Source organism: Aeromonas sp. s5 (assembly GCF_040907865.1).
GTDB classification, from domain to species: Bacteria; Pseudomonadota; Gammaproteobacteria; order Enterobacterales; family Aeromonadaceae; genus Aeromonas; species Aeromonas dhakensis.
This window is the reverse complement of sequence record NZ_JBFOCO010000033.1, coordinates 1-55,172: the sequence shown is the minus strand read 5'-3', so window position 1 is coordinate 55,172 and position 55,172 is coordinate 1. Positions and strand designations below refer to the sequence as shown.

At 59.3% G+C, this 55,172-nt stretch carries 59 protein-coding genes and 1 tRNA gene (1 of these 60 running past the window's edge); 19 read left to right on the top strand and 41 right to left on the bottom strand.

Going from position 1 to position 55,172, the window contains the following annotated elements:
* The 4 genes from AB5Y94_RS19560 to AB5Y94_RS19545 all read right to left on the bottom strand — a co-directional run.
* Positions 1 to 1,347, bottom strand: partial view of a PAS domain-containing methyl-accepting chemotaxis protein gene (locus AB5Y94_RS19560; protein WP_368206358.1) — the 5' portion only. The gene continues 207 nt to the left of window position 1, outside the view; only the first 1,347 of its 1,554 coding nucleotides appear in the window; the start codon lies at positions 1,345 to 1,347; the stop codon falls past the left edge of the window.
* 158 nt (positions 1,348 to 1,505) lie between these two features.
* Positions 1,506 to 2,192 carry an AcvB/VirJ family lysyl-phosphatidylglycerol hydrolase gene (locus AB5Y94_RS19555; protein ID WP_368206357.1) on the bottom strand — a complete coding sequence of 229 codons (687 nt, stop codon included), beginning with the start codon at positions 2,190 to 2,192 and terminating at the stop codon, positions 1,506 to 1,508.
* A gap of 9 nt (positions 2,193 to 2,201) precedes the next feature.
* A complete protein-coding gene (gene mprF, locus AB5Y94_RS19550) occupies positions 2,202 to 4,751 on the bottom strand; it encodes a bifunctional lysylphosphatidylglycerol flippase/synthetase MprF (protein WP_024941090.1) in 2,550 nt (849 codons plus the stop codon).
* A gap of 453 nt (positions 4,752 to 5,204) precedes the next feature.
* Positions 5,205 to 6,830, bottom strand: coding sequence for an MCR-3-related phosphoethanolamine--lipid A transferase (locus AB5Y94_RS19545; protein WP_368206356.1), 1,626 nt, complete (start codon positions 6,828 to 6,830; stop codon positions 5,205 to 5,207).
* A 388-nt stretch (positions 6,831 to 7,218) separates the two neighbouring features.
* Here AB5Y94_RS19545 and AB5Y94_RS19540 point away from each other — a divergent pair, with 388 nt between their 5' ends.
* On the top strand, positions 7,219 to 7,998 hold the full coding sequence (locus AB5Y94_RS19540; RefSeq protein WP_368206355.1) for a hypothetical protein: 780 nt from the start codon (positions 7,219 to 7,221) through the stop codon (positions 7,996 to 7,998).
* 121 nt (positions 7,999 to 8,119) lie between these two features.
* A complete protein-coding gene (locus tag AB5Y94_RS19535) occupies positions 8,120 to 9,334 on the top strand; it encodes an MFS transporter (protein ID WP_368206354.1) in 1,215 nt (404 codons plus the stop codon).
* Between the two features lie 129 nt (positions 9,335 to 9,463).
* Here the strand turns inward: AB5Y94_RS19535 and AB5Y94_RS19530 are convergent, their stop codons facing one another.
* The 28 genes from AB5Y94_RS19530 to sctW all read right to left on the bottom strand — a co-directional run bounded on the left by AB5Y94_RS19530 (position 9,464) and on the right by sctW (position 28,610).
* The gene (locus tag AB5Y94_RS19530) at positions 9,464 to 10,096 is read right to left on the bottom strand and encodes an HrpE/YscL family type III secretion apparatus protein (protein ID WP_017783004.1); all 633 of its coding nucleotides are present in this window, start codon (positions 10,094 to 10,096) and stop codon (positions 9,464 to 9,466) included.
* The gene (locus AB5Y94_RS19525) at positions 10,075 to 10,701 is read right to left on the bottom strand and encodes a Yop proteins translocation protein K (protein ID WP_368206353.1); all 627 of its coding nucleotides are present in this window, start codon (positions 10,699 to 10,701) and stop codon (positions 10,075 to 10,077) included. Before AB5Y94_RS19525 ends, AB5Y94_RS19530 begins: the two co-directional genes overlap by 22 nt.
* Positions 10,701 to 11,438: a type III secretion system inner membrane ring lipoprotein SctJ gene (sctJ, locus tag AB5Y94_RS19520; protein WP_279699691.1), complete on the bottom strand. Its 738-nt coding sequence runs from the start codon at positions 11,436 to 11,438 to the stop codon at positions 10,701 to 10,703. Before sctJ ends, AB5Y94_RS19525 begins: the two co-directional genes overlap by 1 nt.
* Positions 11,439 to 11,444: 6 nt before the next feature.
* Positions 11,445 to 11,783 (bottom strand): type III secretion system inner rod subunit SctI, encoded by a 339-nt coding sequence (gene sctI / locus AB5Y94_RS19515; RefSeq protein WP_005347994.1) that lies wholly within the window; start codon positions 11,781 to 11,783, stop codon positions 11,445 to 11,447.
* Positions 11,783 to 12,337: a YopR family T3SS polymerization control protein gene (locus AB5Y94_RS19510; RefSeq protein ID WP_279699694.1), complete on the bottom strand. Its 555-nt coding sequence runs from the start codon at positions 12,335 to 12,337 to the stop codon at positions 11,783 to 11,785. The genes sctI and AB5Y94_RS19510 overlap by 1 nt, the downstream gene beginning before the upstream one ends.
* Positions 12,334 to 12,687 (bottom strand): YscG family type III secretion system chaperone, encoded by a 354-nt coding sequence (locus tag AB5Y94_RS19505; protein ID WP_341769796.1) that lies wholly within the window; start codon positions 12,685 to 12,687, stop codon positions 12,334 to 12,336. Before AB5Y94_RS19505 ends, AB5Y94_RS19510 begins: the two co-directional genes overlap by 4 nt.
* On the bottom strand, positions 12,687 to 12,944 hold the full coding sequence (gene ascF / locus AB5Y94_RS19500) for a type III secretion system needle filament protein AscF (protein ID WP_005302405.1): 258 nt from the start codon (positions 12,942 to 12,944) through the stop codon (positions 12,687 to 12,689). The genes AB5Y94_RS19505 and ascF overlap by 1 nt, the downstream gene beginning before the upstream one ends.
* Complete coding sequence (locus tag AB5Y94_RS19495) at positions 12,937 to 13,149, bottom strand: EscE/YscE/SsaE family type III secretion system needle protein co-chaperone (protein WP_042049498.1); 213 nt, start codon at positions 13,147 to 13,149, stop codon at positions 12,937 to 12,939. The genes ascF and AB5Y94_RS19495 overlap by 8 nt, the downstream gene beginning before the upstream one ends.
* On the bottom strand, positions 13,112 to 14,413 hold the full coding sequence (gene sctD, locus AB5Y94_RS19490) for a type III secretion system inner membrane ring subunit SctD (protein WP_279699698.1): 1,302 nt from the start codon (positions 14,411 to 14,413) through the stop codon (positions 13,112 to 13,114). The genes AB5Y94_RS19495 and sctD overlap by 38 nt, the downstream gene beginning before the upstream one ends.
* A complete protein-coding gene (sctC, locus tag AB5Y94_RS19485; RefSeq protein ID WP_368206352.1) occupies positions 14,410 to 16,254 on the bottom strand; it encodes a type III secretion system outer membrane ring subunit SctC in 1,845 nt (614 codons plus the stop codon). Before sctC ends, sctD begins: the two co-directional genes overlap by 4 nt.
* Positions 16,227 to 16,652: a YscB family type III secretion system chaperone gene (locus tag AB5Y94_RS19480; RefSeq protein ID WP_080630597.1), complete on the bottom strand. Its 426-nt coding sequence runs from the start codon at positions 16,650 to 16,652 to the stop codon at positions 16,227 to 16,229. The genes sctC and AB5Y94_RS19480 overlap by 28 nt, the downstream gene beginning before the upstream one ends.
* A gap of 15 nt (positions 16,653 to 16,667) precedes the next feature.
* The gene (locus AB5Y94_RS19475; RefSeq protein ID WP_026141629.1) at positions 16,668 to 17,486 is read right to left on the bottom strand and encodes a T3SS regulon anti-activator ExsD domain-containing protein; all 819 of its coding nucleotides are present in this window, start codon (positions 17,484 to 17,486) and stop codon (positions 16,668 to 16,670) included.
* A 119-nt stretch (positions 17,487 to 17,605) separates the two neighbouring features.
* Positions 17,606 to 18,421: an AraC family transcriptional regulator gene (locus AB5Y94_RS19470; RefSeq protein ID WP_005302423.1), complete on the bottom strand. Its 816-nt coding sequence runs from the start codon at positions 18,419 to 18,421 to the stop codon at positions 17,606 to 17,608.
* Positions 18,422 to 18,768: 347 nt separating this feature from the next.
* The gene (locus tag AB5Y94_RS19465; RefSeq protein ID WP_139430480.1) at positions 18,769 to 19,176 is read right to left on the bottom strand and encodes a YscW family type III secretion system pilotin; all 408 of its coding nucleotides are present in this window, start codon (positions 19,174 to 19,176) and stop codon (positions 18,769 to 18,771) included.
* Positions 19,173 to 19,406: a T3SS regulon translocated regulator ExsE family protein gene (locus AB5Y94_RS19460; protein WP_017786723.1), complete on the bottom strand. Its 234-nt coding sequence runs from the start codon at positions 19,404 to 19,406 to the stop codon at positions 19,173 to 19,175. The genes AB5Y94_RS19465 and AB5Y94_RS19460 overlap by 4 nt, the downstream gene beginning before the upstream one ends.
* A 2-nt stretch (positions 19,407 to 19,408) precedes the next feature.
* Entirely contained in the window at positions 19,409 to 19,852 is a 444-nt protein-coding gene (locus AB5Y94_RS19455; protein ID WP_005302426.1) for a type III secretion system chaperone, read from the bottom strand.
* Between the two features lie 134 nt (positions 19,853 to 19,986).
* Positions 19,987 to 20,877, bottom strand: a complete 891-nt coding sequence (gene aopD, locus AB5Y94_RS19450) for a type III secretion system translocon subunit AopD (RefSeq protein WP_017786721.1) — start codon at positions 20,875 to 20,877, stop codon at positions 19,987 to 19,989.
* 12 nt (positions 20,878 to 20,889) lie between these two features.
* Entirely contained in the window at positions 20,890 to 22,077 is a 1,188-nt protein-coding gene (gene aopB / locus AB5Y94_RS19445; protein ID WP_279972508.1) for a type III secretion system translocon subunit AopB, read from the bottom strand.
* Entirely contained in the window at positions 22,058 to 22,561 is a 504-nt protein-coding gene (locus AB5Y94_RS19440; RefSeq protein ID WP_005302434.1) for a SycD/LcrH family type III secretion system chaperone, read from the bottom strand. The genes aopB and AB5Y94_RS19440 overlap by 20 nt, the downstream gene beginning before the upstream one ends.
* A gap of 9 nt (positions 22,562 to 22,570) precedes the next feature.
* Positions 22,571 to 23,509, bottom strand: a complete 939-nt coding sequence (locus tag AB5Y94_RS19435; RefSeq protein WP_054544589.1) for a virulence-associated V antigen — start codon at positions 23,507 to 23,509, stop codon at positions 22,571 to 22,573.
* Positions 23,510 to 23,518: 9 nt separating this feature from the next.
* Positions 23,519 to 23,803: a hypothetical protein gene (locus tag AB5Y94_RS19430; protein WP_005302440.1), complete on the bottom strand. Its 285-nt coding sequence runs from the start codon at positions 23,801 to 23,803 to the stop codon at positions 23,519 to 23,521.
* 39 nt (positions 23,804 to 23,842) lie between these two features.
* Entirely contained in the window at positions 23,843 to 24,298 is a 456-nt protein-coding gene (locus tag AB5Y94_RS19425) for an LcrR family type III secretion system chaperone (protein ID WP_026141087.1), read from the bottom strand.
* Entirely contained in the window at positions 24,295 to 26,460 is a 2,166-nt protein-coding gene (gene ascV / locus AB5Y94_RS19420) for a SctV family type III secretion system export apparatus subunit AscV (RefSeq protein ID WP_275065602.1), read from the bottom strand. Before ascV ends, AB5Y94_RS19425 begins: the two co-directional genes overlap by 4 nt.
* On the bottom strand, positions 26,393 to 26,737 hold the full coding sequence (ascY, locus tag AB5Y94_RS19415; RefSeq protein WP_041203695.1) for a type III secretion system chaperone AscY: 345 nt from the start codon (positions 26,735 to 26,737) through the stop codon (positions 26,393 to 26,395). Before ascY ends, ascV begins: the two co-directional genes overlap by 68 nt.
* 2 nt (positions 26,738 to 26,739) lie before the next feature.
* Positions 26,740 to 27,105 (bottom strand): type III secretion system protein AscX, encoded by a 366-nt coding sequence (gene ascX / locus AB5Y94_RS19410; RefSeq protein ID WP_017784907.1) that lies wholly within the window; start codon positions 27,103 to 27,105, stop codon positions 26,740 to 26,742.
* Positions 27,102 to 27,473 carry a SycN family type III secretion system chaperone Acr2 gene (gene acr2, locus AB5Y94_RS19405; RefSeq protein WP_005302455.1) on the bottom strand — a complete coding sequence of 124 codons (372 nt, stop codon included), beginning with the start codon at positions 27,471 to 27,473 and terminating at the stop codon, positions 27,102 to 27,104. Before acr2 ends, ascX begins: the two co-directional genes overlap by 4 nt.
* Positions 27,470 to 27,751 (bottom strand): TyeA family type III secretion system gatekeeper subunit, encoded by a 282-nt coding sequence (locus AB5Y94_RS19400; RefSeq protein ID WP_017786716.1) that lies wholly within the window; start codon positions 27,749 to 27,751, stop codon positions 27,470 to 27,472. The genes acr2 and AB5Y94_RS19400 overlap by 4 nt, the downstream gene beginning before the upstream one ends.
* Positions 27,732 to 28,610 (bottom strand): type III secretion system gatekeeper subunit SctW, encoded by an 879-nt coding sequence (sctW, locus tag AB5Y94_RS19395; protein WP_368206351.1) that lies wholly within the window; start codon positions 28,608 to 28,610, stop codon positions 27,732 to 27,734. Before sctW ends, AB5Y94_RS19400 begins: the two co-directional genes overlap by 20 nt.
* Positions 28,611 to 28,797: 187 nt before the next feature.
* On the opposite strand from sctW, the gene ascN reads away from it, so the two are divergent.
* The 10 genes from ascN to AB5Y94_RS19345 all read left to right on the top strand — a co-directional run bounded on the left by ascN (position 28,798) and on the right by AB5Y94_RS19345 (position 37,037).
* Positions 28,798 to 30,120 carry a SctN family type III secretion system ATPase AscN gene (gene ascN, locus AB5Y94_RS19390; protein ID WP_368206350.1) on the top strand — a complete coding sequence of 441 codons (1,323 nt, stop codon included), beginning with the start codon at positions 28,798 to 28,800 and terminating at the stop codon, positions 30,118 to 30,120.
* Positions 30,117 to 30,578: a YscO family type III secretion system apparatus protein gene (locus AB5Y94_RS19385; RefSeq protein WP_042049485.1), complete on the top strand. Its 462-nt coding sequence runs from the start codon at positions 30,117 to 30,119 to the stop codon at positions 30,576 to 30,578. The genes ascN and AB5Y94_RS19385 overlap by 4 nt, the downstream gene beginning before the upstream one ends.
* 765 nt (positions 30,579 to 31,343) lie before the next feature.
* On the top strand, positions 31,344 to 31,913 hold the full coding sequence (locus AB5Y94_RS19380) for a type III secretion system needle length determinant (protein WP_368206349.1): 570 nt from the start codon (positions 31,344 to 31,346) through the stop codon (positions 31,911 to 31,913).
* Complete coding sequence (sctQ, locus tag AB5Y94_RS19375) at positions 31,910 to 32,836, top strand: type III secretion system cytoplasmic ring protein SctQ (RefSeq protein WP_368206348.1); 927 nt, start codon at positions 31,910 to 31,912, stop codon at positions 32,834 to 32,836. Before AB5Y94_RS19380 ends, sctQ begins: the two co-directional genes overlap by 4 nt.
* Positions 32,833 to 33,486, top strand: a complete 654-nt coding sequence (ascR, locus tag AB5Y94_RS19370; RefSeq protein WP_368206347.1) for a SctR family type III secretion system export apparatus subunit AscR — start codon at positions 32,833 to 32,835, stop codon at positions 33,484 to 33,486. Before sctQ ends, ascR begins: the two co-directional genes overlap by 4 nt.
* A 2-nt stretch (positions 33,487 to 33,488) precedes the next feature.
* On the top strand, positions 33,489 to 33,755 hold the full coding sequence (ascS, locus tag AB5Y94_RS19365; protein WP_005302482.1) for a SctS family type III secretion system export apparatus subunit AscS: 267 nt from the start codon (positions 33,489 to 33,491) through the stop codon (positions 33,753 to 33,755).
* A complete protein-coding gene (gene sctT / locus AB5Y94_RS19360; protein ID WP_368206346.1) occupies positions 33,752 to 34,540 on the top strand; it encodes a type III secretion system export apparatus subunit SctT in 789 nt (262 codons plus the stop codon). Before ascS ends, sctT begins: the two co-directional genes overlap by 4 nt.
* A complete protein-coding gene (ascU, locus tag AB5Y94_RS19355; RefSeq protein ID WP_368206345.1) occupies positions 34,537 to 35,595 on the top strand; it encodes a SctU family type III secretion system export apparatus subunit AscU in 1,059 nt (352 codons plus the stop codon). Before sctT ends, ascU begins: the two co-directional genes overlap by 4 nt.
* Before the next feature lie 111 nt (positions 35,596 to 35,706).
* Positions 35,707 to 36,654 carry a hypothetical protein gene (locus tag AB5Y94_RS19350; RefSeq protein WP_005302487.1) on the top strand — a complete coding sequence of 316 codons (948 nt, stop codon included), beginning with the start codon at positions 35,707 to 35,709 and terminating at the stop codon, positions 36,652 to 36,654.
* On the top strand, positions 36,651 to 37,037 hold the full coding sequence (locus AB5Y94_RS19345) for a hypothetical protein (protein WP_005302490.1): 387 nt from the start codon (positions 36,651 to 36,653) through the stop codon (positions 37,035 to 37,037). The genes AB5Y94_RS19350 and AB5Y94_RS19345 overlap by 4 nt, the downstream gene beginning before the upstream one ends.
* A 94-nt stretch (positions 37,038 to 37,131) precedes the next feature.
* Here the strand turns inward: AB5Y94_RS19345 and AB5Y94_RS19340 are convergent.
* Positions 37,132 to 37,219 (bottom strand) — tRNA-Ser (locus AB5Y94_RS19340).
* A 184-nt stretch (positions 37,220 to 37,403) separates the two neighbouring features.
* Here AB5Y94_RS19340 and AB5Y94_RS19335 point away from each other — a divergent pair.
* The 3 genes from AB5Y94_RS19335 to AB5Y94_RS19325 all read left to right on the top strand — a co-directional run bounded on the left by AB5Y94_RS19335 (position 37,404) and on the right by AB5Y94_RS19325 (position 40,742).
* Positions 37,404 to 38,060: a Bax inhibitor-1/YccA family protein gene (locus tag AB5Y94_RS19335; RefSeq protein WP_368206344.1), complete on the top strand. Its 657-nt coding sequence runs from the start codon at positions 37,404 to 37,406 to the stop codon at positions 38,058 to 38,060.
* Between the two features lie 163 nt (positions 38,061 to 38,223).
* Complete coding sequence (gene yccS, locus AB5Y94_RS19330; protein WP_201891325.1) at positions 38,224 to 40,377, top strand: YccS family putative transporter; 2,154 nt, start codon at positions 38,224 to 38,226, stop codon at positions 40,375 to 40,377.
* A gap of 20 nt (positions 40,378 to 40,397) precedes the next feature.
* Positions 40,398 to 40,742, top strand: coding sequence for a TusE/DsrC/DsvC family sulfur relay protein (locus AB5Y94_RS19325; RefSeq protein WP_011706490.1), 345 nt, complete (start codon positions 40,398 to 40,400; stop codon positions 40,740 to 40,742).
* A gap of 57 nt (positions 40,743 to 40,799) precedes the next feature.
* On the opposite strand, the gene dedD is transcribed toward AB5Y94_RS19325, so the two are convergent.
* The 7 genes from dedD to AB5Y94_RS19290 form a co-directional block, all read right to left on the bottom strand.
* Positions 40,800 to 41,588 carry a cell division protein DedD gene (dedD, locus tag AB5Y94_RS19320; RefSeq protein ID WP_201891324.1) on the bottom strand — a complete coding sequence of 263 codons (789 nt, stop codon included), beginning with the start codon at positions 41,586 to 41,588 and terminating at the stop codon, positions 40,800 to 40,802.
* Positions 41,589 to 41,662: 74 nt separating this feature from the next.
* Entirely contained in the window at positions 41,663 to 42,922 is a 1,260-nt protein-coding gene (gene folC, locus AB5Y94_RS19315) for a bifunctional tetrahydrofolate synthase/dihydrofolate synthase (RefSeq protein ID WP_368206343.1), read from the bottom strand.
* A gap of 2 nt (positions 42,923 to 42,924) precedes the next feature.
* Positions 42,925 to 43,788: an acetyl-CoA carboxylase, carboxyltransferase subunit beta gene (accD, locus tag AB5Y94_RS19310; RefSeq protein ID WP_005302503.1), complete on the bottom strand. Its 864-nt coding sequence runs from the start codon at positions 43,786 to 43,788 to the stop codon at positions 42,925 to 42,927.
* Between the two features lie 119 nt (positions 43,789 to 43,907).
* Complete coding sequence (gene truA / locus AB5Y94_RS19305) at positions 43,908 to 44,717, bottom strand: tRNA pseudouridine(38-40) synthase TruA (RefSeq protein ID WP_010633596.1); 810 nt, start codon at positions 44,715 to 44,717, stop codon at positions 43,908 to 43,910.
* Positions 44,718 to 44,881: 164 nt separating this feature from the next.
* A complete protein-coding gene (locus AB5Y94_RS19300; RefSeq protein WP_368206341.1) occupies positions 44,882 to 47,077 on the bottom strand; it encodes a FimV/HubP family polar landmark protein in 2,196 nt (731 codons plus the stop codon).
* A gap of 273 nt (positions 47,078 to 47,350) precedes the next feature.
* Positions 47,351 to 48,367 carry an aspartate-semialdehyde dehydrogenase gene (locus AB5Y94_RS19295; protein WP_095592483.1) on the bottom strand — a complete coding sequence of 339 codons (1,017 nt, stop codon included), beginning with the start codon at positions 48,365 to 48,367 and terminating at the stop codon, positions 47,351 to 47,353.
* A gap of 140 nt (positions 48,368 to 48,507) precedes the next feature.
* Positions 48,508 to 49,638 (bottom strand): 4-phosphoerythronate dehydrogenase, encoded by a 1,131-nt coding sequence (locus AB5Y94_RS19290; protein ID WP_095592482.1) that lies wholly within the window; start codon positions 49,636 to 49,638, stop codon positions 48,508 to 48,510.
* Positions 49,639 to 49,977: 339 nt separating this feature from the next.
* Here AB5Y94_RS19290 and AB5Y94_RS19285 point away from each other — a divergent pair, with 339 nt between their 5' ends.
* Positions 49,978 to 50,700, top strand: a complete 723-nt coding sequence (locus AB5Y94_RS19285; RefSeq protein WP_042049471.1) for a phosphatase PAP2 family protein — start codon at positions 49,978 to 49,980, stop codon at positions 50,698 to 50,700.
* Between the two features lie 70 nt (positions 50,701 to 50,770).
* Here AB5Y94_RS19285 and AB5Y94_RS19280 read toward each other — a convergent pair whose 3' ends face one another.
* Complete coding sequence (locus AB5Y94_RS19280) at positions 50,771 to 51,601, bottom strand: MetQ/NlpA family ABC transporter substrate-binding protein (protein WP_017764173.1); 831 nt, start codon at positions 51,599 to 51,601, stop codon at positions 50,771 to 50,773.
* Between the two features lie 500 nt (positions 51,602 to 52,101).
* Between AB5Y94_RS19280 and AB5Y94_RS19275 the strand changes: the two genes are divergently transcribed.
* From AB5Y94_RS19275 to AB5Y94_RS19265, 3 genes are all read left to right on the top strand, one after another.
* Positions 52,102 to 53,712, top strand: a complete 1,611-nt coding sequence (locus AB5Y94_RS19275) for a DUF6119 family protein (protein ID WP_213343611.1) — start codon at positions 52,102 to 52,104, stop codon at positions 53,710 to 53,712.
* 452 nt (positions 53,713 to 54,164) lie between these two features.
* On the top strand, positions 54,165 to 54,539 hold the full coding sequence (locus AB5Y94_RS19270; RefSeq protein WP_054544569.1) for a hypothetical protein: 375 nt from the start codon (positions 54,165 to 54,167) through the stop codon (positions 54,537 to 54,539).
* A gap of 15 nt (positions 54,540 to 54,554) precedes the next feature.
* The gene (locus AB5Y94_RS19265; protein WP_368206340.1) at positions 54,555 to 55,094 is read left to right on the top strand and encodes an isochorismatase family protein; all 540 of its coding nucleotides are present in this window, start codon (positions 54,555 to 54,557) and stop codon (positions 55,092 to 55,094) included.
* The last annotated feature ends 78 nt before the right edge of the window (positions 55,095 to 55,172 follow it).

The following is a 55,172-nucleotide window of genomic DNA, read 5'->3' as shown; positions in this document are numbered from 1 at the left end:
CTCCGCCAGCACCTGATGCAGGCTGTCCGACCCCATCCGGGTCATCTCCACGCAGGCCTGGGTCTGTTGCAGGTTGTTCTGCATCATCCCCTTCCAGCCGTTCAGGGTGCGCTGGATCTGGCCGATGCTGCCCTGGATCTGTTCGGTCGCCTTGTGGGTGCGGGTAGACAAGGTGCGCACCTCGTCCGCCACCACTGCAAAGCCGCGCCCCTGCTCGCCAGCCCGCGCCGCCTCGATGGCGGCATTGAGCGCCAGCAGGTTGGTCTGATCGGCGATGCCCTGGATTTCCCCCATCAGCACCCCGATGCGATCCGACTCGCTGGCCAGCGCCACCGCCGAGGCAAAGGCGTGCTCCGCCTCCTTCGCCAGAGCGGTGATTTTGCGCTCGGTCTCGATCAACTGCTGATCCGTGTGCTGGCAGTGAGCCTTGGCCTCGGCAATCTGGTTGTTGGTATCCTGGATGTTGCGGGCAATCTCCTGCGCCGTGCTCGCCATCTCGGTGATGGCGGTCGCCATCTGCTGGGTCTGGGCATCCTGCTCGGCAATGTCCGAGCTCGCCTCGCTGGAGGCGCTCTTCAGATGCACCGCCAGATCCTGCAGGGCGTGAGTGGCATCATCCACCCGGCCGAGCACGGTGCGAATACGGGCCTGCAGCAGCTTGATGTGAAAGTCGGCGATGGCGCTTGGCTCCTGCCCCGAGTAGATGAGGCGGGTCAGGCTGTCATACTCGCCGGCCAGTTGCTGCAAGTAACGGGGGGTGGTGATGAGCTCGTGGCGATAGAGGATCCCCAGCAAGATCAGCGGCAGCGCCATGTAAAGCGCGGCCCAGCCGCCCAGTTCTACTGTGCCGAGCCAACCCAGTGCCAGCAGCCCGGCCACCGCCACCCCGTGGCGCAGCCGCGCCAGCGAAATTCTGGGCCTGCCGCCCCCCTGCTCCGCCGCCCGCAGCCGCGCATAGGTGCGAGCGGCGATCTGCTTCATCTGCGGATCGGCGCGGCAGCGCACCGACTGGTAGCCGCTGATCTTGCCCTGCTCGAAGATGGGGGTGACATAGGCATCCACCCAGTAGTAGCGACCATCCTGGCAGCGATTCTTCACCATGCCGCGCCATGGCTGGCCCTGCTTGAGCTTGCCCCACAGGTCGGCAAATGCCGCCTTGGGCATGTCGGGATGGCGCACCATGTTGTGGTGCTGCCCCACCAGCTCGGCTCGGCTGTAACCGGCGACCCGGCAGAAGTTGTCATTGGCATAGGTGATCACGCCCCGCAGATCCGTGGTGGACACCAGCTGTTCATCAGCGGCGAAATCCACTTCCTGATCAACTAGATGAGCTCTTTGTTCGCGCATGCAGCCCCCCCTCTACTGTTTTATTGCTCAGTAGAGTGTTGGGAAGCAATCCACGCCTGTAAAGGCGAAATCAAAAAGAAACAGGCCGGCTGCGCACAATCCGGCCTGATAGGGAATGAACTTTGATTTACATCAAGTTTTTCTGCCCGCGTTCACACTTACTGCAGGCTGAGATGGCTGACGATGGCCTGGTACAGCACAGGGTAGTCATCCTCGAAATGGTGGGATCCCGGCAGGGTCACAGTCGTCACGTTGGGCTGCTGCAGGTGGGGGCAGAGCCGCACCGGCGAGTCGTCTGCCGCCCCCTGCAGGCAGAGCATCGGCAGGGTGTGAATGGCGTTGACCTCGGGCTGGGTGGGATAACTGCCCGCCTTGTCGCGGGTCACCATGTCGCTGACGTGGATCTCGAAGTCGGAGGCGGTCGAGGGGGAGAGCATCACGGCTCCGATCAGGCTCTTGCGGTAGGGTTCGGGCAGCCGGTTGATGACGAAGGGCACGATTTCCGCCCCGAAGGAGAAGCCCACCAGCAGCCAGCGCTGGCGCCCCCAGCGGGACTGATAATCGTCCAGGATCCGCACCAGATCGGCGGTGACCTGCTCTGGATCCTTCTTCTTCCAGTAGTAGGTGAGCGAGCTCCAGCCCACCACCGGCATGCCGTGCTGCTGCAACTGGGCGCTGAGCCCCTTGTCCAGCGCGGCCCAGCCGCCATCACCGCTCAGAAACACCACCATGGGGGCACTCGAGGCTTGCGCCACCGGCAGCTCCACCAACCCGAGATCTTCTTTCACCGGCGCGGCCGAGAGCGAGAAGGCGCAGCACGCCAGCAGCAATAACAGGATCCTCATGAACGACTCCTACTTTTTGATGAGCCCGAACGGGCCTCGGCTGATCAGGGAGATCAGGTTGGTCAGCACCCGCGGCAACACCAGCTTGCTGGCGCAGAGCAGGTAGCGCGGCTCCCAGTCCGGCGAGAACTTCTCCTTGTAGCGCCTGAGCCCCTGAAAATTGTAGAAACGGCTGCCCCGGGTGAAGATGGTGTTGCCAAGCTTGGTCCAGTAACCGCTCAGGGGGTGATCGTTGAAGCCGGACATGGGCGCCATGCCGAGGTTGAAGCTGGCGTAGCCCTCGCCCTTGCCCCACAGCAGCAGCTCGACGAACAGGAAATCCATGATGGGGGCCGTGCCCGTGTCCAGGCTGTAGCGCATCAGGTCGATGGAGAGGCTCGCCTTGTTGTCGCTGACCCAGAGGTTGGCAAAGCCGACGATCTGACCCTCGTGCCACACCAGGGCGGCCGGGCTCAGACTGAGATAGGCCGGCTCGAAACTGCCCACCGAGAAGCCCTTCTCCTTGCCCTGCTTGCTCTGCAGCCAGGTGTCCGACACCTCCTTGAGGCGGGGCAGCAGCGCAGGCACGCACTCCGGCGCCACCACCTCGAACGACAACCCCTCCCGCTTGCCCTTGGCATGGCTCTGGCGCAGGTTGCGCAGCCGGCTGCCGGCCAGCTCGAAGGCTGCCAGATCGACGATGGCCTCCTCCCCCAGCTTGAACGGGATCAGTCCCAGCTCCAGATAGAGCGGCAGGTAGCGGGCCGACACCTGGTAGAACACCGGGCTGGCATCGTGCTGGTCGCACAGCTCGCGAAACTGCCAGAGCAGCTCCTCGATAAGCTCAGGCTGACCGATGGGATCTCCCATCACGATCCAGCCATTGCCCTCGACGCCGTACATCAGAAACGCCTCGCCGCCGGGGTGAAACAGCAGCGACTTGTCGCCAAGCTGGGCCAGGTAACCGTGACCGCCCCCCTCGCGCAGCACCAGGGCATGGGCACGGGCCAGCTCGTCCGGCTCCGGCTTGCGCCCGGAGACCCGTAGCGGCGCCAGCAGCTGGGCTACCCCCACCACCGCCAGTACCGCCACCACGCTGCCCATGGCCCGCAGCCCGCGGGAGGCGGCGCCATGGGGCGAGAAGTGGAACCAGAGGGCGTGGTCATACTCCACCTGGCGATAGGAGAAGAGCAGCAGCCAGAGCGCCCCCAGCAGCACGGCCCCCACCGAGATGAGCCAGCCCGGGGTGAACTGGGCGTGCAGCAGGGAGCCCTTGCGATAGAACAGTGAGCGACAGGGGGTGATGATGAGCAGGAACAGCCCGAGCAGCAGGGCCGACTCCCAGTCAAACCCCTTGAGCAGGGAGAAGATCATCCCCAGCCCCAGCAGCAGCTGGGTGATGCGAAACGCCGCATCGTGGCGCCGGTAGAGGCTGCGAGCCAGCAGGATCAGCAGCACGCCGCTGACGCTGCCCAGCACATGGGAGAGCTCCAGCAGGTGCAGCGGCAATACCTGCAGGAACATCTCGATGCGCCCGCGCATGGTAGGGATCATCCCGGAGCAGAGCAGCAAGCTGCCCGCCGCGAACGCCCCCAGGCTGATGAGGGCCGGCAGGAACTCGCGCACCGCGCTCATGATGCCCTGCAGCCGGCTCCAGCGCGCCTTCTGCTGCAACAGCTCCTGGCTGGTGAACAGCAGCAGGGCGCACAAAAAGGGCAACACATAGTAGATGCAGCGATAGAGCAGCAGGGAGGCCAGCAGCTTGTCCACCGGCAGGTACTTGGCCAGCAGCAGGCTCATGCTCGCCTCGAACACCCCGATCCCGCCGGGCACATGGGCCAGCACCCCGAGGAAGCTGGCCAGCACGAAGGCACTGAGCAGCACCGGATAGGAGACGCTGTCTGCCGGCAGCAGCACATAGAGCACGGCGGCGGCGGCCATCCAGTCCAGCAGTGCCACCAGCAGTTGCAGCAACCGGGTTCTGAATACCGGCAGCACCAGCTCGTGGCCGCGCCAGACCAGCACGGGCTTTGGCCAGAACAGGTAACCAAGCACCGCCAAGAGCGCCAGCCCCCCCGCCAGGTTGAGCAGTTGATCGGCCCACAGTGGCCAGTCCGGCAACAGGGTGGTGGCCTGCCCCACCAGCAGGGCGGAGCCCCCCCAGGCCAGCAGGCCGAGAAAGAAGGTCACCGAGCAGAAGAGGATGATCCTGGCCACCTCCCCGGTGTTGAGCCCGAGTGCCGAGTAGATGCGATAGCGCACCGACGAGCCGGTCAGCAGGGCGAAACCCAAGGTATTGGAGAAGGTGTAGGCGATAAACGAGGTGACCCCCACCTGCTGCCAAGGCAGCCGCTTGCCAAGGGCGTGCACCGCCAGCATGTCGTAGCAGCAGAGACAGCCATAGCTGAGCAGGGTCAGCAGCAGGGCACCGCCCAACAGCGGCAGCGGCAAAGACCAGATGGCCAGCCGGATGTCGTGCCAGTGCCAGAGGTGAGTCAAACGATAGAGGACGACCAGCGCCGCCCCCAACAACAACAAGCTACATAACGGGCCTAACCAGATAAACAGATGACGCCGCATTGCCAATCCCTACCGACGCGGCTGATGGCTGCCTGCGTCATGTTGCTGAACATTGCACCGAGGCGAGCAGCGCCCCTGGCACGTACTCGCCCCTTGCTCTTTGATTGCTGTGTGATGCGCCATGACGGACGAGCCCGGAAGGTGAGCGTGACGGCCTGTTCCTCCGGCAAACCAGCGCGCCCCAGCATGGCATCCCACTTTATATCGACTCTTTTGTAAAAGACGAGTCTCGCCGCGAAAATAAATTACTCAGCCTTGGTCGGATTAATTCCCCGGCGACGCAGACCCACATCCCGCCATCGCTCTGAACAATTAATAAGCAGAAATATCATACACCAGATAAAGGGATCCGCCCGCCCCATCTGGTCGGTGCGGCAAGTCGCTCAAAGGATAATCATACTGGCGCACCAAAATAAAAAGGGGAGCCTGGCTCCCCTTTCTCTCGCTATGGCGTTATTGCACGCTGCGACACTGGCTGAAGATATCCAGTGGCTGTTCATACACGGCCGTATTCACATCCCAGATCCCCAGCATGGAGGAGAACAGGTTGTCGTGAGAATAACGGGTATTGGCCGCCTTCTGCTGCAAACAGTCGAGGTTCATCCCCTTCTCTTTGGCAAAACCCGATGACATCCACACCTGCATGGGGACCCGGGTCTGATCATCCGGCGCAAATTTATAAGGGGTGCCATGCAGATAAAGTCCCAATGCCCCCAGTGACTCACCGTGGTCGGAAATATAGATCAGCGCCGTATTGTATTTGTCCTCGTACTTTTTCAAGCGCTCGATCATGCTGGCAATCACATAGTCGGTGTAGCGAATGGTGTTGTCGTAGGTATTCTCCAGCTCCTGATCGGTGCAGTTCTCGATGTCACTGCGCTGGCAATCCGGCAGGAAGTGGCGGTGCGAGCCCGGATAACGCTTGTAATAGGTCGGCCCATGGCTGCCGATGAGGTGGAAGCCCACCAGCTTGTCCCCCTTCATGCCCGCCAGTTCGTCGTCCAGCCCCTCCAGCACCACCTCGTCATAACAGGTGTTCTTGTCGCAGAACTTGGGGTGATCCTTGGGGTTGACCACCATGTTGGGCACCCGATCGCACACCCCCTTGCAGCCGCCGTCGTTCTCCTTCCAGAAGATGGATACGCCGCTCTTTTGCAGCACGTCCAGCAGCCCTTCGCTGTTACGAGCCTGGTTGCCGTCGAACTGGTTGCGCCCCATGTTGGAGAACATGCAGGGCACCGAGACCGCGGTCGCCGTGCCGCAGGAGCGCACGTCGTTGAAGGAGATGATCCCCGCCTGCTTGCTGGTGAAGGGGTTGGTCTCCTTGTGATAGCCGTTCATGGAGAAGTTCTTGCCGCGCGCCGTCTCCCCCACCACCAGGAACATCATGGTCGGCTTGTCCGCACCGGCCACCCGTCTGGCGTCGTCGCCCAGGCGCTGGAACGGCACCGGCTCTGTCAGATAGCGTTTCTGCAGATACCTGGCGGTGCTGTACATGTAGTTGGCCGGCACTATCTCCCTGTTCAGGGTCTGGTTGTTGCGCCCGACCGAGGCGTAGTCCTGGTAGTAGGCCGCGGCGATGAGCCCCAGTACCACGAGGGAGGCAAGCATGGAGAGCCCGCGCTGCAGCAGCCCCTGATACCATCTGGCCGGATACTCTATCTTGACGAAGAACAGCAGCACCGCCGGCAGCACCCCGGCCAGCAATACCCAGATCACGATGGGCACGCTCAGATAGGAGTGCGCCTCGCTCTGGTTGGTCTCAAAGATGTTCTGGATCATGTCGCCATCAAATAACACCTTGTATTTCATCATGGTGTAGCTGGCAATGACACCCGTGATAAACAGAAAGGCAAAGAAAGGCTTGATGAAATAACGTACAGAAAATGGTATGAAGACAAAGTTCAATGCCGCAACCAGCACGATGGGAATAGAGATGGCAAACCCGATTTTAAAATGTTCAAGCTGCGTCAATATTTCATAAAAATGCAGTAATACTGGCCAGTTCAGCAAGAAGGCAAATATGAATGCCAGCAAAAACACAAATGGAACAATTCTTATTCTAAGAAAAGAAGGCATGTATATCTCCCTGTTACACTTCTTTATTACACCTTGAAATACCCGCTCCGGAGTCGACACGCCGATATTTGGCGCCGGATATTAACAGTGTGTTGAAAACGCCAAATGTGATATTTTCAGACATTTTCAATAATATGATAAATATCAACAATCACAGCAAACCGACAGCCTAACCGGCAAAACTTAAGGAAGAATTAAGCAATCTGTGTTATTTGACTGCTCAAAAAACCGGCACACTGTCATATTGAATGACAACGCCCTCCTATCGGCACGTTGTTACCACCATTTTTCAGGTCCCTCTCCCGCTCTTAAGTTTCGCTTAAGACTGCTCGGCGACGCTGTCTCCTGACGAGTCCTCGTCATACGACAGATACGAGAGAGGGTTAACATGCACGACAACAGCAAGGCAGCGATCAGCAAGGTGCCAGAGATCACCCTGGCGTTCTGGGCCATCAAGATCCTGGCGACCACCCTGGGGGAGACAGGGGGGGACGCCGTTTCCATGTCGATGGAGCTCGGTTATCTGGTAAGCACAGGCATCTTTGCCGTGATCTTCTTCGTTTCGGTCAGCGCGCAGATCGCAACGACCTCCTACAACCCCCTCCTTTACTGGACCACCATCATCGCCACCACCACGGTCGGCACCACACTGGCGGATTTTGCCGATCGCTCGCTCGGGCTGGGCTATGCCGGCGGCTCCACCCTGCTGCTGGCCTTGCTGATGGGCTCCTTCCTGCTCTGGTATCGGCTGCAGGGCAGCATCTCCACCGGCAACATCACCACGCCGCGCACCGAGCTGTTCTACTGGGTGACCATCATGTTCTCCCAGACTCTGGGCACCGCATTGGGTGACTGGACCGCAGACGAGGCCGGCTTTGGCTATGCGGGCAGCACCCTGCTGTTTGGCGGCATGCTGGCCGCCATCGTTGCCGCCTACTACCTGACCCGGGTATCGCGCACCCTGCTGTTCTGGGCCGCCTTCATCCTGACCAGACCCCTTGGCGCCGTGGTGGGGGATTTTCTGGACAAGCCACTCAGCAAGGGCGGGCTTGAACTGAGCCGTTACTCCGCCTCTTTTGCCCTGCTGGCCGCCATCGCCACCCTGGTGCTCATCTCGACCCTGCGCAACCGGCAACCGGTTCGGGCCGAACTCGACATCGAGCAATGATGCCGTGACCGCAGGCAACCGTCTGCGCTCACGCTGGCAGACATGATCAGCCAGCCCGGCAGCCTTGTGGCGGCCGGGCTGGCTATGCTCTGGGTGAATCGATGCAAGACAGGAGAACCCCATGACCACGACAAGCCGTCCCCCCGCTCCCCAACCCGCCGGCCGGATCTCGGGTGGCGTCTGGGTGCTGGGGTTTGTCAGCCTGCTGATGGACATCTCTTCTGAAATGATCCACAGCCTGCTGCCTCTCTTCATGGTGACCGTGCTTGGCAGCAGTGCCCTCACCATCGGCCTCATCGAAGGGATGGCAGAGGCGACGGCCCTGATGGTCAAGGTCTTCTCCGGCATCCTGAGCGACTATCTGGGACGCCGCAAGGGGTTGGCCCTGCTGGGCTACGGGCTGGGAGCGCTGACCAAGCCGCTGTTTGCCATCGCTACCGGCAGCGGGCTGATCCTGACCGCCCGCCTGCTGGACAGAGTTGGCAAGGGCATCCGTGGCGCCCCCCGCGATGCACTGGTGGCCGACCTCACTCCGCCGGAGCTGCACGGCGCCGCCTTCGGCCTGCGCCAGTCCCTCGACACGGTCGGCGCCCTGCTGGGGCCGCTGCTGGCGGTGGGGCTGATGCTGCTCTGGCACGATGACTTTCGCGCCATCTTCTGGCTGGCGGTGGTGCCTGGGCTGGCCTCGGTCACCCTGCTCGCCATCGGTCTGCGTGAACCCAAAGCGGCTGGCCACCACGCCCGCAGCAACCCCTTGCGGCGCGACAACCTGCAACGGCTGGGTAAACCCTATCGCTGGGTAGTACTCATCGGCGCCCTGTTTACCCTGGCCCGTTTCAGCGAAGCCTTTCTGGTGCTGCGCGCCCAACAAAGCGGCATGGCGCTCGCCCTGGTACCGCTGGTCATGGTGGCGATGAACCTGGTCTATGCCCTCGGCGCCTATCCGTTCGGACGCCTCTCGGATCAAATGAGTCACCGCACCCTGCTGGTCTGGGGGTTGCTGGTGCTGGTGGCCGCCGATCTGGTGCTGGCGGCCAGCACCCACTGGGGGGCATTGCTGTTGGGGGTGATGTTGTGGGGCATTCATCTGGGGATGACCCAGGGTCTGCTGGCCGCCATGGTGGCCGCCAGCGCCCCCGCGGAACTGCGCGGCAGTGCGTTCGGCTTCTTCAATCTGGTCTGCGGCCTCGCCATGTTGCTGCCCAGCCTGCTGGCCGGGGTGCTGTGGGACACTCTGGGCGCCGCCTGCACCTTCTACGCCGGCGCCGCCTGCTGCCTGCTCACCCTGCTGGTGCTCGGCAGATACCCGCAGCCCCCCCCCGGCAGCCAGCCATGAGCAGCACATCCCGCTTGCTGCAGACAGCAAAAAGCCCCGGCAACAAGTTGCCGGGGCTTTTCTCAATACCCAAGAGCCAGCCATCCACTGACGGGACTGCCTGCGATGTCGTGATGCAATATATGTTTGCTATGGGCGTGCTTCGCCCCGTTCCAGGGTCAGAGAAATGGCCCGAGACAAAGCCTCCAACTGACCATCCAGACTGGCATCGATAATTCCCACTTCGGTTTCCAAAATACAGCCGCCCTGATCCAGACGGGCATCGGCAGAGATCTCCAGATAACCGATTTCGGGGAAATCCTTGTGTACCTTGGCGATCTGCTCACGCACCGCCGCAACCTGTTCAGGGTTTACCCGAACCGTTACCTGTTTCTGGTTGCTCACCAACGAGAGTGCTTCGCGCACTACCTTGAGGGTCAACGCGACTTGGTCATAGTCATGCAGGATCTTGCGCACGGCCTGCAACACGACCTCGCTCATCTGCTGCTCCACAGTGCGATAGTACCCCTGACACTGCAACTGGGTCTGATGGATCAACACGGCTTGCTCACGACGAGCCTGCTCCATGCCGGCTTGCCAGCCAAGTTCGCGCTGCTGCTCATATACGCTGTGCGCCTCCTGCACTATCTCGGCAGCCTGTGCTCTAGCAGCATCAACCAGAGCCTGTGCACTCAAATAGGACTGATAATCCTGACTACGCAAGATACGCTGGCCTGGGGCCAGCTGCAGGTGTTCACTCTTTATTTCAACAAATGGCAGCATTGCGGCGTTACCTGTTTGGCTATTTTGAGACAAAGCGCCCGGGCAAGTGGCACCTGCTCAGTTGCCATATGCCATGTTGGTGCGGGAATCACTGGAGGCAACCGTAACACCAGCCGCTGACACCAGCCGGGCGCCGTGTCTCCCGCTGCCGCCAGCCAGAATTGCAAACCGGTGGCCTCCAGACAGACATCATTCAGCTGTTGTGGCAAGGGTTGCTGCCAACCGGCAGGCCAGGGACCGATCAACAAGTCAAGCTGGGACAACAGGGTTCGGTACCCATCTTCCCCCAACAAATTGATGATATGGCGCAAGGAGGAAGCCAGCAGGCAATGACGAATGGACTCACCGTGCAAGACGGCGCCGAGGTATGTCAGCAGGCGGATGAGTTCACTCCGAGGAAAGAGAGCCAATCCACCCAGAGGGGAAGGCAGCTCATAGACAGTGTCCAATGCCAGTTCATCCAGCAGCGCCTCGTTGACGGCAGGCAGAGTGCGCCACTCCGGCATTGTTTCCTGCACCCAGCGCCACGATTCGGGGAAATACCCCTCATCAAGATAGGCTGCCGGGCAAAATCGCAATTGGTAGGGCGTCAGACCAACCGTCATCAACGACTCCGGCTTCGATGCCACATATATTGGGCCAGGTTGGTGGTCACCACCAGCATCAACAAGAGGGCAATCAACCCCGTCAACCGCCACTTCGATGACTCGCTCACCTCGATGGAGAAAATGCTGGTATTGCGCGATACCAAAGGCACTTGGCGAATATCTGCAGAAGGCACCAGCACAACGCTGATCCTGTCATAAGCCAGCCCTTCGATACTGTTATTGACCAGTTGTTTTATCTGCGGAATATAGGTATCCAGCTGGATGTCGGCTGCATGCTTGATAAAAACGGAAGCCGATGCGGGGGAAGGTTTCTTGCTGATCCCTTCATTCCCCTCGGGCAGAACCACATGCACCCTGGCCACCAGCACGCCGTCGATTTCGGAAAGGGTATGGGAAATCTCCTGGGCCTTTGCGTAGTTCAGGCGTGCCCGCTCTTCGGTCGGGGACGAGATGAGGCCATCTTTGGGAAAGACATCCTGCAGGGTGGAAAAGCTCTCGCGCGGATACCCCTTGCGCTTGAGCGCCTCTATGGCCTGCGCTACATCAGACTCCTCCACCAGCAATTTGACATGGCCATCCTTGTCCGGCTGCTTGTCCGAGGAGATCCCCTCGGTACGCAGCAACGCCAGCATCTCATTGCCTTCCTTCTGACTGACCCCGGTATAGAGTTCCACCTTGCAGCCACCGAGCAGCAGTGAGGTGAACACCACCCCCATCAGCATTGATCTCTTCACACTACCTCACTGGGTCTTTAACAGAGTTTCAACGTTCTGGCTCATCTTGCCGACCGTCTTGGCAATCAGTTCTTCCTGCATGGTGATCCGCATCAATGACCACTGCATCTGCATCAGACTGTTGGGATCATCGCCTGGCGTCGATAGCTCGGCGCGCAAGCTCTCCTTGGCTTCTACAAATTGCTGCCTGATCTCCCCCAACTCCCCAAGCAAAGAACCACCAATCCCCTGGGATGGGGAACTCATCGCCTGTTCAAAACTGGCAACTTGGGAAGAGGTCGCATCCGTCGTCTTCAACTCATCCAGGCTGGTTACGACCGCCTGGGCTGACTGGGAAATTTCCATCATGCCTCCAGATCAAGTTTGTGCGAGTGTCGCATCAGGTTGTTCACCATGCCGTTGAGCGGGATCAGCGTCATCAATTCACGGCGGGCCAATTCATCGAGATATATCAGGTCAGTTTGATCTCCAGTGGCAACTTTCTTGAGGTCTGCCATTACGTTTAGGAGTACCTTCTCCCGTCGCGACGGCAACGGGTCAAACTCGCGCATCAGAGCCCGCAACTCCGGCAGATCAATCGCGGCCACGACAGGCAACTGACGACCTGAAAAATGGGCGATCAGCTTGTCTATCACCGGCTGAAACAGCTGACTGCCAACCAATTTTGCCTGCTCCCCTCCTTGCTGATGAATTTGCCATAGCAGATCCCGCTGAACCGCAGATGACGCCCCCTGCAATAGGGATTCCAATGCAGAGCCCTGTTTCCAGCGTTCAAACAGTGTTGGTTCATCCGTGCGAGCCAGCAGACGTTCAAACCCGTGCTGCACCAGCGGCTTGGAAAACGTCTCGGATTGCCCCTCCCCATATCCGGGGGAATTGACGCCGCCTTCAATCTTCATGATGCCATCTGCTCACGCAAGCCAGCCGCAAACTGCTGCAAAGCGTGTTGCCCGCTCTCTTCCAGCCTTGTCAGGCGCACGGCCAGCTCATCATGCATATCAAGGCGCCATTCACACAGGGCTAACCAGGGCTCAATATCCGGCGAAGAGTGAGTGCGCCCCAGTAACAGAGCCCCCTGATAGTCCCCTTGATTCATCAGGGAGGACAAGCGGATCAAGGTCACGCATTCAGCCATGGATGTTTCATGAGCCAGCCAGCTGGCGATGGAAGCCGCCTCCCGATGGCAATGATGCCCTGTGCCCGCCAGAGCCAGTTCTGCCAGAAGCTTCTTGAGTTCAATATTCATCATCAAATCTTCTGCAAAATGCCCTGCATCAGATCCTTCATGGCCCGAGTCACGGTGGAGTTGATGTTGTAGATAACCGACCATTTGTTGATCTTGTGCTGCAGCTCGGCAAGCAACGCAGGGTTGTCCGGGTTGGTTTTCATCGCCTCAATGGCCTTGTTGACCTCAGTATTGGCCGTATTGGCCTGTCCCGAGAGGTTGGTTGCCACCTGGTCGAGGGTGTTACTGTTCTTGTCTGTATAGGTAAAGTAATCAGCCATGGTTGTACTCCTTTATCTTGCCAATGATCTTGAGCCCCGCCTCAATGGCGTCAGCCTCCTGTTGCCACTCTCGATATTGTTGCGGGGTTCCACCGCGCAGCAGTTGCCGTTTCACAGCCCCCAGTGCCTGCACCAGCTGCTCGTGAAGATCGCGAGCAAAGGTGGGATCAACGCCGGACAGTCGCGCTTCCAAATTGGTCATCATGACGCTCGACTCCTTTTAACTTGACGATATATTGTTGTTTTCCCTTGCTGACCACCACGGCATCCGGACGGATGGCCAGCACGCGAACCCCACCAGCCGTCGCACCACCGACGGGATAGCGCTGGTTATCAGCCAGGATCACGTAAGGAACGCGGCCAAACGAGACACTGCGTACCTCAAATTCCAACTCATCCTGACGTGGCATCCTGGTCTGATTAATCAGCTCCAACACAGGATGAGCACCAAACTCCCGCCGAAATTGCTGTTGTACCAATTGAAACTTGACAAGCTGGGTGCCATCCAACTGCCCGGAAGCTTCAAGCCGCCCTTTCGTTTCACTCACGCGCAGCGCACGGGACAGTCCTTGTTCCTGCAACAATCCATCCAACCGCTCGCGATAAGTACCTGCGATCTGCACCTGATTTTCAATCCCCATCAGCCCGGGGACCTCCTGTCTGAGCAGGGAATCAAGCTTGTTCCAATTTGGATCCTGCGTATCAATCTCGCCGCTCAACCGCAGCCAGCCAGGCTCCTTGCCATTGCGGATCTGCAGCTGCTCATAGCCCAACTTCTGCAAGATGAAGCCGGCACCCTGGCGAAGATCCTCCATGGTGCGAACATCCAGCCGATAATTGAAACCACTGCCGTCCAAATACTGTTGCAGTGCCAGTCGAGTGCTGTTCTCATCCACATAACCGGACAGCAGCCACAACCCCTGGACATCGCTGCTGAGCGTTACCTGCTGATAAGCCGGTGACACAAGAAAACGCTTCAGGGTCTGCTCCTGACGAACAACGTCATTGTCACTGTTTCCCTGCCACCAGCCATGTCCAAGCAGAACCAGCACTGCGATGACCAGCATCAGACACAATCCCCCCATCCAGAGGTCGGCGCGCCGGGCACGCTTTGGTGGGCGAAGAACAGTCTGAGCCACCAATAGCGGTTCCAACTGCTCTGGCAGTGATAGACTGCCATCACAAAAACTCCAGAGCAGCGGGCCGGCTTCAAGCCGGGTAGCCGCCTTGAGCAAGGCTCCTACCTCCAGCACGTCTCCGTCCTGGGTAGGGACAACCCCTTCAGCCCACTCCTGCAAAGTGATCCCTTCCGAGGTCACCATCAAGGTCAGGTGAACGGGAGCCATTCCCTCATCCACCAAAACCAGATCGGCTTGCAGCGGATCTGCACCGATGACCAGACGCCCCTCTGGCAGCGTGACTTCAACCCCCTGATTCAACCCGCGGTATATGCGACATTTCCAGCTCATCGCGCTTCCCCGGCTTGCACACACCACTCCAGAGCCGGTGTGCATTTCTGTTCTTTGCTCATTTCGACCAGGCGCCACCCCTGCTCACGACCCATCTGACAACGAGTCAGAGAAGAGCTCCTGCCCCCCTGGCGCAGCAGTTGCTGTACCTCACGGGCTGCGGCCAAGGGTTGACACTGGGCTCCGCCGAGCACCTTGCCAAGGGAGAGACTCTGATTGGAGATCTCATCGACACCCAGCACCCCGGCGCGCAGATCCTGCCCATGCCCCAACGACAGGTAATGAGCGATGCCATCATCGATCAGCCGGGGCTCGATGATGAATAACCTAACCTGACGGCGTGTCTGGCTCTCCTTGCTGCGAAACAGAGCCCCCAGATAGGGGATATCCCCCAGAAAAGGTACCTTGCTCAGGCTCTCGCTCAATTCGTCACGGTAAATCCCACCGATGAGCAGGCTCTGCCCATGTCCAACCCGAGCAATGGTATCCACAACGGTACGACTGATGGTGGGAATACCATCCAGACCCGAACTGTTGGGTTTCTGACTGCCATCCTCAATGTGCAGGCTCAGGCTCACTTCCGGCCTGTCTCCCAATTGGATCACCCTGGGCGTCATCCTCAACATGGTGCCGTAGGTAATTCCTTTCAGCTCTGCTACCCGTTCTCCGCTGATCTTGACGTAATAAGTTTCACTGTGATCGATCACTGCCTGGGTATTTTCCTGGGTCAGCAAGGTCGGCCGAGACACCACCTGGGCATTTCCTTCATTTTCCAGCAGATTGACCCTGGCCAGCAGATAATCAAGTCCTCTGGAGTCCACCAGACTGCCGAGAGCGGCCCCCCCTTCTATCCCTTTGCGGTCCCCCGTGGTCTTGATAATCACCTGTTGGTTGGAACCGGTACGGATCCCCACTCGCCAATCAACCCCCAGCTGGGAGAGATCCTCGGCGTTGATGTCAATGATGGAGAGCGCAACTTCGATACGAGCGGCAGGTTTGTCCAGAGCCGCAATCAGCTTGCCATACATGGCCATCCGCTCCGGCGCATCACGTACCAGCACGGCATTGAGGGAAGGGTCTGCCTGGACAATGGCCTGGCCCGAATGAGTGCCAACCCCTTTTGCGCCTTCGCCATTGACCATCTGCACACCTGCATCGCTGAGCAACCGGGAAAGAATGGTGGCGACACCGGGGGCATCGACATCTTTGTCACGATATTGAATGGCCCGGTCGGTGGCTGACGCGTACTTGAGCGGAAAAATCTCGATGGCAAGTGGTCCAGTCTTTTCGCTGCGCAGTTGGGACTGCTGCTCCAGCGCCATGGAGGTCTGCTCAATCAGTTCGAGGTAACGCGGAGGACCGGAGACATAAACCAGACGATTATCTGCGTCCGGACGCCAGCCAAAACGAGGCTCCCAGATACCTGCACGCAACAGAGCCTGCTTCAGCTCCGCGGCACCGGTCTGTGCCAACTTGATGAGCCGGGACTGGACTTCACTGTTCTTGAACACATACAACACGTTGCCGTCGTAGTACCAGACCAGGTTGTAGAGGGATGCCAGCTGCTGCAAGAATGCCAAGGGTTCCTCATGTTCAAACTGGCCATTCACTTGATCGTTGATCTTGTCGCTCACCACTACGGAAACCTCGTAGTTAGCACCAAAATTGACCAGTACATCCCGCAGACTTTCCCCTTCAGCTACATAGCTGTAAGGCATGGGAAGCCAATCCAGTTCTTGCGCCAGTGCAGGGCGAGACCATGCCATCGCTCCCATACAGAACAACAACAGAGGACGAAGCAGGCGTTGCACGCTCAGGGATGCCATATCATCTGTCTCCATTGGGGGACCATGGCCGCCTCATTCAGTTGGGGTTCGAGCCTTTCCAGCAACGCGATGTGCTGACTCAGATGCGCCTCCAATTGATGCTCATCAAGCCACTCCAGGGCGAGTCGGGCCTCCAGCTGCAGATTGCCCAATTCGTCCAGTACCAAAGCCTGGGGAGCATGGCGCGCCCAAGCGACGGCTTGTTGCAGAAGGCTCTTCAACAGTGACGGTTCCAGCAATTGGGCTCGCTGCCCAGCGGCACTTGCCAGGGGCGTACTCACCAAGAGTTCATTTGGTCTTGGCAACAGAAAAAGAGGATAACCATCAAGCCGCAGATGGTACTTTCCCTGAACATCGGCAACAAAAGGCCCTTGGCCCAGCTTTTCGGCCAATCGATTGAGTAGAGTTTGCATAGGTCCTCGGGTTATCTAGCGGGCCTGTGGCAGCCAGTAGAAACGATCCTGGGAAAGGGCCAATCCTCTTTCTGCCAGCCACGCATGCAATGACTCGGCAGCTGTGGGCTGAACTGGCAGGGCTTCCAGCAAATGCCAGAATTTTTCCAGCTCCAGCGGAACCGGCATCAATGTCTGTGGCTCGCCCTCTGTTGTGTGCCGTGCATACCACGCAGGCCAAGCCAGATGAAGACGTGTTTCACATTCGGCTTGCAACTGCAGCAGCTCCTGTTCACGCCGAGTCAACTGGGCAAGCTGGGCGTCAATCTTGCTCTCGATACCGGATTGGACATCCACCACCGTCTGCCAGAAAACGGCTTGAGCATTCAATTGACGCCGCATGATCTGCAGTTGCGCCAATTCGGTTGTCCAGCCTGAGTGGAGAGGCTCCTGATGGCAAACCCACCAGCGATGCAGGGGGTAGAGCACCCAGTGCCACAGTAACGGGCGTTCAGCCAGGTTGATAGCATCTCCCAGTTGCTCGACCCAGGAGCCCTCTTCTGCGTTCGCAGCCGAGCGCAGGATCCGTTGCATGTCCTGACGTGACACAGCCATGGCAACCTCCATGCGGCGCTGCAGCCAGACAGATGCAAGCAGACCCTCCAATCGGGTTCTGGGCAACACACGCTGCAGCAGGTTCAGTTGCTGTGCCGTGAGCACACCGGCATCCTGGTAGCAGAGCACGGATTGCTGGCCAACCAGCTGCTCTAGAGAAAGACGCTCTGGCTGGACAACCGTAACCCGACGGCCTGCAAACAAGCCTCGTTTTGGGGAGTGGTGATCTTGCTGACTCATGCTATGCCTTGCTCATCTTGCTGCGGGCAATAATCGAATAGTGTGTTGATATGCGGGCTATTCTATCCATTACTCCCTCTTCCGACTTATAAAAAACGTCAGATTATTTTAGTCCGGCGTTAATCTTTGCCATGTCTGGCGCGGCTTGGCGTACAACCAAACCGGCGCCGATAACTTTGAGTGAAATAGGACTGGCTGGAGAAACCGGCCTCCATCGCAATATCCACTATGCTCATCTCGCTATTGAGCAATAACTGATGAGCATAGAGAATACGGCGCTCGCTGATCCAGGCACGAGGAGAGACACCATAGATAGAGCCGAAAAGCTCCTTGAAGGTGGTCAGTCCCATACCAAACTCTTTGGCAAACTCGCTGAGTTTCCACTCCATCAGGTAGTGCTTTTCCATGAAATGCTGCAAGCGCTCAACCTGTCGATTACTCAGTTGACGCAAGATGGACATCAATTGCGGACCGTGCTCCCCAAATGCCAGCAGAAACAGCAGTTCCTCGGTACGCAATTGGGCAAGGGCTGGTGGATATTCGTGTTCAGTCAGGCCATGCAACCCTTGGATGCATTGAGCCAGCAACGGTGAGGTGCCGAATGGCAATAAACTAGGTGCAATCGTGTCTATTCTGGGCACGTCACTCAACAGTGCACCAAAACGTTGCAAAAAACCTTGCAGAAAAGTATTTGAGAGGGGTAACCAAAGCAGGTGGCAAGGCGCTTCACCGGTACAGACCGCATAATTGCCACGGCGCACGAACATCAACTCGTTAGCGGATAACTCGTAAGTATCGGTGCAGTCCTGCCAGGTCATAGTTCCATCCAAGAGGATATATATTCCCTCCTGCGAATGCTCAATGACACTAAAAGCAGACATGCACCACTGGAGCTGGGCTATATCGCCCTTCTCTGTGGTTGTAATGCCTTTCATATTGTCGTTTTCCTGAATCTGCGCGTGGTGCCTGTGACTCCTCAGCAAAGACAGGATTTCTGCCGGGCGTCTTATTATTGGCGTTTTATTTATTCTGTATTGAATTAACTGATTCCAATATAGGCAATTAATTAATCACCTTTGAAATTAGGGGGAGCATCCTACAACAGCTATGCGCAAGAAAACCAGTCATAAATTAGAGCCAATACACTATTGATGTATCATTTTGATGACTAAACTAAAGCTGTCGTTATATAAGGATGATAGTTTGTTACAAAAATAAACTTTTCCAATAAGACAGATTGTTGATAAACAATTGATTTTAGCGTCGTTTGTTAGTTCAGCATTTATTGACATTGTGGATAACAAGATCTTGGCCGCAATTCGAAATGATATGTATCCGGATTAAATTCCTTAAAAACTTTTTGTTGATACGCTGCTTGCACAACTGAACTGTCAAGGAAACGCAATCTGGCTCGCAGATATATATTGCCTTCTGCCATTTGCAGCGGTGTCAGACGTAGCTCGAATATCAGTGGCAACATGGTTACTTCGTATTCCGTTGCAGCCACCACCAGAGGACGACCGTCGATAACGCTCAGCGCAGTGACCTCCACTCGGGCAGGCCGAGGGAGTGTTCCAGCCAGATGAACCTCTCCCTTCAATTGCCTCAACGCTGGCTTGACCATCGGCGTCGTGACGCAGCCTGTCAGCAAGCCCAACATCATCAACACCAACACCAGCCATTTTTTCATACGACCCTGATCCTCCGCTCCGACAGTGGCAAATGTTCTCCCTGCTGCAAGCGTTGCAACGCTACTTCCTGAGTTTGATCAAGGTGGATGGAAGCACGCAATTGTACCGCCAACGGTTGAGGATCACTGCCAATCGAAACTATATGCATCTCCCGCCCGGCAAAGTTGCCATCTTGAGATCGTGCGGCACCTTGCGACAGGGCCATCACTTGCTGCTCTTGTATCTTCATGGTTACACCCGAACACCCTGCATCTCATCATGATTCGTCTCAACGTGATGTGATGACCTCAGCAGCTCCTGCCAGAACTCGGCATGTTCAAGCATGCTGGCAAGGCTTGTTTCAAGAGAGGCCAACGTCAGCTGGCTGGCTGACATCTGACGATAGAGCTGTACCATCAGCGACGATTCGTCAAAACCGAAGTGCAAATTGAATTGATACCAATGACGGTTGAAACTGGCCAACTGGCGGAATATACCCTCACCAACCTGATGCAGCTCGGCTACGTTGGCCTGCAAGACCAGCTGATCTCGCTCTGAAACCAGGATCAAGGCTAGTTGCAAGTGATCATCAAAACACAATGCCGCAACACCTTCCTGGTTCAAAACCAGAGATGGCAGGCCGTACTTGGTAGCAAACTCAGCAAGCAGCTGATTGATGATGAGGGGTAGATCCATATTGTCCTCCAGCAGAGAGGAGAGGATGGTAGCCTGCCATTCCACCGCAGGCTGTCACTCAAGGGCGGCTCTTTTATGAAAAATGGCCGGAAAACAAAAAGGCGCCCGAATGGGCGCCCTGACGATCATGGTGTTTATGCAACACCAAAGGCCGCTTTCCAGGCCTGGTTCTGGCTCTGAGCATACTGCTGCATCAGTTGCAGCACGTCTTTCATGAAGTTGACATTGAAGGACATGTTGTCCTCAATCTTCTGCTTCTCGGCCTGACTGATGGTCGCTTTGACCTCGTCTTCCTTGGCCTCTGCCTGGCTCGTCCCCTGCGATACCTGCACTGCAGAATTACTCATTTGTCCCACTGACTGGGTCACGGTGCCGGCAAGTTGTTGACGGCTATTGTTGGCATCAAACTTCTTGTTCAACGTCAGCAGGGCTGCCTTGTCGTTCTTGATCCTTGCAGTCAGATCCTGGCCAGCATCCCCCATCTCAAGACCCGCCGTCTTCTTGATATCCCCGATCTGCTTCAGCTCCTGCTGTCGCCCGGCAATATTGGCATTCAGCGCCTTGTCCTGTTTGATCGTCTTGGCCGATTTGGCCATGGAGAAGCCTCCCATGACCGCCGATGCAACAGCCATCACACCGGAGACCACGGCAGTGGCAATCATCAACATGGCGCCATGGCGCATCTCATCGACTTGCGCCTGCTGATGACCGATAACCAGCTTGTTCTCGGTATCCCGCTGTACCAGTCCCATTTCACGGGCCTGACGTGCCAGCTTGAAGAGCAGCGACATCATGTCCATCACGCTTTCCAGCTGTTCCGTCATCTGGGTAACGCCCTTGGTATCAAAGGAGACGGAGGGACGCGGCAGCACTGGCAGGCTCTTGTTCTCTGCCGCTCGCTGACCGCCCGAGCCAGCAGCCTCATGGATCGTTTCCGGGTGACGAACCTGTTGACTCTCGCCGGTGCGCATTTCGGGTAACAGGCTGGTATGGTTTACGCCATTGGCATAATCACTGTTAATCATGAGCAATACTCCTTAGATAGCGGCCGGCCTGCGGGCCAGGTTGTTCATCATGTCACCCTTGGCGTTGAGCATCTGAAAGATCATCTCCATGGTCTGCTGAAACGCCTCGATCATCTGGGCAATCGCCTCTTTGAGTTTGTCGATCACCCCTTGCAGCGCCGTCATCTCTTGGCGGTTCTCCAGTAGATCAGCTTGCTTGAGCAGCAGCTTGGCCTGGTTTGCACTATCAACGGTCTTGGTCACACCATTGCCCACATCAACGATGATATCCGCTGTTTGGGTACCGATCTTGGCCATTTTCGCCGTGGTACTCGCGGCATTCCCTGCTACTTTGGCCGAGATGTCGGCGGCCTTCATATAAACCTTTGCGGAGTTCTGGATAAGCTTGAGGCCCATTTCACTCGCCCCCTTGCCCGCCATCTTGAAGCCCATTTTTACCCCCAGCTTGGCAAGTCCCTTGACCGCTCCCGCGCCAAATGTCACCACCGCCGAGGCAACTGCGAGGATAATTTCCACCGCCATAAGCACAGGCCCCAGCTTCTCCATCACCTCCTTGGAGATAAGACCATCCTCAGCTGCCTGCTGTACCGCCATATTGACGACACCGACCGCACCAGCGGCAATCATCAGTGCACCTGCTGCGGCCCCGACACCGGTCGCCACCATGATGGCCCCGATGATCATGGACGCGATGGCACTGATCCAGCCAAAGATCTTGCTGGCCAGACCCGATTTTTTGGCCTTCTGGGCACTCTCTTCGGCCTCTTTGATCTTCTCCTGGTTCTCGGCGATCTTCTTCTCGTTCTGGGTGCGGGCCCGATCGAGATCGGCGAGTTTGAGCCTGTTCTGGGTCTTCTCCAGATCACTGGTCAACTTGCCCAGCTCAATTTCAAAGGCTTCCGGCGAGGTAAAGGCGGCCGAAACCAATGCGTTGGTGTGCGGCAGGAGCAGGCTGGCATTCTGCTTGACCTGTGTCAGCAATCTGCTGACGTCAGTCAATTGCTGAGACGCGGGTTGACCATTGCTCACTGCCAGGGGGGCGTTCAAAGAAACACCCGGCTTGCGGACCTGCCCACTGGCTGGCGCCGTCGCGGCATCGAGCCGCGTTTCACTGCGAGGCTGAGCAACGGAGGACTGACCCGTCACCTCACCTGTGTTTCCCAGCGAGGAAACGCTTCTTTCATTGCTGATCGGGTTCATCTTGCTGATCCCTTCTGATTGCGATGGCTTCCAACATGACCTTGGCGCTTGCCGCCAGATCGGCCTGCAACGGATCCGCGTCCGCCAGCAGGTGGGCCGAGTAGAAGCCACTCTCGGCCCCGTTCAAATCACCTTGTTGCAGCCGGCACTCGGCGGCATGAAACGGGAAACGGGGATCGTTCAGATCGAGCATGGCGCCAAAGCTGTAGCTCTCGACCGCCGTCTCGAACTCTCCCATCGCCTGCCGGCAAGCACCGAGCCCGAGGAAATAGCGCGGCTCGTAGTGATCCAGCATGCAGAGTGCCTGAAAAATCTTGTGGGCATCCTCCCACTTGCCTGCCTGATACTGACCAAAGGCCAACGCATAAAGCTGCTCCAGGGTGTCGTCGGAAATATCCTGCAGCATGGCCAGGGTGCCACCATCGGCCATAAAGGCTTCCAGCTTTGCTTCATATTCCGGAGTCTGGGTGGTATCGGTCTGCATGTTATCTCCTCAAATGGCGCCAAGAATGTCGCGCATGATGCTGTCGTATTTCTGGATAAAGCGGTTGAGTGCCTCGATGGCGGCGTTGTATCGCGAGCTGACGTCGTTGAGGCGGGTGGTTTTTTCACTGACCTGATCGTTGAGCGGCCGCGAGCGGTCACTCACGCTGGTGGAGAAGTTGCCAAGCTTGTTGTTGTCTTTGTTATAGGCATACTCGGCCTCTATACCACTCATGGCTCCGCTCTGCTTCTTGTCGCTTTCAAGAAATGCCTTCACCGTCACCTTGCCGGCACTATCTTGCATTTGCGCAAGCAACTTGAACTCAGCCCCCAGCTTGAATTGAGCCTCCGAGCCATAGCCATAGAGCTTGTAATCCATCAGGTTGAAGTCGGTCTTGAAGGTCTGGTCAGATTTTGCAGAGAGCGCCTTGTTGATCTCAGACTGGATCACCCCATAAATCTTCAGCTCGGCGGTCATCCCCTTGAGCTCGTCACTGAGCACCTTGCGCTTGTTGTCCTGAAACGCCATCACTCCGGTAAAGGTGGTGATGATGTCGTCATCCAGACGATCCATGGTCAACGCGCTGAGAGATAGCAGCATGAATTCAGATACGCTCCACTGTGTCTTCGGCGGAGTCTGATTCTTCCCCCGTTCGATCATACCTTTGATGGCATCAATTGCCGCCTCTTGGCCTGCCTGGAACTGGCCTGTGGCCCAGCCCCCATGAATGGCGTCAGGGTTGGTCAGATAGGCAGCCAACAACTTCTCAAGCTGTGCCTTGGTCAGCAGTGTCGGTTGGTCGGCGCTGAGGGTGATCTTGCCGTCGAGCAAGGTGAGCAATTCGGCCAGTTTGGGATTTTTATTGCCCGGCAACTGGTCGAGCGATTGCCCGTCGAGCCAGCCGACGAACCCGCCGGGGTTGGTGTTGTAATCAGGGATAGTGCTCATCACGACTCCTTAAATCATCAGTCCGCGCATCATGGTAGGGCGACGGCTCTTGCGGGACTCTCCCGGCTGGGATGGAGATAACGCCTGCCGGCGCTGGATCTCCGCCAGCATCTCTTGTTCGGCCACTGCCACCTGTTCGGTCGGTGCATCGAACAGCAGTTGACAGGTCTGCTCTGACAGATCCAGTCCGGCCAGCATCTCCTGCAACAGGGCATGGCGGTGATCATTGTCTGCAATGGCCTGCTCCGCCTGGGCGACGGTTTCGCTATGGTGGGCATAACGCGGTTGTTTCATCTTGGCTCCTATTCTATGAGGCCCTTTTGGGCATGCCTGTCACGCAAGGCCGCCCTTTTGTCGTTTTCGCATATCTCGCAGTGAACAGACGCGCTCGACCGCCAACATGAACCAGCCCGGCTCGGGTTCGCTGGCGCCGGTCCAGCGCAAGTAGAAGCGGCTGAGTCGTTCGCCGCTCAGGGAGCTGCCGCGAAAGACATCGACGTTGCCATAGAGAAAATGGCCCGGTCCGAGCACTGCCAGAGTGGCTTCAGCCAGCAGATAGAGGGCGGCGAAGGGGTTGGCCAGCCCGGGCCGCTCACCGTGGCGGCGTACCAACAGTATCCACACCCGCCGGGTTGCGGGATCGACCCGCCAGGCGAGATAGATAGTGCGGTACCAAAAACCGTGACCAAGCTGGACTGGGGTATTGCCGAGATAGTAGGGCGCCACCTCTAGTCCCCTGGCCTGCAACCAGGGGATCAGGGACTCGCAGGTCGGCCGCTCGACACTCACAGGCAGACCCTTCCTAGCGGCTGAATATTGATCTGCTGGGTCAACTCCTGATAGGAGAGCACCGGCAGGGCATGGTAATCCCCCTCAATGAGCTTGCGCACATAGCGGCGGATATCCATGGAGACGATGAGCACCGGCTTGTTCTGCATCTGCGTCAAGTCTCCCACCGTATGGCGAACCTGATCGAGAAAGCCTTGAGTAATGGTGGGATCGAGCGCCAAATAACTACCGGCACTGGTCTGGCGAATGCCACCGCGGATCTGCTCTTCCACCTGCTGATCGAGCAGATACGCAGGCAGTATGTTGTTGCCGTTGGCGTACTTGTAGCAGATGTAGCGCTTGAGACTGCTGCGGATGTACTCGGTGAGCTGCACCACATCCTTCTCCTTCTGACCCCACTCCACCATGGCTTCCAGGATGGCTCGCATGTTGCGGATGGAGATGTCCTCCCCCACCAGCCGCTGCAGGATTTCTGTCATGCGCTGCAACGGTATGATCCGCTGAGCCTCCTTCACCAGCTCCCCATAGCTGCCCTCCATCTGCTCCAGCAGATAGCGGGTCTCCTGAATGCCGATGAAGTCCTCGGCATACTCGCGCAATACATGGGAAAGATGCCAGGTCACCACCTGATCGGGGGTCAACGAAGCCAGCCGTGTTTTCTCAAGCCGCGCCTGATGCTCCCTTGCCACCCACAGGGTCGGTTGTCCGGGCAGCAGAGGTGCCCCCTCTTCATAGGGAACCCCCAACAGATCGAGCTGGGAAGCACTCTCCTGCACCAGCAGATGACCCGGTCGCAACAGACCGCGAGCCACCGGGACCTCTTGCAACTGGATCAGGTACTCACCCTGCCCCATGCCTTCATTGAAACGCAGATGAATACCCGGAAAGGGCACCCCGAGGTCGAGATACAGCGCCCGCCGCACCCGTACCAGCTCATCGTTGAGCGCGATGGCTTCCAGCTCGGCCTGCAGGGCGGCATCCACATCGATCAGAAGGGGCACCGTCATGGCGAACTCCTCCTTTTCAGCAAGCTTGCCGCGAGGTTTGCTGCCGGCCTTGGGCTTGCTACGGGCAGCGGGCGCCCCGGCCCCCTGCGCCAACACGGCAGGGAGATCCTGGCTGTTGTTGCTCAGCGCCTTGTGCTGGCGCACACCGATAAAGTAGCCGCCTGCCGTGACCACTGCGGCCAAAGTAAAGAAGGTGATCATGGGGAAACCCGGGATCAACCCGAACAACACCAGCAGTACGCCGCCAATCAGCATAGCCTTGGGTTGGGCCACTACCTGGGCGCCGATATCGGAACCAAGATCGGCGGACTCTTCGGAAGAGACCCTGGTGACGATAATGCCCGCCGTAATGGCGATCAGCAGGGCCGGCACCTGCGACACCATGCCATCCCCCACCGTCAGAATGGAGTAGAGTTGCAGAGCCTCGGCTGCCGCCAGCCCCTTCTGGGTGACCCCTATGGTGACCCCGCCGAGGATGTTGACGAAGATGATGATGAGGCCCGCGATGGCGTCCCCTTTCACGAACTTCATGGCACCATCCATGGAGCCGAACATCTGGCTCTCCTTCTCGATGATGCTGCGCCGCTCCCGTGCTTCATGGACATCGATTACGCCAGCACGCATGTCGCCATCGATACTCATCTGCTTGCCAGGCATGGCATCCAGAGAGAAGCGGGCACTGACTTCCGCCACCCGCTCCGACCCCTTGGTGATCACCAGAAACTGGACGATGGTGATGATGAGGAAGATGACGATCCCCACCACCAGATTGCCCCCCACCACGAAGTTGCCGAAGGTGTAGACGATCTGCCCCGCATCAGCCTGCAGCAGGATCATCCGGGTGGTGCTCACCGACAGGGCAAGCCGGAACAGGGTGGTGATCAGCAGCACCGCGGGAAAGGCGGAAAACTGCAGCGGCGAATTGATATAAACCGCCATCATCAACAGCACCACCGAGATGGTCATGTTGATGGCAATCAGAATATCGAGGGCCACCGGCGGCAGCGGCAAGACCATCATGAAAACGATGGCCAGCAGCAGCACCGCCAGCATGATGTCCTTGCGCTCGCCTATCCGGCGCAGCAGCTCAAGGGAGCGTTGATTCATTCTGCTCTTCCAGTTCGAGATAGTGTTGATAGGCGAAGCGGGCTTCATCCAGTCTTCCTGCCAACTGGCAGGCACGGCTGCGACAGAGCCACAAAGCCCCATCCGCCTCACCTTCAGCCACCAGCTGTTCCACGTGCACCAGCGCCTCCTCGCCACGGCCCAGCTTGAGCAGTGACACCAGCAGCATGCGTCGTCCGGCCTGATGCGTCGGGTAGAGCTGCAACAGGGCGGCCAGCAGCGTGGTCGCACGATCGGCGTGGCCGTACTGCAGATGCAGCCAACCGGTGAGCAGCAACAGATCCTGCTGCTGTGACGAAAGAATCATGGTCATACCTTGTGCAACAGATGGAGGGTCATCTGCATCAATTGTTCATCCTCGTGCATCCGCTCGAGCAGTAATCTGGCCGCCTTTAGCTCGGCCGTCTGCCCCTCCATCAGCACGGCTCGTAGCCCCTGCATCGCCAGGCTGAAATCCCGCGGTCGCCGCAAGTCGTGAAAGCCACGGTCTGGCGCAGCGAAGTCCAGCAGCGCCCGCTCGGCCAGACGCTCGGGATAAAGCCTGGTGATATGGGGTTCGATGGATTGGCCATCCGGCAACAGGGCATAACGCCCCGGCAGGCTCTGATCCTGCTCGTCGAGCCGGATGGCACTCAGTTGCTCGATACCGATATGGGCCGCAGTAATACGACTCATGACACCAGGGCCTCACGCTGCAACTGGGTCAGGGTGCGCAGCGCCTGGTGCAGAAGAGGAAGGGTGACGTTTCGCTCATCCAGTGTGACGAACAGGATCAACTGATCCTCTTCCAGCCAGCCGCAACGTACCGGCAGGGCGGGAGCCTGAGCCGCGGCGGTGAGGCTCATGGCACGGCGGATGGCCTCGCCACTCTGGTGCCATGGCACCCGGCGAGCCAGCCAGAGGGTCAGCTGCCCCTGATGACGTTCCAGTTGCAGGGTGCCGCTCTGCTCCAGTTCAAGCTGGATCAGGGAATGGGGGTTATCCCCGATGGTAATACCCAGATCCTGGCAAAATTGCACCAGCTGGGGTTCAATCCAGTTCATGACGGGTCTCCGGACAGCTCATCCTCTTCGCGCTCGATGGCGTTATCGAGCGCCCCCTGACAACATTGCAGCAGGTTCTGACGCTGCTCTTCCTCACTGAAGAGCTCCACCGGCAGCAACCGGACCAATCGCTTGAGCTCCTGGTAGAGCAACACCTGCGTCTGGACCTCATCCAGTTCAAGCGCCGCCCCGACCTGCTCCACATCACGGACGGTTGCCCAGCGTTTTTCCACCAGTGCAATCAGATCGCCCATCAGATCAGAAGGCCCGTATGCCATGGGCCGTTCCCTCCTTCACTCGTTGCCACAGCTCATCTACCTGGGCCGACAAGGTATTGAGCAGCCGCAGTTTGTGCATGTCGCTCATCACCCGCTCCAGCTTGACCGGATCGAGCCAACGTTGCTGGCTATCCAGATCGGCGCTGAGGGCCTTCATCATGAAGCCGGTTACCTTTTCCAATGCACCGTTGCCAAAGCGGCTGTGAATATCACGCCAGGCCACCGAGAGTGCGCGATAGTCTTGTACCGCATCACGGTAGAGATCACGCAAGTCCTGCTCACTGCCGACTCCTTGTCTGGCTGCATCGGCCGCCGGCCCTGTGATACGGGCACCCAGCACGATAGCGGCACCTTGCTCCTCAGCCAGCTTGGCCAGCGCCTGCTCGATAAGATTGAGGGTTCCCTGCATCTCGGGCCGCCCGGCCAGCGCCTTGCGGGCCTGACAGAGCGCCTCAAACTGTTCACTGACTTCGCCGGAATAGCTTTCCAGATAAGCCAGCAGCTGAGAGAGATTGGCCAGCCTGCCGCTGCCGAGATGGCTGACCATCTCCTTGATCTTCTGCTGGCGCTCGAGCTCGGGCACCTTATCCAGATAGTCGCCCACCAGTGCCTCGATCTCGCTGATACGGGCATGGCTGTCACTCAGCTTGCGCTTGGCGAGCGAGATCTCTGAACGTTCGGAGAAGACAAAGGTGAGCTCTTCCGCGGCATCTGCCAGGGATTGAGACGCAGAAGCCAGCACGACCCGCTCGCCCTGAAACAACCCTCCCGGCAGAGAAAGTTGTTGCCGAGAAGCCTCCTCCCCGCGTCCTTCAGGTTGGGTAGCGGTAACGTAGGGGTTGCTCTGGATAGTGGCCATGGAAACTCCCGTGATGAATGGTTTGATGAGGGTGGCATTATAAAAACCGCCTCATTGCACCTATGCCAAAATCAGCCGTGAATTTTTAGGCCTACCCCAACCGTTTTCTAAAAAGTCCCGACTCGTGCTGAAATCCAGCACGACAGGGTTTCCTTATAGTGGCCACCGTTTCCACTGGTGTAGTTTCATGACCCTTTCCCTCGACCACATCTCCGGCCAATTACGTCATGCCATCGACGAGTGCCGTCTTATCCAGATCCGTGGCCGGGTCACCCAGGTGACCGGCACCCTGCTCAAAGCCGTGGTGCCCGGAGTGCGCATCGGCGAGCTCTGCCATCTGCGAAACCCCGACAACACTCTCTCCCTGCAGGCCGAGGTGATCGGTTTTGCCCAGCATCAGGCGCTGCTCACCCCGCTGGGCGAGATGTTTGGCATCTCTTCCAATACCGAAGTGAGCCCGACCGGTGCCATGCATCAGGTCGGGGTCGGCGAACATCTGCTGGGCCAGGTACTGGATGGCCTTGGCAACCCCTTCTCGGGCGGCCAGCTACCGGAGCCCGCCGCCTGGTATCCGGTCTATCGGGATGCACCGGCCCCCATGAGTCGCAAGCGAATAGAACAACCAATTTCGCTGGGCATTCGCGCCATCGATGGACTGCTTACCTGCGGCGAGGGGCAGCGGATGGGAATCTTCGCCGCCGCTGGTGGTGGCAAAAGTACCCTGCTGGCATCACTTATCCGCAGCGCCGAGGTGGATGTCACCGTGCTGGCGCTGATTGGTGAGCGGGGCCGGGAGGTGCGGGAATTTATCGAGGCGGATCTGGGGGAAGAGGGCCTCAAGAAAGCGGTGCTGGTGGTGGCCACCTCGGATCGCCCCGCCATGGAGCGGGCCAAGGCCGGCTTTGTCGCCACCTCCATCGCCGAGTATTTTCGTGATCAGGGCAAGCGGGTGCTGCTGCTGATGGACTCTGTCACCCGCTTCGCCCGCGCCCAGCGCGAGATTGGTCTGGCCGCCGGCGAGCCGCCGACCCGGCGAGGCTACCCGCCGTCCGTCTTCGCCGCCCTGCCCCGCCTGATGGAGCGGGCCGGTCAGTCGGACAAGGGATCCATCACCGCCCTCTACACCGTGCTGGTGGAGGGGGATGACATGACAGAGCCGGTGGCCGATGAGACCCGCTCCATCCTCGATGGTCACATCATCCTCTCGCGCAAGCTGGCGGCGGCCAACCACTACCCGGCCATCGACGTGCTGCGCTCCGCCAGCCGGGTGATGAACCAGATCATAACGCCAGACCATCAGGCACAGGCCGGTCGCCTACGCAGCTGGCTGGCCAAGTACGAAGAAGTGGAGCTGCTGTTGCAGATCGGCGAATACCAGAAGGGGCAGGACAAGGTGGCCGACGAGGCGATCGCCCGTATCGAGGCGATCCGGCAGTGGTTGAGACAAGGAACCCATGAGCCGAGCGCCCTGCCAGACGCGCTCGCCACCCTGGATGCACTGGCCCAATGATCGGGCGTCTGCAAAAAATCAAGCACTTGCGGCTGGAACGAGCCGAGCAGCAGCTCGCGGCCCAGCAGGCCCGGCTGCAACAGGCCCACGCCCGTCAGCGGGAAGCCGAACAGGAGAGCCAGGACTACCGCCAGTGGCGCCTTGCCGAGGAGGACCGCCTGTTTGCCCTCTGTCAGCAAGAGCAGCTCGATCGCAAGGGGCTCAAGGCGTGGCAACAGAAGGTCGCCCTGCTGCGAGAGAAAGAGGCGCACCTCGAGCAGATGGCGGCCGAGCAAGGCGAACGGGTGGCCGAGGAGCGCACCCGCTTGCAGGCGTGCCAACTGGCGGTGCACCGCGCTCGCCAGCAGCAAGAGAAGTTTGCCGAATTACACCGACAGGAGCAGGCCGCCCGGCAAGCCCTGCGCGACTACAACGAAGAGCAGGAACAGGAAGAGTTCCGCCAGCAGATCAGGATGTGACCAGAGATGAACCGACTCATCACCCCCAGTGCAGACACCATGGCCGCCTCCGAGCCGCTGAGTCTGCGACAGGAGCTAATCAAGGCCGATCAGGCGCAGCAGCAGCGCTTCGAGCAGGCCCTGCGCCTCGTGTCCACACAGCAGAAGGCAAGTGGCCCACAGGAGCGGCTCGGCAAACCGAACGAGAGCCGCAGGTCGACACCGGATGACGACCTTGCCGGCCGCCAGGGCGCCGCCGAAGAGAGAAGACTCGCGCAGAAGCGGCAAGCTCGCCAGGCCCCACGGCCCAAGGAATCCTCCGACCTGCCAGAGGGAAGCGAACCTCAGATGCCTACGGGGGAGAACGAGGCAATGATGAGAGATCGCTTGCAGGTAGCGCCGAGCAAGCCCGTTGTGACCATTCAAGGCACTTCAATATCCAAGGTGCCGAGTAGTGAGACAAGTCTGGCCCCTTGGGTATGGGAGCCCGCCAACCACAAGCAAGAGCATGAGCCAGCCCAGCCAAGGGATGACGAATCCACCATCTCCGACCACCTTCAGCGCGGCATGCAGATCCCGGTGGAGCAAGCAACCATCGCAAGGGAGCGCGAATGGATTCTCCACACAAAAAGCGACGCAGATGCTCTAGGCGGCACGGCGCCACCAGCTTCAAATAGTGATGCAACAGTAGACCATGCTCCGCAACTTACGGTGGCTGACTCTGCCCTGCTACATACGGAGCAACCTGACGATCAACTCGCCGGGTCTCACCAGAAGGTGCTGCCCGTGGAAAGTAGACAGCTTGCGGAAGACCATGTACTCCCGGACCGCGGCGAGTTTGCATCCCTGCGATGCCTTGAGCCGTCACCACCAAAAGAGGAACCGGTCGAGAGTGCGCCCATCAGCGACGAGGAAGTACCGCCTGAGGGGGGGAGCGTTGTCGGCTCGGTCATCCGAGTGCCCCCCCTCACAGTGACGCCGGGGGATCTGCTGCTGGCTCGGGTTGCCCCCAGTTCCGATAACCACGAGCTGGGTCAGCTGCTGAGCCAGCTTGCGGTAGACATTCAGCTGGAAGTGGGTCGCCCGGATCGCCCTCCCCTGCTGCAGCTCACCCTGCCTGCGCTCGGCGATCTCGCCATCCGCATCGAGCACCATCAGGGGGCGCTGCAGGTGGAGATCCTCGCCAGCGAGCAGGGACAGCTGCTGCTCAATCAGGGGCGCAGTGAACTCATCGATCGCCTGCAGCGCCTCTACCCCGGCGAGCGGGTCGCCTTCGATCTCTTCACCCGAGGCGACAGCGAACAGGGATCGCGCCAGAAACGATCCATCTATGACGAGTGGGATGCCGACGCATGACATCGATTGCCTTTACCCTTGCCTCGCAGACTGAGCTGACCCTGCAGAAGCGCCTCAGCCAGTGCCGCCACCACTACAACTGGAGCGGCGGCGAGCTCCGACTCGCCATCGCGCCGCTGCCGGCCAGCCTCGACTGCCGCTTGCAACTGCAGTGGCAGGGGCTCTCTGTGCCACTTCTGTGCCATGGCGCCGAGCTGGCCCGCTGGCTGGCACCGGATCTGCAGCAGGCGGCCCTGCTGAGCCTGCCCGAATCCCTGCAGCTGGCACTGATCGAGCGGCTGGGGCAGCCCCTTGGCGGCCTCACCTGCTCGGCGCTGGCCGCCCATGCTATCGGTGAAGAAACTGCCGAGCCTGCGCTGCAACTCCTGCTCAAGCGCGAGGGGGCGACCCTCGCCCTCTGGCTCGCCGAGCCCGGCCCACTGCTTGGCAAACTGCCTCCCCGGCCTATCCAACAACGGTTGTCGCTGCCGCTCACCCTCTCCTTGCAATGGGGGGCGATGCGCGTCGCCATCACCGATCTCGAGACGCTGGCCTGTGGCGATGTGCTGCTGCCGCCGCCGAGCCCCTTGCTCGGCCAGCAGCTACTGGTCTGCGTCGAGGGACGCCCCTTTGCCTACTGCCAACCCCATCCACAACATCTGGAACTGACTGCCATGCACAACGCCGCCCCCGATGACGCCCTCGACCCCAGCCAGCTGGAGAGCCTGCCTGTTCAGGTCACCTTCGAAGTGGGCCGCCAGACGCTGGATTGGCACACCCTCACCACACTGCAACCGGGCTCACTTATCGATCTCGGCGCCCCCATCGATGGCGAGGTGCGTATCATCAGCAACGGCCATCTGCTCGGCAACGGTCGGCTGGTGGAGATCCAGGGGCGACTCGGGGTGCGGGTCGAGAGCCTCAAGAGCGAGTCGCAATCATGATCCAGTTGCCGGACGAGCTCAATCTCATCGTCGGCTTGGCCCTGCTGGCCCTGCTCCCCTTTATCGCCGTGATGGCCACTTCCTTCGTCAAGCTGGCGGTGATCTTCTCGCTGCTGCGCAACGCCCTCGGGGTGCAGCAGATCCCCCCCAACATGGCGATGTACGGGCTGGCCATCATCCTCAGCATCTATGTGATGGCACCGGTCGGGTTTGCCACCCAGGATTACCTGCGCCAGAACGAGGTATCGCTCACCAAGTCAGAATCGGTGGAGAAGTTTCTCGACGAGGGGATGGCCCCCTACCGCGCTTTTCTGAAAAAGCAGATCAAGCCGCGGGAGCATGCCTTCTTCATCGACAGCACCAAGCAGCTCTGGCCAAGCGAATACGCCGACCGGCTGGAGCCAGACAGCCTGCTGATCCTGCTGCCCGCCTTTACCGTGAGCGAGCTGAGCCGTGCCTTCGAGATTGGGTTTTTGATTTATCTGCCCTTTATCGCCATCGATCTCATCATCTCCAACATTCTGCTGGCGATGGGGATGATGATGGTCTCCCCCATGACCATTTCGCTCCCCTTCAAACTGCTGCTGTTTGTGCTGCTCGATGGCTGGGCCCGTCTCACCCACGGACTGGTTACCAGTTACGGAGGCTAGTCATGAGTCACGCCGATATTCTTCACTTCACCAGCCAGACCCTCTGGCTGGTGCTGATCCTCTCGATGCCCCCCGTGCTGGTGGCCGCACTGGTGGGCACCCTCGTCTCGCTGCTGCAGGCGCTGACCCAGATCCAGGAGCAGACGCTGGGCTTTGTCGCCAAGCTCGTCGCCGTGGTGATCACCCTGTTTGCCACCACAGCCTGGCTTGGCAACGAGCTCTACAGCTTTGCCGACATGGTGCTGCTCAAGGTACCGCAGATCCAATGACCTTCGAGAGTCTGCAGGGCCAGATGCTGGCCTACACCCTGCTGCTGCCACGCTTTATCAGCTGCTTCGTCATGCTGCCTGTGCTCAGCAAGCAGATGCTGGGGGGGGCGATGATCCGCAACGGCGTGGTCTGCTCGCTGGCGCTATTCGCCTATCCCATGGTGGCCGACACCCTGCCCCCCACCATCGATGCCCTCGATCTGGCCCTGTTGGTGGCCAAGGAGGTACTGCTCGGCCTGCTGATCGGTTTTGTCGCCGCCATCCCCTTCTGGGCCGTCGAGGCAAGCGGCTTTCTGGTAGACAACCAGCGCGGTGCGGCCATGGCCTCGCTCTTCAACCCGAGTCTCGCCAGCCAGACCAGCCCCACCGGCCTGCTGCTGACCCAGACCCTGATCACCCTCTTCTTCTCCGGAGGCGCCTTTCTCGCCCTGCTCTCGGCCCTGTTCCAGAGCTATGCCAGCTGGCCGGTCACCCGCTTCTTTCCCGCCATCGGCGATCTCTGGGTGAGCTTCTTCTACAGCCAGTTCAGCCAGATGTTGCTACTCTGTGCCCTGCTGGCGGCGCCGCTCCTGATCGCCATGTTTCTGGCCGAATTCGGGCTGGCTCTCATCAGCCGCTTCGCCCCCTCCCTCAACGTCTTCGTACTGGCGATGCCGATCAAAAGCGCCATCGCCAGCCTGCTGCTGGTCATCTACATCAAGCTGATGATGGATCACGCCTATGGGCAGGTACTGGCGGTGATGGATCCCCTGCGGCTGCTTGCTCCCATACTGGAGCCACGATGAGCGGCGAGAAGACCGAACAGCCCACCGCCAAGAAATTGCGCGATGCCCGCAACAAGGGGCAGGTGGTCAAGAGCAAGGAGGTGGTCTCCACCGCCATCATCCTGAGCCTGGTCGGCATGCTGATGGCGATGTCCGATTACTACCTCGAGCATCTGGGCAAGCTGATGCTGATCCCGGAGTCCCACCTCAATCTCCCCTTCAGTCAGGCCCTCAACCACGTGGTCGAGAATCTGTTGCAGGAGCTCGCCTACCTCTGCATCCCCATTTTGGCGGTTTCGGCGCTGGTGGTGCTCGTCTCTCACATCGCCCAGTACGGCTTTCTGCTGAGCGGCGAATCGATCAAGCCCGATATCAAGAAGATCAATCCGGTAGAGGGGGCCAAGAAGATCTTCTCCATCAAGAGTCTGATGGAATTCGTCAAATCGCTGCTCAAGGTGAGCCTCTTGAGCCTGCTGGTGTGGGTCACCATAGAGGGTAACCTGCAGGCCATGCTGCAACTGCCCGGCTGTGGCATGAGCTGCATCACCCCTGTGCTGGGAGGCATGCTGGGCCAACTTATGGCGGTCTGCGCCATGGGTTTCGTGGTGATCGCCATCGCCGACTATGCCTTCGAGCATCATCAACACATCAAGCAGCTCAAGATGAGCAAGGATGAGGTGAAACGGGAGTACAAGGAGATGGAGGGGAGCCCCGAGATCAAGAGCAAGCGTCGCCAATTCCACCAAGAGCTGCAATCGAGCAACATGCGCGCCGACGTGAAGCGCTCCTCGGTCATCGTGGCCAACCCGACCCATATCGCCATCGGCATTCGCTATGAGCGGGGGGAGACCCCGCTGCCGGTGGTCACCCTCAAGTTCACCGATGCCCAGGCACTGTTGGTGCGCAAGATTGCCGAGGAGGAGGGGATTCCGGTGCTGCAGCGCATTCCGCTGGCCCGTGCCCTCTATCGTGATGCCCTGATCAATAACTACATCCCCGCCGATCAGATAGAGGCGACCGCCGAAGTACTGCGCTGGCTGGAGCAGTGGCGCCAGAGTGAAGGTCCGCAGTGGTAAACGCAGCCCCCCTGACCCGAAAAACTGACAAATCCCCGACCGCGGATTGATATAGCACACCCCCATGACTCGTTATGATTCGTACTCGTCAGCTATTTCAGGAACAACAGCATGGCCTTATCTGCCATCGGGGGACCCGTTCAGCCAGCCCCCGTCTCTTCCCAATCATCCCAGGGCAGTCCTCTGCTGGCTCGGGGGAACACACTGTTTGAGCAATCGGTACAGCGGGGCATCGGCCATTTTCAGAGCGGCGACCTGAAGAGTGTCATTCATGCGCTGCGCCAACTGCAAACCACTCCAGATGCAGGCAGGGCGCAGCGGGTACAAGACGCCATCCAGCACTGGGAGCAGCATCACCCCAAGGAGGTGGCGGCCCGTGGCTCTCGTCTGACCGAGTTGAAACAGGCGCTGGCGGAGCAGGGTGCCATCGCCAGACCCCAGCAACAGACCACTCGCGTGGTCAGCGGCGGAGCACAGACGTTATTGCAACGGAGCATGGCGGGCCTGGAAAAGTTGGGCAGCTACGCTTGCACCGACGCCCAGACCTTCGTGCAGCCGAGCAACCCGTCGTACCAGAAGATCATTGGCAAGCTCAATGCCTTCGGACAGGATCCACAACGTCTGGCCGCCAATCAGCGCGCCAATAACAGCGCCAACATGGCCGCCATTCAGATAACTCGTCACAAGCAGCCCATCTCACTGCGTACCATGGAGAACATCGCCAAGGCGGTGGATGAAGCCAAAGCGGGTTGCTGTTCAACCCTGGCCTACTCGGCCGCGGCCGAGCTGCTGCGCCACAACAGCGATCAGCGGATCGAAGTACTGGCCCATCGTGGCGCTCAGGGGCACTCCCAGACCCACTGCTTCGTGGTGATCGGCCGGGCCGAAGGGAGTGAACTCTCCAAGCCCCAGAGCTGGGGCCCTAATGCCAAGGTTATCGATCCTTGGGCCGCCACCATCGGCGCTCGTCTGGTCGGCACACCGGACAGGCCCCCGATCGCCAATCTCTGGCCGCCCACCGAGTCCGTATTTGATAACACCAGTCAGGAGTCCCGATGATGTTCAATGCCCTGCTATCTGCCCTCTGCCGCCATCTCTCACTGCCACAGGAGTATCTGCATGGGGATGGACTGGACATCCCGGTCGGCGCGTTCAGCCTCCATGTCCGGCAGCGGGATCAGCTGGTTACCCTGTTCATTCCACTGGGGAACGTTCAGGCAACATCGCTGGCCAATATGGCCGATTGGCCGGTGCTGCAGCTTAGCAGCACGGATGAACACACAACCCTGCTCTGGGCTCGTGAGTGGCTGGACAAGCTCGATCTGGAGATCATGGTGGACCTGATAAGCCGCATGCTGCATCAGGCGGAGGCCTTGACTCTGGAGAGCCCCCCGCTCACGGCCTTTGCAAGCTGCCAGCACTCGGCGGCCATCCGCGGTTAAAGGCGCAGGGGGGGAATCACGGTCCCTTCGTTCTATGGTCAAATCCGCATAGCAAAAATCCCCGGCAACCAGGTTGCCGGGGATTTTCTGAAGATGGCGGAGGAGGTGGGATTTGAACCCACGGATGGTCGCCCATCGCCGGTTTTCAAGACCGGTGCATTCAGCCGCTCTGCCACCCCTCCGAACGGCGTGCATACTACGTCAGCCCCTTGTTCATATGCAATACATATTTGATTTGGGATAGTAGGGGGCAACAGGCTGGGGTGGGGCTTGAAATCAGCGCTCGTCATCCCGACATTCAGTGCATACAATGCGTTAACGAGGCGGCGTTGCCGTCTCACCCAGGAAACCAAGAGGACACCCAAGATGGATACCCGTTCTATCTATACCGGCACCCAGAGTGCCGCGCGCGATACCAACAAGGTACTGCGCAACACCTATATGCTGCTCTCCCTCACTCTTGGCTTCTCTGCCGTGGTGGCCGGAGTCGCCACCGTGATGAACATGCCGCCCCTGCACTGGGCCATCTTCCTCATCGGCGTCTACGGTCTGATGTTCCTGACCGAGAAGAATCGTGACAACGGCATGGGGCTGGTGTTCACCTTCGCCCTGACCGGCCTGCTGGGCTATAGCCTGGGCCCCATCATCAACATGTACATGAACAACGGCGGCGGCGAGATCGTGATGACCGCGCTCGGCGGCACCGCGCTCACCTTCTTCGGTCTGTCGGCCTATGCCCTGACCACCAAGCGTGATCTTTCTTTCATCAGCGGCATGCTGTTCGTCGGTTTCTGGGTGCTGCTGGTGGCCATGATAGCCAACATCTTCCTGCAGATGAGCGCCCTGAGCCTGGCCCTCTCCGCCATGTTCATGCTGTTCTCCTCCGGCGCCATCCTGCTGACCACCCAGCAGATCGTGCGCGGCGGCGAGACCAACTACATCTCCGCCACCGTCACCCTGTACGTCTCCATCTACAACATCTTCCTGAGTCTGCTGAGCCTGCTTGGCGGCAACCGCAACTAATCAAACACCCCGCTTCGGCGGGGTTTTTATTGGTGCCTGTTTCTGTCAGGATAAGTTGCAAATCAAGGATATGAAGCGAAGTGGCCCTGATCCAAATCAGGGCCGTTTCGTTGTTGACCGGTTATGCTCTCGCTTTCGTTTCGCTCAAGGGTTGCGCTCTCCCATGCCCACGGATTTCTCTGGCCTGCTGCGCCGGCTGCTGACTGACAGTCATATCTATTTCGCCCTCAAGGTGCTGCTGGCCATCATGGGGCTGCTCGCCTTCACTCTGGCGACCGGCGACATCCAGCTCACCGTGCTGCTCTCCCTCGGGGTGGTGGCCGGCGCCATCGCCGAGACCGACGACAGCCTGTGGGGCCGGGTCAAGAACCTCGCCATGACCCTGCTCTGCTTCCTGTTCGCCTCCCTCTGCGTGCAGTACCTCTTCCCCACCCCCTGGCTGTTTGCCATCGGGCTGGCGAGCTCCACCTTCATCTTCGTGATGGTGGGGGCACTCGGTCAGCGTTACGCCACCATCAGCTTCGGCTCCCTGCTTATCGCCATCTACACCATGCTGGGGGCCGCCAAGGCGCCGGATCTCTTCTATCAGCCGCTGGCCCTCGGCGCCGGAGCGCTCTGGTATGGCCTGGTGTCGCTGGTCTGGCTCTGGCTGCTGCCCTACAAGACCCTGCACGAGCAGCTGGCCCAGAGCTACTTTGCCCTCTCCCGCTATCTGCTGGAAAAATCCCGCTTCTTTCCGGCCGACGAGCACGGCGCCCAAGCCATTCGCCACAACCTGGCCCAGCTCAACATCAATCTGGTCAATGCCCTGACGCTCACCAAGTCGGCCCTCAACGCCCGCCTCAGCACCCGTCACCGGGCCTCCCCCGAGCTGGCCAGCCTGCTGCGCCTCTACCTGCTGGCGCTGGAGATCCACGAGCGGGCCACCTCCAGCCACTACCCCTACAGCAAGCTGGAAGCCGAGCTCAAGCAGGGCATCGTGCTGGATGGCTTCCAGGAGGTGTTCCTGCAGCTTTCCGAGGCGTGCCAGCGGCTCGGCTACGCCATCCTGGTACACAAGCCCTATGCCCACAACAAGCGCATCCACTGGACGCTGGAGGCCCTCGGCGATCAGCTGGAGTTCACTCACCTCAAGCAGCACTACCCGAAAACTCTGCTGACGCCGATGAAGTTTCTGCGCCGCAACCTGGCCAGCATCAACCAGCTGCTGCAAAGCGCCGAGGAGCTGCAAAACCCCGAGCAGGCCCCGCAGAGCCTGCCGCCCCTGGCCAGGCCCGCCCGCCTGCCACTGCTGACCCAGCTCAGACAGCACCTGACCCCCAACTCCATGGTGTTTCGCCATGCCCTGCGGCTGTCGCTCGGGTTGGTGGTGGGCTACGGCATTCTGCAGGCCTTCCAGCTGGACAAGGGTTACTGGATCCTGCTGACCGTATTGTTCGTCTGCCAACCCAGCTACAGCGCCACCCGCCGCCGACTGGTGCAGCGCATGCTCGGCACCTTCGCCGGCCTGCTGGTGGGGATCCCGGTGCTCTGGCTCTTCCCCGAACTGCACGTACAGCTGGTGGTGATGGGGCTGGCCGCCTTCCTCTTCTTCACCCAGGTGCGCAGCAACTACAGCGCCGCGGTCTGCTTCATCACCCTCTACGTGCTGATGGCGTTCAACCTGCTAGACGGCATCGGCTTCGCCATCCTGGGGCCGCGCATGCTCGATACCCTGCTCGGCTGCCTGCTCTCCTACGCCCTGGTGGCCTGGCTCTGGCCGGACTGGCAGTACAAACGGCTGCCGACCCTGATCGCCAATTCGCTCTCCGCCAACGCCCGCTACCTCTCGGCGGTGCTCGCCAGCCTGCAGCAGCAGCGGGATGAGTCACTCGACTACCGGGTGGCGCGCAAGAGCGCCCATCTGGCGGACAGCGAGCTGGCCATGGCCTGGCAGAGCATGCTGGTGGAGCCGCAAAAGCGCCGTCGTTTCCTCGACCTCTGCTTCACCCTCACCTGGCGCAACCATGCCCTGCTCTCCTACATCTCGGCGCTCGGCGCCCATCGCGACAAGCTGGAGGCCATCGGCGAGCTGGACGAGATCAGCCGCCACCTGAGCCACACCCTGGAGCGGGCCGCGGGCCATCTGGCGGGAGAGATGCCGGAGCAGATCGAGGGGCAGTGCCCGGTCATCACCCCGGACAGCAGCGAGGAGCAGCTGATGCTGACCCAGCAGCTCAACCTCATCAGCCAGCTGGCGGACGAATTGCTCGCCCTGGCCAACGAGAGCCGGTTGCTCACCCGGGAACAAGGCGCTACCATGCCCGCCCAATCCTGACAGGCCACAAGGAGCCCACCATGTCCGAGCATCACCAGCTGGAATTCAACGGCCAACTCATCGAGACCGATGCCAAGGGTTATCTGCTCAACAGCAACGACTGGAGCGAGGCGCTGGCACTGGTACTGGCCGAGCAGGAAGGCATAGTGTTGGAGGAGCCGCACTGGGAAGTGGTGCGTTTCGTGCGCGCCTTCTATCTGGAGTTCAACACCTCCCCCGCCATTCGCGCCCTGGTCAAGGCGATGGAGAAGCAATACGGCCCCGAGAAGGGCAACAGCCGCTACCTCTACAAGCTGTTCCCGGAAGGCCCCGCCAAGCAGGCCACCAAGATTGGCGGCCTGCCCAAACCGGTGAAATGCATCTAAAAAAATACCGCGCCCATCCAGAATGAAGCGCGGTATTTTTTTATCTTGTGGTCCCTCTTAGGGGTTGTAAGCCACCACGGAACCACTCAGGCCGGTCATCTGGCCGATGCGGCTCTGCATGCCCTGCAGCTTGGTCTTGGAGACATCCGGTCCGATGAAGACCCGGTTGAGCTGACCCTGCACCGGCGTGCGCGGCGAGGTGTGCGCCGAGTAACCCGCCGCCCGCAGCTTGCCCACCAGCGCGTTGACGCTGTCGACGTTCTTGAAGGCGCCAAGCTGCAGGATCCAGCTGCCCTGGGCCGGGGGCGCCGGGGCTGCGGTCGTGGTCGCTTGCCCCATCTTGCTGGCGATGAGATCGTCCATCGACCTGATCTGGCCCGCCTGCGGCTTGCTCTCCACCGGTTTTTGCACCTCTACCGGCTTGGGCGGCACCACCTTGGGCTTGGGCTGCTCCACCGGCTTCTTGGCGATCACTTCAGGCTTGGGCTGCGGCTTGACTACCGGTGGTGTAACCGGCTGGGTCACCGGCTTGGCGGCCGGCTGCTGCACCTGCGGCTGGCCCTGCTTGGCCCCCAGGGTGACCGGCTCGGGCACCTCTTCCACCTGCCACTGTTCGGCAGCCGACGCCTGCTGCTGGCTGGCCAGATGCTCCGCCGGCAGGGTGCTGGCGGCCGATACCTGCAAGGCGGGCTTGGCGGGTTCCAGCTCGGGGCGCAGCGGGATCTTGGCAAACGCCTCTTCCTTCTGCTCCAGCTTGTGGCCGTCCATCAGATCCGGCAGAAAAATGACTACCAGGGCCACCAGGATGACGGTCCCTACCAGACGGTTTTGAAACTTAGAGGCCAAGTTGAATCCTACCTTTACGTAACTCAATATGCGATCTGGCTCCCCGCCAAAGGGCCGGGGAGCCGGGGTGTGGCCTAGACGGCGCCACCCGCCAGAATGTCGGCGACAGTGTAAAACGAACCAAACACAATGACCATATCATCAGGACTCGATGCGGCCAACGCGGCAGCATAGGCCTGCCCCACGTCGTCAAAGGTGGTCGCCGGCCCCCGCTCGCTGCCAAGGGCCGCCGCCAGCTGGGCCGCGCTCGCCGCTCGCGGGCCGGTCAGGCTGGCCAGATGCCATTCGCCGATAAGGCCATCGAGCTCGGCAAGCGACCCCGCCATGTCCTTGTCCTTGAGCATGCCGACCACGGCGCGGCGCACGCCGGTGCAAGGCAACTTGCGCAGCTGGGCAGCCAGATAGGCCGCCGAATGGGGGTTGTGGGCCACATCGACGATGACCAGCGGCGCGCTTTGCAACTGTTGCATCCGGCCAGCCAGCCGGGCATTGGCCAGCCCTTGCCGAATAGCCTCTTCCGGCAGCGGCAGGCCGAGGGACTCCAGCGCCGCCAGCACGGTGACCGCGTTCATCAGCGGCAGAGCCGGTTTGGGCAGGTCGCGCCACTGATGAAGGCCGTGATAATCCCAGCCGGTTTCGTGCTCATCGCCACGAAAATCGATGCCGACCTGACGCAGGCAGGCACCGAGGCGGGCAGCCTCGCTGGCGATGGTGACGGGCGGGTTGGGCTCACCGCTGATGGCGGGTTTGCCGGCGCGATACACGCCCGCCTTCTCCACCGCCACCGCCTCGCGGGTATCACCCAGCCAGTCGCAGTGATCGAGCGCAATGGAGGTGATCATGGCGACATCGGACTCCACCACATTGGTGGCATCGAGCCGGCCGCCCAACCCCACTTCCAGCAGCAGCACATCCGGCGCAGCGCGGCGGAACAGCCACAAGCCCGCCAGGGTGGCGAACTCGAAGAAGGTAAGGGCTATCTCGCCGCGGGCCGCTTCCACCTCGGCAAAGGCGGTGCAGTGATCGCGGTCGGCCAGCTCGGCCCCGTTGATCCGCACCCGCTCGGTGAAGCGCAGCAGATGGGGGGAGGAGTAGACGCCGACCTTGTAACCGGCTTCCATCAGTATGCTGGCCGCCATGGCGCAGCTGGAGCCCTTGCCGTTGGTGCCCGCCACCGTGATCACCTTGAACGGCAGTTGGGTAAGACCCATGCGGCGGGCGACGGCGCCGACCCGATCCAGCCCCATGTCGATGTTGACCGGGTGGATCTGCTCCAAATAAGAAAGCCAGTCGACCAGCGACCGGCTTTGGGATTGTTGCATGTTGGAACTCATCTTCACTCTTCGATGACGTGAGTATTCAGCATTTTGGCGAGCAGGCTGGCCAGACGGTTGCGCATGTCGCGGCGGTCGATGATGAGATCGATGGCACCCTTCTCCAGCAGGAACTCGGAGCGCTGGAAGCCTTCCGGCAGCTTCTCGCGCACGGTCTGCTCGATGACGCGGGGACCGGCAAAGCCGATCAGCGCCTTGGGCTCGCCCACGTTGATGTCACCCAGCATGGCCAGACTGGCGGAGACGCCACCCATGGTGGGGTCGGTCAGCACGGAGATATAGGGCAGACCGGCCTTGGAGAGGCGGTCCAGCGCCGCACTGGTCTTGGCCATCTGCATCAGGGAGAACAGCGCCTCCTGCATGCGGGCACCACCCGAGGTGGAGAAACAGACCAGACCGCGACCTTCCTTGATGCTCTCCTCGACGGCGCGCACGAAGCGGGCGCCCACCACGGAGGACATGGAGCCACCGATGAAGGAGAACTCGAACGAACAGGCGACGACCGGCACCCCCTTGAGAGTCCCCTTCATCACCACCAGCGCATCTTTCTCGCCCGTATCCTTCTGGGCGGCTGACAAACGATCCTTGTAGCGCTTGGAATCCTTGAATTTCAGTACATCCTGCGGCTCCAGCTCGGCACCGACTTCGGTGCGGCCCTGCTCGTCGAGAAAGCTCTCGAGGCGGGCACGGGCGCTGATGCGCATATGATGATCACACTTGGGGCACACTTCGAGATTGCGCTCCAACTCTGCCCGGTAGAGCACCTGTTCACAAGCACTGCACTTGGTCCACACCCCTTCCGGAATGTTGTGGCGACGCGGGGCAGTGATCTTGCTCTTGGGAAGGATCTTCTCAAGCCAGCTCATGGAATTCCTTAATGCTTTTGTGCCTGACAAAACGCATCGAGCCTAGATTGTTCAATGACTTAATAGCTCGATGGCAATAAATGACGGATCATTAAACCACAAATTTTCGGGCCCAGTTACTAAAAACTGGTCGTACCCGGTGCCGAGTCCGGCAGCCACAACGGGCCGAGCGGCACCCGCGGCAAGCCCAGTTCCAGCGGGTAATCCACGTCCACCAGATAGAGTCCCCCCGCCTTGGCGGTGGGGCCTGCCAGGTTGCGATCCCGGGCCGCCAGCACCTCGGCCACCCACTCCACCGGTTTGAGCCCCTGCCCCACCAGCAGCAGGGAGCCGGTGATGTTGCGCACCATGTGGTGCAGGAAGGCATTGGCCCGGATATCCAGCACGATATAGGGGCCCTGGCGGCTGACGCACAGGTGGGTCACATTGCGCCACGGGGTCTTGGACTGACAGCCGACGGCCCGAAACGAGCTGAAGTCCTGCTCACCCAGGAGGCACTGGCCCGCCTGGTGCATCAGCGTCGCGTCGATCGCTTCGTGGTAGTGGCTGACGCCGCTGCCGAGGATGGCCGGCCGGTAGTTGTGGTTGTAGATGACGTAGCGGTAGCGACGGGCGGTGGCGCTGAAGCGGGCATGGAACCCCTCGTCCACCTGCTTGACCCAGCGCACGGCGATATCCGGCGGCAGGTTGGAGTTGAGCCCCAGGGTCCAGGCCCCTTCGGCACGGTTCGCATCGGTATCGAAGTGGATGACCTGGCCGGTGGCGTGGACGCCGGCATCGGTGCGTCCTGCACACTGGATGGAGACGGGGTGATTGGCGATCCGGCTGAGGGCCTTCTCCAGCTCCTCCTGTACGCTGATCACTTCGCGCTGACGCTGCCAACCGAAATACCGGCTGCCGTCGTATTCAATACCTAGGGCAATTCGCATGGATAAACTTGTCTTCTGATGAAAGGATGCGGTGAAAGAAACGGGGCGGATTATACCCATCTCGCCTCAAAAATCCCAAATCGCAGCGCCCAGGCCAGACCAGGCGCCAAAAAGAAGGGGCAGCCCGTCGGCTGCCCCTGCTGTCATCATGGTGCTGTGGCTACCTAGCCAAGGCGCTTGAGCAGCTTCTCGGCCTCGGCCCGCTGATGCTCGGTGCCCTGCTCCGCCGCCTCCTGCAGCAGCTCGCGGGCGCTGTCCTTGTCGTCGATCTCGAGGTAGGCGCGCGCCAGATCCAGCTTGGCCCCCACTCCGCCATCGTCGGCATCCACGTCAAATCCGGTGGACTCCGGCAGCACCTCGGGGAAGCCATCCAGCCCCACATCCAGCGAGAAGCCCTGATAGGGTTCCTGCTCCGTGGTGGTGGCATCGGCCTCGGCCAGCAGCTTGTCGATCTCGACATAACCGCTCTCCTGGGCCTGCTCGCGCGGCTTGACCTCGCCCTGATGGGGTTCCACTTCGGCGAAGGCATCCTCAAAATCGGAGAGGGCCATCTCGTTGGGATCCCAATCCGGTTCTGCCTCTTTCTTACCTTTGACCGGCTCGGGCTCCAGCCCCAGCTCAGCCAGCATCTCGTCGGCGCCGGCAGCGGCAGCCTGGTCGGCCCCCGGTTCGGCAAAGGCGGTCTCGAAATCGCTCAGATCGAAGGAGGCGAGCTCCTCATCGCTCACCACCGCCTCGGCGTCCGGCTGGCCGTCATCGGCGCCATCCAGCGTCAGGTCGGCCTCCAGATCCGCATCCAGCTCGGCGAACAGGGCAGCCTGCAGCTCCTCTTCGCTCATGACCTCGTTGTCGGCCTTGGGCTTGGGATTGAACTCGCTGGCGAGATCGAGATCCGGCTCGGTGTCGAGGGTGATGGGATCGTCATGGGCCAGATCCAGATCGGGCACCAGATCCGGATCCCGGATGGCGGCCTTGGCGGCCGGTGCCGGCTCGGCATCGAAGCTGGCCAGATCCATCTCGCCATCGTCGCTGAACACCAGATCGGCCGGCGCGGCGGGCTCTTCCACCGCCATGTAGCCATCGGGCGTGTTGAGATCCGGTGTCGGCCGCATCGGTTCGTCATCTGTGATGCCGACCGTCATCAGCTCGTCAAACTCGCTGCTCTCCTGATCCATCACCATGGCGGTGGATTCGGACAGGCTCTTCTCCTGCTCTTCCAGCTCGCGGCGAGCCCGGGCCCGCAGCCACAGGGTCACCAGCGCCAGCACCAGCAGCACAGGCAACAGGATGATCATGGCGAGGTTGAGCGGCGAGGAGAGCAGGTCCATCAGCCAGTTCTGCTTGGGCTCGGGGGCCGGCGCCGCCGGCGGAACCGGCTTGGCCTTGAGCTCGGCAATCTCTTTTTGCAGGGCGGTCTGATCCTGCAGCTGGGCCTTGAGGGTCTCCACCTCTTCGGTCAGCGACTGCAGTCGCAGCTTGAGCCTGTGGTTCATCTCGGTGACCTGACCGAGCTGGGCATTGGCATCTTCCAGCGCCAGCGCCATCTCGGTGGAGGGCTTGCCGACCGGCTTGTCGAGGTCGGCCGGCAGCGGGGCCGGTGCACTGGCGGTGGCGGCACTGGTTGCCGCGGCCTGGCTCGCGACCGGCTCGGGGGCCTTGGCGACCTCCTTGACCTCGGTGGCCGGCTGGGGCGCCTCCACCTTGGGTGCCGGAGCCGGAATGGGCGCCGCCTTGGCGGGCGCTACCTTGGCAACCTCGGGCTTGGTCGGCTCGGCTGCCTTGGTGGGGGTCGCCTTGGGCTGGGCCGGCTTGGTGGCCACCGGTTTGGCAGGTTGAACATGCTTGTTGGCCAGATATTTCGGGCTCAGCCCTTTCCAGCTGGCGTTGTCACTGCGGAATTTGGCGCGGGCCTCGGCATCCGTGATGACGCTGGCCTCGGCGGCGGTGGGCAGCAGGATGCGCGAGCCCACCAGAATGTGGTTGATGTTGCCGTCAGCGAAACTGCGGGGGTTTTTCTCGTAGATCGCCACCATGGTCTGGTAGACGCTGACACTGCTGGAGGGACGGTACTTGCTCGCCAGGCTCCAGAGGGTGTCGGTGGGACGAATGGGACCATAACTGCCGGCATTGCTCGCAACCTGCCGCACGATGGGCTGGGCCGTCGCTCGGCTGGGTTGGGGCGTGGCGCTGGGAGTGGCGACGGGTTGTGCCAGCGGCTGGGAATTGACGGCGGGCGGAGCCGGCTCGTCCGGGCCTTTGAGCTCAACAAAAAAGGGCTCCCGCGTCGAGTCTTCGGCCTGGGCCATGCCCAGCAGACCCAATGCGAGTAGCGTTGCCAATGTTATGCGGGAATGTCCCATATTCGTTCCTTCGTATGACGGCCCTATCACATTGAAAAATCTGGATAGTTACCCCAAAACAGTCGGTTCAATATAAATCAGGCTCAGGTTGCAAGCCAGCAGTCCGACACATTTAGCACCCAACTTGCCCCTGAGTGTAGGAAAAAACTTAATCAGTTGATATCGCGAAACATTCCAGAAGTCGCACTGTGCGCCCCCGGTCACATCTGCCTCGCGCTCGGCAGTGCCATCTCTGGCGGGCATCCCTCCCCGCCAGGCCCATGAGCTCGCCGATCAGAGGTAATCGCGCACCAGCAGTTCGGCAATCTGCACGCTGTTGGTCGCCGCGCCCTTACGAACGTTATCGGCCACGATCCACATATTTATACCGCAGGGGTGAGAAATATCCTGGCGAATCCGGCCCACCTGTACCTCGTCCTTGCCGGTTGCATCGCGCACCGGGGTCGGATAGTCATGCTCGTCGTCAAACAGGGTGACGCCCGGCGCACTGCGCAGCAGCTCTTTTACCTGTTCGGCGTCGAGCGGCTGATGCAGCTCGACGTGGACCGCCTCGGCATGGCCGTAGAAGACCGGCACCCGCACGCAGGTGGGGTTCACGGCGATGCTGGCATCCCCCAGGATCTTCTGGGTCTCCCACACCATCTTCATCTCTTCCCGGGTGTAGCCGTTGTCGGTGAAGCTGTCGATCTGCGGAATGAGGTTGAAGGCGATTTGCTGCGGGTAGAGGCTGGGCTCCACCGGACGACCGTTGAGCAGATGGGCGGTCTGGCCGGCCAGCTCGCTCACCCCCTCCTTGCCGGAGCCGGAGACGGACTGATAGGTCGCCACGTTGATGCGAGCGATACCCACCTCATCGTGCAAAGGCTTCAGTGCCACCAGCATCTGGATGGTGGAGCAGTTGGGGTTGGCGATGATGTTGCGGTTGCGAAAATCGGCCAGGGCGTCCGGGTTCACTTCCGGGATCACCAGCGGGATCTCTTCGTCGTAACGGAAGCAGGAGGTGTTGTCGATGACGATGCAGCCGTGCTCGGCGGCAATCGGCGCCCACTTGGCAGAGACCTCGGCCCCGGCGGAGAAGAGGGCGATCTGCACCTGGCTCCAGTCAAACTCCTCCACGTCCAGGATCTCGACGTTCTTGCCGGCAAAGCGCACCGTGTCGCCGGCGCTGCGGCTGGAGGCCAGCGGATAGAGGGTGGCGACCGGGAAGGCACGCTCTTCCAGGATCTCGATCATCGCCTCGCCCACGGCGCCGCTGGCGCCCAATACCGCTACGTTGAATTGCTGACTCACTGCTGTTCTCTCCTATGATGGTGCCGGTGACGCGCGCTGGCATCACCGCTGGCAGGCGGACCTGCCTGATAGCGGGTCTGGCGTCAGCCAGACCGGGTATGGGCGGGACAAGGCTCCCCCCCTTCAAGTATGTAGAGCGTTCAGCCGGGCTGGCAGACAAACCCGAGCCGGGCCAGGGCATCGCTCGCAAACGGCCCCTTCAGCTGCAGGGCCGAGAGCTCGCGCCGCTCCGGATAATCTTTGCGCTGCTCATCGAAGCTGCCCGCCACACCGAGCCGGTTGCGAAAACGGGCATCATCACGGCGCACGTCATAAACAAGGTGGACCAGTTGCTTGATCAATGCCTGATCCGCCGGCTGGCCCGGCGTCACCTCGCGCACCTCGGGGATGGGCAGCAGACTCTGCAGATCCTGGCGCGGCGTGCGCCCCAGCTGCCGGCAGAGCGCCTCATAGAGCATCCAGGTGCCACGGGCCTTGCCCTCCAGGCTGTAACCCGCGATGTGCGGCGTCGCCAGCTCGGTGTGGGGCACCAGGGCCTGCAGCGGCTCCGGCTCCCCTTCCCACACGTCCATCACCAGCCGCAGCGGCGTCTGGCTCTGCTGGCGCGCCAGCAAGGCCTGGTTGTCCCACACCTCGCCGCGGGAAGCGTTGATGAGGATCTGCCTGGCCGGGCGGGCGGCAATCTGCGCCGCATCCAGCAGATGGAAGGTGGCATCCGGCCCTTGACGGGTAATGGGAACGTGGAAGCTGACGATGTCGGCCTCAAGGGCCTGCTGGTAATCGACAAACTGCGCCGCCTCGTTGGCCTCGGCGGCGCGGGCACGGGGCGGATCGCAGCGCAGCACCCGCATGCCGAGGGCTTCGGCCTTGCCTGCCACGCACTCGCCGGTGTTGCCGGCGCCGATGACCGCGAGGCTCATCTCGTTCAAGTTGAGCTCATGGCGCTCGGCCAGCACCAGCAGGGCGGAGAGCACATAGTCGCCGACCGAATATTTGTTGCAGCCGGGGGCACTGAAGAAGGGAATGCCCCGCTCGGCCAGCAGCGCCTTGTCCACGTGATCGGTGCCTATGGTGGCGGTGCCGACGAAGCTCAGTCGCGGGCAGCTGGCCAAGAGGGCTGCGTCCACCCGGGTGACGGAGCGCACCAGCAGCACGTCGGCCTCTTGCAGATCCGCCGCCTGCATCTGCCTGCCGGGCAGCGGGACGACCTCGCCAAACTCGGCAAACAACTCACGGGCGTGGGGCATATTCTCATCAACAACGATCTTCATCGGGCTCTCTCACTTCGCTAGCGGCCACAAGCGCGCCATTCTAGCCCAAACAGACCGAAGTTTCAGATGCTTATTCACCCATACGCGGCCGTCGCCGCGACTTTCTGCCGGGGTGGGTGCGCTGTTGCCTCATCTGCGCCCGATGAAGCGCCCTGCCCGGGCAATATCTGCTGACCGCCCCCGCCATCAGCGGACCCTGGTCAACAATCAGACCATCATCACACTCATTTGTAACCCCGTGTTACAGGGAGCGGGGCGCGACTTGACCGACCGGGTTGGGCTGGCAGAATGACGCCTCTTTTTTTCTGCCCAGGAATGGGCACCTTGCCGAGCCCCGTTATGCCGACTCACGCCTCTTCCCTGCCGCGCCGCCAGGTGCTTTGTTTCAGTGCCGCCCTGATCCTGCCGCTGCTCCTGCTGGTCTGCCTGCCCTGGCAACCGTTCATGAGCCAGGCCCTGCACTCAAACTGGCTCTGGTGGCCCTACGCCCTTACCCGCATGGTGGATGTGCCCGGCATCGGCGTCAGCATCCTGGCCCTGCTGCTGCTGACCCGACACAAGCTGACGCTGAGCCTGCCGGCACTACTGGCCCTCGGCGCCGCCCTGTTTGCCGTGCTGGCCGGCGACTGGCTCATCAAGAGCCTGATCAAGCACCTGACCGAGGAGCCCCGCCCCTACCTGCTCTGGCTGGAGAGCCAGAACCTGATCCCCGCCATCCAGCAGTTCTACGCCGGCAAGGTGGAGGTGCGCAGCGAACAGGTCCATGCGGCCAGCCAGCTGCTGGCGCTGCCCGAGTGGCTCGCCAACCACTGGCAGGCGGAGGTGAACTACGCCTTCCCCTCCGGCCACAGCATCGCCGCCATGAGCCTGGCCCAGTTCTTCGGCCTGATCTGGCTGGCGCGCGCCCCCGCCGGCGCCTGGTTGCTGCCGCTGTGGGCCATCGGTGTCGGCCTGTCGCGCATGCTGATCGGCATGCACTGGCCGCTGGATGTGCTGGCGAGTGCCCTGCTCGGCAGCCTCACCTCGCTGTTCGCGGTGCGCTGGTGGCTGCGCCGTTACTAACATCCGCACGATACAAAAAACGGGCACCTGCGGGTGCCCGTTGTTGTTCTCTGCTCTCTGCCGTGGTGGCTCAGTTGCTGGCGCTCGCGCCCTGCCACCCCTGCGGGTACTTGTAGCCGACGAAGCGCTTGGCGGCATAGGCCTTGAAGGCGGCCGAGTTGTAGGCCTCTGCCACATCTTTGGCGAAGGGCTTGTCCGCATCGGCACTTTTTACCACCACCCAGTTGATGAAGTCGTAGCTGCGCTCAAGGAACAGGCCTGAGCTGAAGGGAATGCCGCTTGAGGCGGCAAAGTTGCCGTTGATGACTGAGAAGTCCACGTCTTCGCGCGAGCGGGGCAGCTGGGCCGCCTCCAGCAGCACCAGCTTGAGGTTGTGTGGGTTTTTCACCACGTCGAACTCGCTCGCCTTGAGCGGGTTGATCCCCTCCTTGAGGGTCAGCCAGCCCAGATCCTGCAGCATCAGCAGCGCCCGCGCCTGATTGGTGGGGTCGTTCGGTATGGCCACCGTGCTCCCCTCCTGCACCGCCTTCAGATCTCCCAGCTTGCCGGCATAGAGCCCCATGGGGCCGGTCGGTACCTGGGTAATGGGGGCGAGCGACAGCCCCCGATCCTTGGCAAAGCTCTCCAGATAGGGCTTGTGCTGGAAGCAGTTCACATCGAGCGAGCCGTCGGCCAGCGCGATATTGGGGGTCACGTAGTCGGTGAACTCCACCAGTTTGACCTGATAGCCCTTGGCTTCGAGCTGCGGCTTGATGGAGTCGGTCACCATGTCGGCAAAATCCCCCACAGTGGTGCCGATGACTATCTCCTGTTTGGCTGGATCGGCGGCCAGTGCAGCCAATGGCAGGGTTCCGGCCAGCAGGGCCAGGGCGGAAAGGGCAAAGAAGGAACGACGCTGCATAAAAACTCCCTGTAAAGATCTCAACGGCTGGCTCGATGGCAGAGTCGGGCTTGAATCACCACAACCATCTAGCCATCCAAACGGCTAATTAAGCACACCATAACAGAGCCGTTTCTCTTCGCCAAGCAACAAAACCGGGCAAGGTTTGCCGGATGCTTGCTAACCCCGGCTTTCAACCTTGCTGGGTACCCAAACAAGAAATCTTTGATAAACCACACAGTTATTGCTTGACCCCCTCCCCAAGCCGGCCTCAAGTGACTTATTGTGGTCATTCGGTACCATTTTGCGTCAGGGACAGGTGCGCGTAGTCAGGCTCAACACGCAGAATAAGGTACATACTGGAGGCGTCATTCAGGGGCGGTAGCGTATATTTTTTAAACTAAAGTCTAGTTTCTTTTACCCTCTAATATCTAATAGCAACGTCTATGTAATATTACAAAAAAAATAACTACTATATATTACCAATGAACAAGTTTTGATAACCTTCACGGAGTTTGACAATGAGTATCACGTACAACATTTATAGAATTAGTACATCAAATCTATCTAGATTAATTCAGGGTCTCAGTAAAACTGAACTAGTGAAACAAAAAACTAAAATAACAAATAATTTTACATCAACATTCTATTTTTCAGAAAACCCTATAGGACATGATGTATGGTGGGCAGATGCTTATAAAGAATATTTAATTGATAATAGCTCCAAGCCAAGGAATATTTTTTACTATGCTCTTCTAATATCAGAACCAAAGTCACTAAAAGCAAAACATGCTTATTTGGTTAGCTTAGGAAAGTCGCACTTCCATCTTAATAAGTTTATAGATAGAGACTTTGGGATCAATCTTGCGGTGAGAATAGCAGATGAAGAAACCATTTTATTAAAGAAGAGCACTTATTTTTCAAGTGTAAAAACCGGAGAGTTATCTTCTTATATAAGATTCATAAAAAACAATTATGACCCTGGAGAGTCAGTAGACCACCTTAAACTTAAAGCATCCAAAGTTGATATCTGGGGTGATAAGAATATTATATTTTCAGATTCGATTCAAATTAGTTCAGATATCATTCCGACAGATATAGAGGAACTACTAAATAGAATAGAGCAGCATATGTCACACAATGAGGTGATACATCTCCCAAAACTAGAGACTGTACGAGACTCACTTTTCAGAGATGAATTGGATGGCCATTTATTAACCGCAATAAGAAAAGATCAATTTGAATTTTCATTATCAGAATTTGAAGTAACTGGTTGTAATATTCGACTAGAGTCAATTAATTTTGATTATGACATATATATAAAGGATGGAAGAGGACCAGAAAATACCAGAGAAAAATTAGGTGACAGTCTAAATAAAAATGGCGTATCAGAATACATAAAGAAACTCGATGAAAATATTCCTCTATGTGATATAAAAATAAAGTCTACTTGCGACCTAATGGGGCGACGTACTAGAGCGCTAAGAGAAGTCATTGAGTTTTCGTTTCAATTACACGAAAGCCAGTACATATTGAAAAGAGGGATCTGGTATATATTCAATAATACCTTTATGCAACTTCTTAAAAAATCGCTTGAGAATATCTCATATTCATATAGAGATAACCTCTATGAAAGTGAGTATCAAAAATGGAAAAGTGATAAAGAATGTGAAATAAAAAGAAATAATTCAAACACTCTCAATAAAATTCTATATAGAGAGTTTTTCTTTAATGAGAAAATGTGTGAAAAATATAACTATGAACTTCTTGACAGAAAAACAGAAAATGTTGAATCAATGACTGTCACAGCCCGTGACTATAAAGTTGAAATTGCCGACCTATATGACAAAGATAAAAGAGAGGCTATATCAGTCAAAATATCAGATGACTCTAGCTCCCTTATTTACAATATAGTGCAATCATTAACATCTATAGAGCTTCATATAAATAACTCACTATCTAAAGATCGAAAAATAGAGACTGCATCGCTATGGTTTATTTTTACACAAAAAGTAAACAAAATCACGGAGTTCAACTCTATTCAATTTCTACTTTCTTTAGAGTCTTGGAAGAAAAGAATGAATGCGATTGGTGTAAAGCCAAACATTTACATATCACAACATATAAAATAGACTTATTGAATTATGGTTTTGCATTAGCATCTGTATTACTCAATATCGTACTAACGTCAATCAATTGACAAGCCACTCTTAATATAAACAGCAAGAAAGTTAAGAAGCCAGCCTATATTGTTAAATATATAGCCAGATTAAAAACCAATAATCACTCATAAAATAAATATATTTTTCAATATTTTGTCATTCTGATCGGCCAATAGAAAAGCGTTAGTAAGATTGCCTCTTCCTAGCTACTCATTTATTGTCATAGTGACATTTCCATCACTATATTTACAATTTGAATTACTTTATTTTTGACCTGCTCCGGCCCTGCCGGTAGGTTTATGCCTTATCGACACAGTGCCGTGACTCATATTTTATACGTCACCTTGTCAGTCGCGAACGACATGGAGAGTTCGCTAACCCACCAGCAGGGAGCACGACCCCCCCCTATTCAAGGAGTATTCATGACCCCCAAACAACATCTGCTCGCCAAGGCCATCTTTATCCTTGCCACTCTGTTCTCCCTGGCCATGATCGCCTTCGTCGCCTGGGCCGTCGTCACGGTCAGTCCGCTCCACCCGGCTGACATGGCGCCGTCGCAGAGTCTCAGCCTTGGCCTGGCAACCGCCATCGCCCTGTTTGTGCTCGCCTTCAACTATGTGGCCTACCGCGGGCTCACCGAACAGGTGACGGCCTTCAAGGTGGTCTTCTGGTGCTTCGTTGCCCTGCAGTTGTTCGCCTTTCCGATCGGTACCGTCATCGCGCTGACCCTCATCTATCTGTGGAACCAGTCGCGCGCCTCCCTCGCCCGCCCACTCGGTGCCACTGTTTCACTCTGATCCGGGAGAGTATCCATGCTGACCACCACGAACACCGGCCTGCTGGTCGTCGATATTCAAGGCAAACTGGCCCGTCTGGTCGAGGGGAGCGATGCCCTCATCGCCAACACCGCCAGGCTGGTGGCGGGGGCCAGACTGCTGGGCCTGCCGGTTGTCTGGCTGGAGCAGAACCCGGACAAGCTCGGGGCCACCGTGCCCGAGCTGCAGTTGATGCAGGCAGGCGATCTTGTGCTGGCCAAGCACAGCTTCGGTGCCCTGGGGGAACCGGTACTGGCCGACGCCCTCGCCCGCCAGGGCGTCAGCCACTGGCTGGTGTGCGGCATCGAGGCCCATATCTGCGTCTACCAGACGGTGTTGGGATTGCTGGACGCGGGCAGCCAGGTGTCGCTGGTGGTGGATGCGGTGTCGTCGCGCAGCACCGCCAACCGGGAGCTCGCCATCCACAAGCTGGCGGCACACGGGGCCGAACTCACCTCGGTGGAGATGTGCCTCTACGAGCTGCTGGGCGATTGCCGCCATCCGGCATTTCGATCCATTCTGGCGTTAATCAAATAGCCCTCCTGCCAGCCATCCGGCGTTTCGTATCATATTGCTGCCGCTGATCAAATAGCCTCCCCTGCAGGCAAGCCACCC

Coding starts and splice junctions, on each gene's coding strand:
- AB5Y94_RS19555 (WP_368206357.1), bottom strand. CDS start 2,192: ATGAGGATCCTGTTATTGCTGCTGGCGTGCTGCGCCTTCTCGCTCTCG.
- mprF (WP_024941090.1), bottom strand. CDS start 4,751: ATGCGGCGTCATCTGTTTATCTGGTTAGGCCCGTTATGTAGCTTGTTG.
- AB5Y94_RS19545 (WP_368206356.1), bottom strand. CDS start 6,830: ATGCCTTCTTTTCTTAGAATAAGAATTGTTCCATTTGTGTTTTTGCTG.
- AB5Y94_RS19540 (WP_368206355.1), top strand. CDS start 7,219: ATGCACGACAACAGCAAGGCAGCGATCAGCAAGGTGCCAGAGATCACC.
- AB5Y94_RS19535 (WP_368206354.1), top strand. CDS start 8,120: ATGACCACGACAAGCCGTCCCCCCGCTCCCCAACCCGCCGGCCGGATC.
- AB5Y94_RS19530 (WP_017783004.1), bottom strand. CDS start 10,096: ATGCTGCCATTTGTTGAAATAAAGAGTGAACACCTGCAGCTGGCCCCA.
- AB5Y94_RS19525 (WP_368206353.1), bottom strand. CDS start 10,701: ATGACGGTTGGTCTGACGCCCTACCAATTGCGATTTTGCCCGGCAGCC.
- sctI (WP_005347994.1), bottom strand. CDS start 11,783: ATGGAAATTTCCCAGTCAGCCCAGGCGGTCGTAACCAGCCTGGATGAG.
- AB5Y94_RS19510 (WP_279699694.1), bottom strand. CDS start 12,337: ATGAAGATTGAAGGCGGCGTCAATTCCCCCGGATATGGGGAGGGGCAA.
- AB5Y94_RS19505 (WP_341769796.1), bottom strand. CDS start 12,687: ATGATGAATATTGAACTCAAGAAGCTTCTGGCAGAACTGGCTCTGGCG.
- ascF (WP_005302405.1), bottom strand. CDS start 12,944: ATGGCTGATTACTTTACCTATACAGACAAGAACAGTAACACCCTCGAC.
- AB5Y94_RS19495 (WP_042049498.1), bottom strand. CDS start 13,149: ATGATGACCAATTTGGAAGCGCGACTGTCCGGCGTTGATCCCACCTTT.
- sctD (WP_279699698.1), bottom strand. CDS start 14,413: ATGAGCTGGAAATGTCGCATATACCGCGGGTTGAATCAGGGGGTTGAA.
- sctC (WP_368206352.1), bottom strand. CDS start 16,254: ATGGAGACAGATGATATGGCATCCCTGAGCGTGCAACGCCTGCTTCGT.
- AB5Y94_RS19480 (WP_080630597.1), bottom strand. CDS start 16,652: ATGCAAACTCTACTCAATCGATTGGCCGAAAAGCTGGGCCAAGGGCCT.
- AB5Y94_RS19475 (WP_026141629.1), bottom strand. CDS start 17,486: ATGAGTCAGCAAGATCACCACTCCCCAAAACGAGGCTTGTTTGCAGGC.
- AB5Y94_RS19470 (WP_005302423.1), bottom strand. CDS start 18,421: ATGAAAGGCATTACAACCACAGAGAAGGGCGATATAGCCCAGCTCCAG.
- AB5Y94_RS19465 (WP_139430480.1), bottom strand. CDS start 19,176: ATGAAAAAATGGCTGGTGTTGGTGTTGATGATGTTGGGCTTGCTGACA.
- AB5Y94_RS19460 (WP_017786723.1), bottom strand. CDS start 19,406: ATGAAGATACAAGAGCAGCAAGTGATGGCCCTGTCGCAAGGTGCCGCA.
- AB5Y94_RS19455 (WP_005302426.1), bottom strand. CDS start 19,852: ATGGATCTACCCCTCATCATCAATCAGCTGCTTGCTGAGTTTGCTACC.
- aopD (WP_017786721.1), bottom strand. CDS start 20,877: ATGATTAACAGTGATTATGCCAATGGCGTAAACCATACCAGCCTGTTA.
- aopB (WP_279972508.1), bottom strand. CDS start 22,077: ATGAACCCGATCAGCAATGAAAGAAGCGTTTCCTCGCTGGGAAACACA.
- AB5Y94_RS19440 (WP_005302434.1), bottom strand. CDS start 22,561: ATGCAGACCGATACCACCCAGACTCCGGAATATGAAGCAAAGCTGGAA.
- AB5Y94_RS19435 (WP_054544589.1), bottom strand. CDS start 23,509: ATGAGCACTATCCCTGATTACAACACCAACCCCGGCGGGTTCGTCGGC.
- AB5Y94_RS19430 (WP_005302440.1), bottom strand. CDS start 23,803: ATGAAACAACCGCGTTATGCCCACCATAGCGAAACCGTCGCCCAGGCG.
- ascV (WP_275065602.1), bottom strand. CDS start 26,460: ATGAAGCCCGCTTCGCCTATCAACACTATCTCGAACTGGAAGAGCAGA.
- ascY (WP_041203695.1), bottom strand. CDS start 26,737: ATGATTCTTTCGTCACAGCAGCAGGATCTGTTGCTGCTCACCGGTTGG.
- ascX (WP_017784907.1), bottom strand. CDS start 27,105: ATGAGTCGTATTACTGCGGCCCATATCGGTATCGAGCAACTGAGTGCC.
- acr2 (WP_005302455.1), bottom strand. CDS start 27,473: ATGAACTGGATTGAACCCCAGCTGGTGCAATTTTGCCAGGATCTGGGT.
- AB5Y94_RS19400 (WP_017786716.1), bottom strand. CDS start 27,751: ATGGCATACGGGCCTTCTGATCTGATGGGCGATCTGATTGCACTGGTG.
- sctW (WP_368206351.1), bottom strand. CDS start 28,610: ATGGCCACTATCCAGAGCAACCCCTACGTTACCGCTACCCAACCTGAA.
- ascN (WP_368206350.1), top strand. CDS start 28,798: ATGACCCTTTCCCTCGACCACATCTCCGGCCAATTACGTCATGCCATC.
- AB5Y94_RS19385 (WP_042049485.1), top strand. CDS start 30,117: ATGATCGGGCGTCTGCAAAAAATCAAGCACTTGCGGCTGGAACGAGCC.
- sctQ (WP_368206348.1), top strand. CDS start 31,910: ATGACATCGATTGCCTTTACCCTTGCCTCGCAGACTGAGCTGACCCTG.
- ascR (WP_368206347.1), top strand. CDS start 32,833: ATGATCCAGTTGCCGGACGAGCTCAATCTCATCGTCGGCTTGGCCCTG.
- ascS (WP_005302482.1), top strand. CDS start 33,489: ATGAGTCACGCCGATATTCTTCACTTCACCAGCCAGACCCTCTGGCTG.
- sctT (WP_368206346.1), top strand. CDS start 33,752: ATGACCTTCGAGAGTCTGCAGGGCCAGATGCTGGCCTACACCCTGCTG.
- ascU (WP_368206345.1), top strand. CDS start 34,537: ATGAGCGGCGAGAAGACCGAACAGCCCACCGCCAAGAAATTGCGCGAT.
- AB5Y94_RS19350 (WP_005302487.1), top strand. CDS start 35,707: ATGGCCTTATCTGCCATCGGGGGACCCGTTCAGCCAGCCCCCGTCTCT.
- AB5Y94_RS19345 (WP_005302490.1), top strand. CDS start 36,651: ATGATGTTCAATGCCCTGCTATCTGCCCTCTGCCGCCATCTCTCACTG.
- AB5Y94_RS19335 (WP_368206344.1), top strand. CDS start 37,404: ATGGATACCCGTTCTATCTATACCGGCACCCAGAGTGCCGCGCGCGAT.
- yccS (WP_201891325.1), top strand. CDS start 38,224: ATGCCCACGGATTTCTCTGGCCTGCTGCGCCGGCTGCTGACTGACAGT.
- AB5Y94_RS19325 (WP_011706490.1), top strand. CDS start 40,398: ATGTCCGAGCATCACCAGCTGGAATTCAACGGCCAACTCATCGAGACC.
- folC (WP_368206343.1), bottom strand. CDS start 42,922: ATGAGTTCCAACATGCAACAATCCCAAAGCCGGTCGCTGGTCGACTGG.
- accD (WP_005302503.1), bottom strand. CDS start 43,788: ATGAGCTGGCTTGAGAAGATCCTTCCCAAGAGCAAGATCACTGCCCCG.
- truA (WP_010633596.1), bottom strand. CDS start 44,717: ATGCGAATTGCCCTAGGTATTGAATACGACGGCAGCCGGTATTTCGGT.
- AB5Y94_RS19300 (WP_368206341.1), bottom strand. CDS start 47,077: ATGGGACATTCCCGCATAACATTGGCAACGCTACTCGCATTGGGTCTG.
- AB5Y94_RS19290 (WP_095592482.1), bottom strand. CDS start 49,638: ATGAAGATCGTTGTTGATGAGAATATGCCCCACGCCCGTGAGTTGTTT.
- AB5Y94_RS19285 (WP_042049471.1), top strand. CDS start 49,978: ATGCCGACTCACGCCTCTTCCCTGCCGCGCCGCCAGGTGCTTTGTTTC.
- AB5Y94_RS19280 (WP_017764173.1), bottom strand. CDS start 51,601: ATGCAGCGTCGTTCCTTCTTTGCCCTTTCCGCCCTGGCCCTGCTGGCC.
- AB5Y94_RS19275 (WP_213343611.1), top strand. CDS start 52,102: ATGAGTATCACGTACAACATTTATAGAATTAGTACATCAAATCTATCT.
- AB5Y94_RS19270 (WP_054544569.1), top strand. CDS start 54,165: ATGACCCCCAAACAACATCTGCTCGCCAAGGCCATCTTTATCCTTGCC.
- AB5Y94_RS19265 (WP_368206340.1), top strand. CDS start 54,555: ATGCTGACCACCACGAACACCGGCCTGCTGGTCGTCGATATTCAAGGC.